56 protein-coding genes, 1 tRNA gene and 3 pseudogenes (2 of these 60 only partly in view) are annotated in these 54,731 nt (G+C 62.2%); 36 read left to right on the plus strand and 24 right to left on the minus strand.

Features of this window, described 5'->3' with window-relative positions; all coding sequences use genetic code 11:
• The 13 genes and pseudogenes from murA to K6M89_RS31865 form a co-directional block, all read left to right on the plus strand.
• Window positions 1–18: the 3' end of a UDP-N-acetylglucosamine 1-carboxyvinyltransferase gene (gene murA, locus K6M89_RS05875; RefSeq protein WP_097582449.1), read on the plus strand. The gene continues 1,275 nt to the left of window position 1, outside the view; 18 of the gene's 1,293 nt are visible here — the last part of the coding sequence; its start codon lies off the left edge, out of view; the stop codon is at window positions 16–18.
• Between the two features lie 95 nt (window positions 19–113).
• Window positions 114–545, plus strand: a complete 432-nt coding sequence (locus tag K6M89_RS05880; protein WP_097582451.1) for a DUF2948 family protein — start codon at window positions 114–116, stop codon at window positions 543–545.
• 49 nt (window positions 546–594) lie between these two features.
• Window positions 595–1,893 (plus strand): histidinol dehydrogenase, encoded by a 1,299-nt coding sequence (hisD, locus tag K6M89_RS05885; RefSeq protein ID WP_097582453.1) that lies wholly within the window; start codon window positions 595–597, stop codon window positions 1,891–1,893.
• Window positions 1,894–1,897: 4 nt separating this feature from the next.
• Window positions 1,898–2,371: a UPF0262 family protein gene (locus tag K6M89_RS05890; RefSeq protein WP_222138753.1), complete on the plus strand. Its 474-nt coding sequence runs from the start codon at window positions 1,898–1,900 to the stop codon at window positions 2,369–2,371.
• Entirely contained in the window at window positions 2,368–2,853 is a 486-nt protein-coding gene (locus K6M89_RS05895) for an arsenate-mycothiol transferase ArsC (protein WP_222138754.1), read from the plus strand. The genes K6M89_RS05890 and K6M89_RS05895 overlap by 4 nt, the downstream gene beginning before the upstream one ends.
• Before the next feature lie 122 nt (window positions 2,854–2,975).
• The gene (gene infA, locus K6M89_RS05900; RefSeq protein ID WP_003545338.1) at window positions 2,976–3,194 is read left to right on the plus strand and encodes a translation initiation factor IF-1; all 219 of its coding nucleotides are present in this window, start codon (window positions 2,976–2,978) and stop codon (window positions 3,192–3,194) included.
• Between the two features lie 54 nt (window positions 3,195–3,248).
• A complete protein-coding gene (locus tag K6M89_RS05905; protein WP_012482617.1) occupies window positions 3,249–3,869 on the plus strand; it encodes a Maf-like protein in 621 nt (206 codons plus the stop codon).
• A 32-nt stretch (window positions 3,870–3,901) separates the two neighbouring features.
• Window positions 3,902–4,114: a DNA gyrase inhibitor YacG gene (gene yacG / locus K6M89_RS05910; RefSeq protein WP_097582455.1), complete on the plus strand. Its 213-nt coding sequence runs from the start codon at window positions 3,902–3,904 to the stop codon at window positions 4,112–4,114.
• 178 nt (window positions 4,115–4,292) lie between these two features.
• Window positions 4,293–4,368, plus strand: a tRNA-Phe gene (locus K6M89_RS05915).
• Between the two features lie 1,288 nt (window positions 4,369–5,656).
• A pseudogene (locus tag K6M89_RS30930) lies at window positions 5,657–5,770 on the plus strand (DNA-binding response regulator); the annotation flags it as partial.
• 140 nt (window positions 5,771–5,910) lie between these two features.
• Window positions 5,911–6,135: a hypothetical protein gene (locus K6M89_RS30935; RefSeq protein WP_097582459.1), complete on the plus strand. Its 225-nt coding sequence runs from the start codon at window positions 5,911–5,913 to the stop codon at window positions 6,133–6,135.
• A 67-nt stretch (window positions 6,136–6,202) separates the two neighbouring features.
• Window positions 6,203–6,712, plus strand: a complete 510-nt coding sequence (locus tag K6M89_RS05920) for a nucleoside kinase (RefSeq protein ID WP_222138755.1) — start codon at window positions 6,203–6,205, stop codon at window positions 6,710–6,712.
• A 21-nt stretch (window positions 6,713–6,733) separates the two neighbouring features.
• Window positions 6,734–6,829 (plus strand): annotated as a pseudogene (locus K6M89_RS31865) (aminoglycoside phosphotransferase); the annotation flags it as partial.
• A gap of 10 nt (window positions 6,830–6,839) precedes the next feature.
• Here the strand turns inward: K6M89_RS31865 and K6M89_RS05925 are convergent.
• The gene (locus tag K6M89_RS05925; RefSeq protein ID WP_222138756.1) at window positions 6,840–7,433 is read right to left on the minus strand and encodes a TetR/AcrR family transcriptional regulator; all 594 of its coding nucleotides are present in this window, start codon (window positions 7,431–7,433) and stop codon (window positions 6,840–6,842) included.
• A gap of 161 nt (window positions 7,434–7,594) precedes the next feature.
• On the opposite strand from K6M89_RS05925, the gene K6M89_RS05930 reads away from it, so the two are divergent.
• Window positions 7,595–7,987 (plus strand): RidA family protein, encoded by a 393-nt coding sequence (locus K6M89_RS05930; RefSeq protein WP_097582464.1) that lies wholly within the window; start codon window positions 7,595–7,597, stop codon window positions 7,985–7,987.
• A 71-nt stretch (window positions 7,988–8,058) separates the two neighbouring features.
• On the opposite strand, the gene K6M89_RS05935 is transcribed toward K6M89_RS05930, so the two are convergent.
• From K6M89_RS05935 to K6M89_RS05970, 8 genes are all read right to left on the minus strand, one after another.
• Window positions 8,059–8,997 carry a dihydrodipicolinate synthase family protein gene (locus K6M89_RS05935; protein WP_222138757.1) on the minus strand — a complete coding sequence of 313 codons (939 nt, stop codon included), beginning with the start codon at window positions 8,995–8,997 and terminating at the stop codon, window positions 8,059–8,061.
• A gap of 10 nt (window positions 8,998–9,007) precedes the next feature.
• On the minus strand, window positions 9,008–9,961 hold the full coding sequence (locus tag K6M89_RS05940; RefSeq protein ID WP_222138758.1) for an ABC transporter ATP-binding protein: 954 nt from the start codon (window positions 9,959–9,961) through the stop codon (window positions 9,008–9,010).
• On the minus strand, window positions 9,958–10,977 hold the full coding sequence (locus K6M89_RS05945) for an ABC transporter ATP-binding protein (RefSeq protein ID WP_222138759.1): 1,020 nt from the start codon (window positions 10,975–10,977) through the stop codon (window positions 9,958–9,960). Before K6M89_RS05945 ends, K6M89_RS05940 begins: the two co-directional genes overlap by 4 nt.
• An 8-nt stretch (window positions 10,978–10,985) precedes the next feature.
• Window positions 10,986–11,903 carry a dihydrodipicolinate synthase family protein gene (locus tag K6M89_RS05950; RefSeq protein WP_222138760.1) on the minus strand — a complete coding sequence of 306 codons (918 nt, stop codon included), beginning with the start codon at window positions 11,901–11,903 and terminating at the stop codon, window positions 10,986–10,988.
• 19 nt (window positions 11,904–11,922) lie between these two features.
• On the minus strand, window positions 11,923–12,798 hold the full coding sequence (locus K6M89_RS05955) for an ABC transporter permease (protein ID WP_222138761.1): 876 nt from the start codon (window positions 12,796–12,798) through the stop codon (window positions 11,923–11,925).
• Window positions 12,799–12,801: 3 nt separating this feature from the next.
• Window positions 12,802–13,761 carry an ABC transporter permease gene (locus K6M89_RS05960; RefSeq protein ID WP_222138762.1) on the minus strand — a complete coding sequence of 320 codons (960 nt, stop codon included), beginning with the start codon at window positions 13,759–13,761 and terminating at the stop codon, window positions 12,802–12,804.
• Between the two features lie 74 nt (window positions 13,762–13,835).
• Complete coding sequence (locus K6M89_RS05965; protein ID WP_222138763.1) at window positions 13,836–15,422, minus strand: ABC transporter substrate-binding protein; 1,587 nt, start codon at window positions 15,420–15,422, stop codon at window positions 13,836–13,838.
• Window positions 15,419–16,150, minus strand: coding sequence for a FadR/GntR family transcriptional regulator (locus tag K6M89_RS05970; protein ID WP_222138764.1), 732 nt, complete (start codon window positions 16,148–16,150; stop codon window positions 15,419–15,421). The genes K6M89_RS05965 and K6M89_RS05970 overlap by 4 nt, the downstream gene beginning before the upstream one ends.
• Window positions 16,151–16,658: 508 nt before the next feature.
• Between K6M89_RS05970 and K6M89_RS05975 the strand changes: the two genes are divergently transcribed.
• On the plus strand, window positions 16,659–17,804 hold the full coding sequence (locus K6M89_RS05975) for a right-handed parallel beta-helix repeat-containing protein (protein WP_097582474.1): 1,146 nt from the start codon (window positions 16,659–16,661) through the stop codon (window positions 17,802–17,804).
• A gap of 96 nt (window positions 17,805–17,900) precedes the next feature.
• A complete protein-coding gene (ku, locus tag K6M89_RS05980) occupies window positions 17,901–18,701 on the plus strand; it encodes a non-homologous end joining protein Ku (RefSeq protein ID WP_222138765.1) in 801 nt (266 codons plus the stop codon).
• 197 nt (window positions 18,702–18,898) lie between these two features.
• Here the strand turns inward: ku (K6M89_RS05980) and ku (K6M89_RS05985) are convergent, their stop codons facing one another.
• The 3 genes from ku (K6M89_RS05985) to K6M89_RS05995 form a co-directional block, all read right to left on the minus strand.
• Window positions 18,899–19,753: a non-homologous end joining protein Ku gene (gene ku, locus K6M89_RS05985; protein WP_222138766.1), complete on the minus strand. Its 855-nt coding sequence runs from the start codon at window positions 19,751–19,753 to the stop codon at window positions 18,899–18,901.
• A gap of 18 nt (window positions 19,754–19,771) precedes the next feature.
• Window positions 19,772–20,002, minus strand: coding sequence for a DUF2188 domain-containing protein (locus K6M89_RS05990; protein ID WP_222138767.1), 231 nt, complete (start codon window positions 20,000–20,002; stop codon window positions 19,772–19,774).
• 74 nt (window positions 20,003–20,076) lie between these two features.
• Window positions 20,077–20,337 (minus strand): hypothetical protein, encoded by a 261-nt coding sequence (locus K6M89_RS05995; protein WP_097582477.1) that lies wholly within the window; start codon window positions 20,335–20,337, stop codon window positions 20,077–20,079.
• Between the two features lie 144 nt (window positions 20,338–20,481).
• On the opposite strand from K6M89_RS05995, the gene K6M89_RS06000 reads away from it, so the two are divergent.
• The 3 genes and pseudogenes from K6M89_RS06000 (at window position 20,482) to K6M89_RS06010 (ending at window position 23,457) form a co-directional block, all read left to right on the plus strand.
• Window positions 20,482–20,916 carry an OsmC family protein gene (locus tag K6M89_RS06000; protein ID WP_222138768.1) on the plus strand — a complete coding sequence of 145 codons (435 nt, stop codon included), beginning with the start codon at window positions 20,482–20,484 and terminating at the stop codon, window positions 20,914–20,916.
• 38 nt (window positions 20,917–20,954) lie between these two features.
• Window positions 20,955–22,438, plus strand: a pseudogene (locus K6M89_RS06005) (FAD/NAD(P)-binding protein).
• A gap of 113 nt (window positions 22,439–22,551) precedes the next feature.
• A complete protein-coding gene (locus K6M89_RS06010) occupies window positions 22,552–23,457 on the plus strand; it encodes a DMT family transporter (RefSeq protein WP_097582478.1) in 906 nt (301 codons plus the stop codon).
• On the opposite strand, the gene K6M89_RS06015 is transcribed toward K6M89_RS06010, so the two are convergent.
• The 4 genes from K6M89_RS06015 to K6M89_RS06030 are packed head-to-tail and all read right to left on the minus strand — an operon-like array spanning window position 23,423 to window position 29,280.
• The gene (locus K6M89_RS06015; protein ID WP_246642346.1) at window positions 23,423–25,105 is read right to left on the minus strand and encodes a VOC family protein; all 1,683 of its coding nucleotides are present in this window, start codon (window positions 25,103–25,105) and stop codon (window positions 23,423–23,425) included. The genes K6M89_RS06010 and K6M89_RS06015 overlap by 35 nt on opposite strands.
• Window positions 25,106–25,126: 21 nt before the next feature.
• Window positions 25,127–26,722, minus strand: coding sequence for a response regulator (locus tag K6M89_RS06020; RefSeq protein WP_222138771.1), 1,596 nt, complete (start codon window positions 26,720–26,722; stop codon window positions 25,127–25,129).
• Window positions 26,723–26,726: 4 nt separating this feature from the next.
• Window positions 26,727–27,152 carry a response regulator gene (locus K6M89_RS06025; protein WP_064681164.1) on the minus strand — a complete coding sequence of 142 codons (426 nt, stop codon included), beginning with the start codon at window positions 27,150–27,152 and terminating at the stop codon, window positions 26,727–26,729.
• Window positions 27,139–29,280 carry a sensor histidine kinase gene (locus tag K6M89_RS06030; protein WP_222138772.1) on the minus strand — a complete coding sequence of 714 codons (2,142 nt, stop codon included), beginning with the start codon at window positions 29,278–29,280 and terminating at the stop codon, window positions 27,139–27,141. The genes K6M89_RS06025 and K6M89_RS06030 overlap by 14 nt, the downstream gene beginning before the upstream one ends.
• 193 nt (window positions 29,281–29,473) lie before the next feature.
• Here K6M89_RS06030 and K6M89_RS06035 point away from each other — a divergent pair, with 193 nt between their 5' ends.
• The 3 genes from K6M89_RS06035 (at window position 29,474) to K6M89_RS06045 (ending at window position 31,493) form a co-directional block, all read left to right on the plus strand.
• Window positions 29,474–29,851, plus strand: coding sequence for a response regulator (locus K6M89_RS06035; protein WP_064681162.1), 378 nt, complete (start codon window positions 29,474–29,476; stop codon window positions 29,849–29,851).
• Window positions 29,852–30,321: 470 nt separating this feature from the next.
• Window positions 30,322–31,026: a helix-turn-helix transcriptional regulator gene (locus tag K6M89_RS06040; RefSeq protein WP_097582484.1), complete on the plus strand. Its 705-nt coding sequence runs from the start codon at window positions 30,322–30,324 to the stop codon at window positions 31,024–31,026.
• 29 nt (window positions 31,027–31,055) lie between these two features.
• Entirely contained in the window at window positions 31,056–31,493 is a 438-nt protein-coding gene (locus tag K6M89_RS06045) for a response regulator (protein ID WP_097582486.1), read from the plus strand.
• A 64-nt stretch (window positions 31,494–31,557) separates the two neighbouring features.
• On the opposite strand, the gene K6M89_RS06050 is transcribed toward K6M89_RS06045, so the two are convergent.
• The 4 genes from K6M89_RS06050 to ybaL form a co-directional block, all read right to left on the minus strand.
• Window positions 31,558–32,268: a sensor histidine kinase gene (locus tag K6M89_RS06050; RefSeq protein WP_097582488.1), complete on the minus strand. Its 711-nt coding sequence runs from the start codon at window positions 32,266–32,268 to the stop codon at window positions 31,558–31,560.
• 172 nt (window positions 32,269–32,440) lie between these two features.
• Window positions 32,441–34,987 (minus strand): protein translocase subunit SecD, encoded by a 2,547-nt coding sequence (gene secD, locus K6M89_RS06055; protein ID WP_222138773.1) that lies wholly within the window; start codon window positions 34,985–34,987, stop codon window positions 32,441–32,443.
• A gap of 84 nt (window positions 34,988–35,071) precedes the next feature.
• Entirely contained in the window at window positions 35,072–35,452 is a 381-nt protein-coding gene (locus tag K6M89_RS06060; RefSeq protein ID WP_222138774.1) for a hypothetical protein, read from the minus strand.
• Between the two features lie 54 nt (window positions 35,453–35,506).
• On the minus strand, window positions 35,507–37,312 hold the full coding sequence (gene ybaL, locus K6M89_RS06065) for a YbaL family putative K(+) efflux transporter (RefSeq protein WP_222138775.1): 1,806 nt from the start codon (window positions 37,310–37,312) through the stop codon (window positions 35,507–35,509).
• Between the two features lie 34 nt (window positions 37,313–37,346).
• On the opposite strand from ybaL, the gene K6M89_RS06070 reads away from it, so the two are divergent.
• Window positions 37,347–37,652 carry a helix-turn-helix transcriptional regulator gene (locus tag K6M89_RS06070; RefSeq protein ID WP_222138776.1) on the plus strand — a complete coding sequence of 102 codons (306 nt, stop codon included), beginning with the start codon at window positions 37,347–37,349 and terminating at the stop codon, window positions 37,650–37,652.
• A gap of 7 nt (window positions 37,653–37,659) precedes the next feature.
• Here the strand turns inward: K6M89_RS06070 and K6M89_RS06075 are convergent, their stop codons facing one another.
• The gene (locus tag K6M89_RS06075; protein WP_222138777.1) at window positions 37,660–39,081 is read right to left on the minus strand and encodes an ArnT family glycosyltransferase; all 1,422 of its coding nucleotides are present in this window, start codon (window positions 39,079–39,081) and stop codon (window positions 37,660–37,662) included.
• A gap of 620 nt (window positions 39,082–39,701) precedes the next feature.
• Here K6M89_RS06075 and K6M89_RS06080 point away from each other — a divergent pair.
• The 13 genes from K6M89_RS06080 to visR all read left to right on the plus strand — a co-directional run bounded on the left by K6M89_RS06080 (window position 39,702) and on the right by visR (window position 51,903).
• A complete protein-coding gene (locus tag K6M89_RS06080; protein WP_222138778.1) occupies window positions 39,702–41,336 on the plus strand; it encodes a globin-coupled sensor protein in 1,635 nt (544 codons plus the stop codon).
• Window positions 41,337–41,399: 63 nt separating this feature from the next.
• Entirely contained in the window at window positions 41,400–41,696 is a 297-nt protein-coding gene (locus tag K6M89_RS06085) for an STAS domain-containing protein (RefSeq protein WP_222138779.1), read from the plus strand.
• Window positions 41,693–42,058: a chemotaxis response regulator CheY1 gene (cheY1, locus tag K6M89_RS06090; RefSeq protein WP_003570362.1), complete on the plus strand. Its 366-nt coding sequence runs from the start codon at window positions 41,693–41,695 to the stop codon at window positions 42,056–42,058. Before K6M89_RS06085 ends, cheY1 begins: the two co-directional genes overlap by 4 nt.
• Window positions 42,059–42,075: 17 nt before the next feature.
• Window positions 42,076–44,361 (plus strand): chemotaxis protein CheA, encoded by a 2,286-nt coding sequence (locus K6M89_RS06095; RefSeq protein WP_097582500.1) that lies wholly within the window; start codon window positions 42,076–42,078, stop codon window positions 44,359–44,361.
• A gap of 4 nt (window positions 44,362–44,365) precedes the next feature.
• On the plus strand, window positions 44,366–44,833 hold the full coding sequence (locus tag K6M89_RS06100; RefSeq protein WP_222138780.1) for a chemotaxis protein CheW: 468 nt from the start codon (window positions 44,366–44,368) through the stop codon (window positions 44,831–44,833).
• Window positions 44,830–45,738: a protein-glutamate O-methyltransferase CheR gene (gene cheR / locus K6M89_RS06105; protein WP_097582504.1), complete on the plus strand. Its 909-nt coding sequence runs from the start codon at window positions 44,830–44,832 to the stop codon at window positions 45,736–45,738. The genes K6M89_RS06100 and cheR overlap by 4 nt, the downstream gene beginning before the upstream one ends.
• Complete coding sequence (gene cheB, locus K6M89_RS06110) at window positions 45,735–46,778, plus strand: protein-glutamate O-methylesterase CheB (RefSeq protein WP_097582506.1); 1,044 nt, start codon at window positions 45,735–45,737, stop codon at window positions 46,776–46,778. Before cheR ends, cheB begins: the two co-directional genes overlap by 4 nt.
• Before the next feature lies 1 nt (window position 46,779).
• Entirely contained in the window at window positions 46,780–47,169 is a 390-nt protein-coding gene (locus tag K6M89_RS06115) for a response regulator (RefSeq protein ID WP_004672258.1), read from the plus strand.
• Window positions 47,166–47,720, plus strand: coding sequence for a chemoreceptor glutamine deamidase CheD (cheD, locus tag K6M89_RS06120; RefSeq protein WP_097582508.1), 555 nt, complete (start codon window positions 47,166–47,168; stop codon window positions 47,718–47,720). The genes K6M89_RS06115 and cheD overlap by 4 nt, the downstream gene beginning before the upstream one ends.
• Before the next feature lie 16 nt (window positions 47,721–47,736).
• On the plus strand, window positions 47,737–48,126 hold the full coding sequence (cheT, locus tag K6M89_RS06125) for a chemotaxis protein CheT (RefSeq protein WP_097582510.1): 390 nt from the start codon (window positions 47,737–47,739) through the stop codon (window positions 48,124–48,126).
• Window positions 48,127–48,325: 199 nt separating this feature from the next.
• Complete coding sequence (gene fliF / locus K6M89_RS06130) at window positions 48,326–50,017, plus strand: flagellar basal-body MS-ring/collar protein FliF (RefSeq protein ID WP_097582512.1); 1,692 nt, start codon at window positions 48,326–48,328, stop codon at window positions 50,015–50,017.
• A gap of 384 nt (window positions 50,018–50,401) precedes the next feature.
• A complete protein-coding gene (gene visN / locus K6M89_RS06135; RefSeq protein ID WP_097582514.1) occupies window positions 50,402–51,148 on the plus strand; it encodes a transcriptional regulator VisN in 747 nt (248 codons plus the stop codon).
• Between the two features lie 8 nt (window positions 51,149–51,156).
• A complete protein-coding gene (gene visR / locus K6M89_RS06140) occupies window positions 51,157–51,903 on the plus strand; it encodes a transcriptional regulator VisR (protein WP_222138781.1) in 747 nt (248 codons plus the stop codon).
• Between the two features lie 58 nt (window positions 51,904–51,961).
• Here the strand turns inward: visR and K6M89_RS06145 are convergent, their stop codons facing one another.
• From K6M89_RS06145 to fliG, 3 genes are all read right to left on the minus strand, one after another.
• Window positions 51,962–52,402 carry a BspJ family T4SS effector nucleomodulin gene (locus tag K6M89_RS06145; protein WP_097582518.1) on the minus strand — a complete coding sequence of 147 codons (441 nt, stop codon included), beginning with the start codon at window positions 52,400–52,402 and terminating at the stop codon, window positions 51,962–51,964.
• Between the two features lie 5 nt (window positions 52,403–52,407).
• Entirely contained in the window at window positions 52,408–53,487 is a 1,080-nt protein-coding gene (gene flhB / locus K6M89_RS06150) for a flagellar biosynthesis protein FlhB (protein ID WP_222138782.1), read from the minus strand.
• A 228-nt stretch (window positions 53,488–53,715) separates the two neighbouring features.
• On the minus strand, window positions 53,716–54,731 hold the 3' portion of the coding sequence (gene fliG, locus K6M89_RS06155; protein WP_097582523.1) for a flagellar motor switch protein FliG. It continues 25 nt past the right edge of the window; only the last 1,016 of its 1,041 coding nucleotides appear in the window; its start codon lies off the right edge, out of view — the gene reads right to left on this strand; it ends in the stop codon at window positions 53,716–53,718.

Consider the following 54,731-nt stretch of genomic DNA (forward strand, 5'->3'; position numbering starts at 1 on the left):
GAGCGCATCAGCGAGTAAGCCTCGTTCATCCCGGTTGCGTAATCCGTTGCAGCATCCTATTTCCCTTGTCTGACGCATCGCCATTCCGGCGGTGCCTGCTGGGATAAGACTGGATGACCGATCTGAAGCTTGTTGCGCTCGATGATGAGGATCTTGCCATCATCTCCGCGCATATGCAGGACAGCGTCTTCAAGGTCGGTGACATCGACTGGTCGCCGCGCGAAGCGCAATTCGCCCTTGCCGCCAATCGTTTCGTCTGGGAAGGTGCCGGGCGCAAGCGCAGGGGTTTCGAGCGCCGCCGGGCCGCTTTGGTCTTCAAGCGGGTGCTTGCCGTGCGTTCACTCGGCATCGACCGTGGCGAGCGGGACGAGGTGCTGTCGCTCCTGGCGCTGCGCTTCGAGAAGAAGGGCGAGGGGCCGGATGGCACGGTCGAGCTGGCGCTGTCGGGCAAGGCTTCGATTGCGCTCGATGTCGAATGCATCGAGGCGCAGCTCGCCGATATCGGCGGCGCCTGGGAGGCGGCTTCCAAGCCGCGCCATCCCTGACGCCCGACGTTTGAATGTTGCGGTTTCGAGTTGAGAAGGAATAGCGGCCTTGGCAATCTGGCTGGATCAGGCATCGGAAGGTTTCGAGCAGCATTTCGCCGCTTTCCTGACGACGAAGCGCGAAGTCTCCGAGGATGTGAACGCCGTTGCGCGCGCCATTATCGATGACGTCAGAGCCCGCGGCGATGTGGCGCTTGCCGAATATTCGCTGAAATTCGACGGCATCGATTTCGCCACCGTGCCGATGCGCGTCACGCCTGAAGAGATCGACGCCGCCGTCGAGGCGGTGCCGTCGGAAGTGCTGGGCGCGCTGAAGCTCGCGGCGCTGCGCATCGAATCCCATCATCGCCGGCAGCTGCCGAAGGACGATATGTACGAGGACGATCTCGGCGTCCGTCTCGGCTCGCGCTGGACGGCGATCGAGGCGGTCGGGCTCTACGTTCCGGGCGGCACTGCGAGTTATCCGAGTTCGGTGCTGATGAACGCCGTGCCGGCCAAGGTCGCCGGCGTCGACCGCATCGTCATTGCCGTTCCTGCCACCGGCGGCGCCGTCAATCCGGCGGTGCTCGCCGCCGCCAGGCTTGCCGGCGTGACCGAGATCTACCGCGTCGGCGGCGCCCAGGCGATCGCCGCTCTCGCCTATGGCACCGAGACGATCGCCCCGGTCGCCAAGATCACCGGGCCCGGCAACGCCTATGTCGCCGCCGCCAAGCGCCACGTCTTCGGCACCGTCGGCATCGATATGATCGCCGGTCCTTCCGAGGTGCTCGTCATTGCCGACAAGGACAACAATCCCGATTGGATCGCAGCCGATCTTTTGGCGCAGGCAGAGCACGATGCCAGCGCCCAGGCGATCCTGATCACCGATGATGTCGAATTCGGCAAGGCGGTGGAGCAGGCGGTCGAACGCCAGCTGACGACGCTGAACCGTGCGGAGACGGCGGCGGCCAGCTGGCGCGATTTCGGCGCCGTCATCCTCGTTGCCGATCTGAAACAGGCCATTCCGCTCGCAAACCGCATCGCCGCCGAGCATCTGGAGCTTGCCGTCGCCGATCCGGACCGGCTGCTCGACGGCATCCGCAATGCCGGTGCGATATTCATCGGCGCCCATACGCCTGAAGTGATCGGCGATTATGTCGGCGGTTCGAACCATGTGCTGCCGACGGCGCGTTCGGCGCGCTTCTCCTCCGGTCTTTCGGTGCTCGATTTCGTCAAGCGCACCTCGATCCTGCGCCTTGGGCCGGGTGAGCTGCGCACCCTCGGCCCGGCGGCGATCGCGCTGGCGGTCTCCGAAGGTCTCGACGCCCATGCGCGATCGGTTGCGATCCGCCTCAACCTCGAAAGGTGAGGGCATGGCGGCGGGCGATTTCCGGCTTTGCGACGTCGTCCTTGACGATACGATCGGCCGTTCGACGCCCGATGTCGAGCATGAGCGCGCTGTCGCCATCTTCGATCTGATCGAGGAGAATAGTTTTGCGCCGATCGGCCATGCCGGCGGGCCTTACCGGCTGAACATCTCGCTGGTCGATTCGAAGCTGGTCTTCGCCATCACCACGGAAGACGGCGGCAATGTCGCCACTCATATCCTGTCGCTCACGCCCTTCCGGCGGATCGTCAAGGATTACTTCATGATCTGCGAGGGCTATTACGAAGCGATCCGTTCGGCCACACCAAGCCGCATCGAGGCGATCGATATGGGCCGGCGCGGTATCCACAACGAGGGGTCGCAGACGCTGAAGGACAGGCTGACCGGCAAGATCGAGATCGATTTCGATACCGCCCGGCGGCTGTTCACGCTGGTCTGCGTGCTCTACTGGCGCGGATGACGGCAATGGAGCTGGCCGCCGACGTCGAGGAGGGAAAGAGGCCGGGCGCCATCCTCTTCATGTGCGGGCTGAACGCCATCCGCTCGCCGATGGCGGAAATCATCGCCCGTAGCATTCTGCCGTCCAATACCTATATAAGGTCGGCCGGCGTTCGCGCCGGCGAGCGCGATCCCTTCGTCGACGTCGTGCTCGAGGAGATCGGGCTTTCCCTCGGGCGCCGCCAGCCACAAACGCTGGAAGAGCTCGAGGACGATTATTTCGATCTGATCATCACGCTGTCGCCGCTGGCCCATCACGCCGCGCTGGAGCTGACGCGCTCGAATGCAATCGACGTCGTCTACTGGCCGACCATGGATCCGACGGTTGTCAGCGGAACGCGCGAGCAGATTCTCGAGAGCTATCGCGAGGTCCGCAATCACCTGGCCGGTCTCATCGAAAGCCGGCTGCTGAAACGAAAAGGCATTGCCGCGCAATCGGCGTGAAAACAAATGACGGAAAGCCCGATCAACAAGGTTCACAAACCCGCCTTGATTGTGTAGTTTCCGCCCAAATTTCAAGGCGCGCGCTGCGCTGCCTCTTCAACCCACAGGAAGAAAACCACTATATGCCGAAAGAAGAAGTCCTCGAATTCCCGGGAATCGTCACCGAACTTCTGCCGAATGCGACGTTTCGCGTGAAGCTTGAAAACGAACACGAGATCATCGCCCATACCGCCGGTCGCATGCGCAAGAACCGCATCCGCGTTCTCGCCGGCGACAAGGTGCTTGTGGAAATGACGCCCTACGATCTGACCAAGGGCCGCATCACCTACCGTTTCAAGTAAACTTGCCCAAGGTTCTGCAAGGGTTTTCTCCCGTCTGCCGATGGTCGAGGTTCCATGGCGCTGAAATATAAGCTCATTCTCGCCTCGGGCTCGCCCCGTCGCGTCGACCTGCTCAACCAGGCAGGCATCGAGCCTTCGCGCCTGATGCCGATGGATATCGACGAGACGCCGAAGAAGTCGGAGCACCCGCGGTCGCTCGCCCGCAGGCTTTCGGCCGAGAAGGCGGAAGCTGCCCTTGCCGCCATCAAGGGCGATATCACCTGGAAGGGCAGCTATATCCTCTCCGCCGATACGGTGGTCGCCGTCGGTCGACGCATTCTCGGCAAGGCCGAGTTCGCCGACGAGGCGCTGAGTTCGCTGCATCTTTTGTCGGGACGCAACCATCTCGTCTATACCGGGGTTTGCCTGGTGACGCCGGATCGCAAGATCCGCCAGAAGATCGTCGAGACCAAAGTCCGCTTCAAGCGCCTCTCCGGTTTCGAAATCGAAAACTACCTGGCGTCGGGCCAGTGGCGCGGCAAGGCGGGCGCCTACGGCATCCAGGGCCTCGCCGGCACCTTCGTGCAGAAGATGGTGGGCTCCTACACCAATGTCGTCGGCCTGCCGCTTTATGAAACCATTGTGCTTCTGACCGGCGAAGGCTTCGATGTGCATAGCCGGTGGCCAGAGGCCTGAGCCCGCGGCCGACGCCATAGGACGAACCGATCATGCCCGAAGACAGGAAAGCCGCCGCCAAGGTCGCACCGCTGCGCAAGACGCGCCCTTGCCCCGAATGCGGCAAACCGTCGAATCGCGAACATTATCCCTTCTGCTCCAACCGCTGCCGCGAGGTCGATCTCTCCCGCTGGCTGACCGGCTCCTATGCCATTCCGGTGGCCGATGACGAGACCAAGGCCGATTATCCCGACGAGGAAAACTAGCGAAATCCATCGGCGAAGCTATTATTTTTCCTCATGAATCGGCAAATCTGGCGAGACCGTCAAAAAAGAGTCATTTGACGCTTGCCATGAGCGAACAAGATGCTATAACCCCGCTCGCTTCCGGGGCGAACCAAGGCCCCGCGGTTCTTTTCGTGAAGAGCTCTTGAGAAGCAGGTTAGCCCAGGTAGCTCAGTTGGTAGAGCAGCGGATTGAAAATCCGCGTGTCACTGGTTCGATTCCGGTCCTGGGCACCACTCAATCCCCAAGCAGCATCAAGCAATCAGACGGCCATCGACCGAGATAAGTCGACCAATTTCAAGTTGCGTATGTTGCGGCGGAATTCCCTGCATTTCCAACGGTTGCCAGGTGGCATGGAATGCCCCGTTTCGGGGCGGAGAAAGTCGCTGATAAGCTCCGCCCGGGTCCAATCATCATTCTGGTCGACAAAGTCGGCGCAGCCAAACATATGATTTGAGGCTTCCTGCGCCGACCAACAAAACGGCGGCACTGTCAGTGCCGCCGCACGGATTCGATTTGTCTGGCGATTATCGCACTATGCTGTCGGATTTCTCTTGGGCTGTAGCACCGTTATCGCTTCCGGCGTTGGTGCCGTCGCTGAGCCCTCGTTTCTCCTGGCCATAGCCATTATTGCCCTTGGCAGTCTCGTCTGGTGGCCAATAATCACCCGCATAAGCGGCGCCTCCAACGGCAAGTGCCATCGCGATGCTGAGAGCGAGAGCTAGTTTGCTAGATGTCACCACGTTTCTCCCTGGTAAAGTTGCAACATCGACCAAGAACGCTCCGCATGACCGAGGTGTCATTTTGCCTCTTGTGATTGTTCACTCGCCTGAAAGGCGTAAAGCCGTGGCAGTCGGCGCGGATTCTACCCGGATGCCGATGGTGCACGGTTTAGTTGAGTGCTGCCACGAAGTCCTCCGGTTCGCCGCATAGTTCTCCTCCAGCCACCGCCGATATCGATCGAGAGCAGGCCCTTGTCCGCTCCTGTCGGGAGAAAGAAGTCCGTCCGACGAAAATGCAAGTTGCTGCCTCCAATTCACTTGATGACCTGCTGGCCGAGATCATTGTTATACTGAGCTCATAGATCACTATTATCGCCGCCTTCGGCGGTCGTCCCGTAAGGCGCGTACCCCGCCCGGGTTGACGCCGGCCGGGTAGGGCATCGAATGGAACCAACACCGGTCATTGCCGTTGTAAGCCAGGGAGTCCCACCATGAGCAACGCCCGTCAGGCGCGAACGAGATGGTGATGGTGCTCCGAGGAGAACGCACATGGATCTCACAACCCTTCTCATCATCGTTGTGATACTTCTTTTGCTAGGCGGTGGCGGCTGGTACGGCCGAGGACGCTGGTATTAAACGACGGTCTACGTGGCAGGCATCACTGGGTTGACGATCGCTCCGCTGGGACGGCCCGTCGTCACAGTCAATCTTTGCGCTCCATCAATTCCATTAGCAGTCCAAGCAGGTAGGTTTGCTTCGGCCCGCCGACGATTTATGCTTTCGTTGCAAACTCCCAGCATTTGAGAGCGCCAGCCTGCGTGATGATCTTGCGGGGATTGCTGGATGTCTTCCCGCTGCTCCTATCAGGTTGCTCTCAGGGACGAATGACGCCATCATAGCCCGTCAGGCGCTCAAGCCATGCGCCGCTCGATCGAACTGCTCGGCACCGCGGTCGCGCCGTCGGTACGGCGCGCCTCGGAATAAGCGGCCGGAGCAACGGAACAATCACGACCCGGTCTGGTTTAAGCTAGGTCCGTATGCCAGGCGGAGGCGACGATGTGGGCAGTTCTGATCGGTGCCGCTCTCATAATCGGCGGCCTTCTTTTTCTCTTACGACCGACGCTCCGTCGAAAACCGAGTGATCCTCACCTGACGCCGCAAGGCGGCGCGACGTTGGAACCGCGGCGCCAAGGCCTGAGGTTCCTGGGATTATCGCGGAATTGGCCGGCGCTTGCGATTATCGCGGTCGGCGCGCTTCTTCTGGTTTTCGGGAGCTACTAGGTCCGCAAAGTCCTGAAACTGCCCTAGTATCTTCTCAGCGGATTGCTGACCATGGTAAACGTCGCTTATGGGCATCAAGAACTACTTGATCGAAGGCAGCTCCGGCACTGGAAAAACGTCTGTCGCTACTGAGCTGGAGCGGCGTGGTTTTCATGTCGTCCATGGTGATCGGGTCCTGGCCTATGTTGGGGACCCCGAGACCGGCGAGGCGCTCGAAGGGCCGCCGCAAGGTGTGGACCGCGTCGTTTGGCACTACGCGCACTGGATTTGGCCTGTCGAAAGGGTCCGGGCCATCACCGCTGACACCACTCATCCTGCCACATTCTTCTGTGGCGGCTCCCGCAATTTCCATAAGTTCCTGGACGTGTTCGACAAGGTTTTTGTGCTCGATATAGATGTCGAGACGTTGCACAGACGATTGGACGGGCGGCCAGCTGAGCCGGGTTTCGCGCCCGACGAGCGTGCGGTGGTTCTGCGCTACCATAGGAGTAGCAAACACTTTCCCGCCGGCATCGGTATCGACACAAACGGAACCGTTCCGAGCGTCGTCGACGATATCCTTGCCCAACTGAGCTGAAACCTGGACGGTGTTGCGATGGGGTGGGAAGCACCGGTGCCCATCCCGACGCTGGATGGGCAAAGCAGGCCACCCGAAACGGAGGGCGATTGGCGCCGGGTCGCCGACACGCTACGCGTATGAGGCGCTACGCCGACGTCTTGAGAAGGCCCGCAGCCAAAGCGCCGAAGGCTTCGACCGCTTTCGGCAGCACCTCCTGCGGCTCGTCGCTTGCAGCGATCCAGAGTGCGGCATTGAGCGCCGCGCCATTAAGCAGGCGGGCGGCTGCTTCCGCGTCAACCGACTTGAGAATCCCGCGCGTGATCAGACGCTCCACCGTCTGTCGGGTTACCTGAAGGCAACTGCTCTGGCTGGGCCATTGCGAGGGATCACCCAACACGGCAGGTCCGTCGAGCAGAACGATCCGTTGCACCTCCGGATCAAGCGCCATCTCGATATAGGCCGCGCCCTCGGCGAGAAGACCTTGCCAATCATTGCCCGCCTGCGCGCCGATCTCCTGGGCGCGCGACGCCATTTCGGTGTCGATCTGGTCGACAACTGCCGCAAGCAGCCCGCGCTTGTCACCGAAGTTGTGGTAAAGCGCGCCCCGCGTCAGCCCGACTTCGGCAGTCAGCTCGTCCATCGAGGCGGCCGCATATCCCTTCTCGGCAAAGGCCTTACGCGCGGCCGCGATCAGCTTGAGCCGATTTTCCTCCATTGTCTCGACGCGTCGTTTTGCCATCTCTTCTCCAAAAGTTCACATACGCGGCGTATATGAACTTGACATACGGCCCGTATTCGAGTTATTTCACATACGCACCGTATATCAGATGGTGCGCCATTCTGTGAAGGCTCGTAATGACCAGCGGCTTTCAGGTGTCCAATCAATGATGAGGAACGACTATGACCCCAAGCGAAGCAATCTTTCCCGCAAACCGGCATGCCCTTTACGAGGAACACGGCTATTCCGCCGCCATCCGATCCGGCGATCTTCTCTTCGTGTCCGGTCAGGTCGGCAGCCGTTCCGATGGAACGCCGGAGCCCGACTTCAAACGCCAGGTCGAGCTGGCGTTCGAAAACCTGAAGGCGACGCTGGACGCCGCGGGTTGCACGTTTGAAGATCTGGTTGATGTGACGACGTTCCATACCGACCCCGAAAACCAGTTCGAAACGATCATGGCCGCCAAGCAGAAGATTTTCAGCAAGCCGCCCTATCCGAACTGGACTGCGATCGGCGTGAATTGGCTGGCAGGCTTCGATTTCGAGATCAAGGTGATCGCCCGCATCCCTTCATGATGCCTGACAGGCCGACGCAAAGCTCGATCTCGCGGAAGCACACTCACCTTGATCGGGCAAGGTCGCTCTCTCTACTGAGCGAAAAGTTCCGGGATCATCGCGCGGGCCCGATCGCGCAGACCTTTCGCTTCCTGCTCGCCGATAAAGCGGTAAGGCCAACGCAGCCTGGTGCTGACGGGACCCCAGTTGCCGATCGCCGCGAGCAGTTTGTCGAGCGCTGCATTGGAATAGCCGTGGTCACGTCGAAACGGGGCGACGTGGCTGTCCATAAAGGCGCAGATGCGGCTTTCGATCTCCAGCGCGGCGTCGATGTCGGCGTGCATCAGCGCTGTCCAGGCTTGGGCACCATGGGGGCTGAGACAGGCGACGTTGGAAAACGCGCCGGCAGCAACGCCGCGTTTGATGCCGGTGGCGAGATGATGGCCGGGAATGAACAGGGAAAATTCGCTGAGATATGCGCGCGCCTGCGCATACCAGGCGTCGTCGCCATCGGCGATCTTCATCCCGACCACCGACGGGCAGGGGCCGCAAACGTCGCTGAGCTCGGCTGGCGACAGGACACGTTTCGCATGCGGGGGATTGTATAGGACGAGCGGGATCCCGTCGGCGGCCTCCGACGCCCGGTGCAGGAAGTCGACGGCCTCGAGATTGGTGAGCGGCCACCAGTCGGGCAGGATCACCTGGATTGCCAATGGCTTATGTGCAGGGGCGCGGCGCAGGCGATCGAGCATGATGATCGGATCGGGCTGGCAGGCGCCGATGACGAAGGGCATTGCGGCGGCCCGGCAACGCGACGCCAGCATCTCCTGAATTCGCTCGTACTCCGCTTCCGTCTGGTTATGGAATTCACCCGCAGTGCCATTTGAATAGATGCCGTCGACCTTGGCGGCGATCAGTATGTCGATTTCCTCGCCGAGCTTTTCGAAATCGATGCTGTCGTCCTCCGCGATCGGCAGGAGCAGGCTTGCCCAGTTGCCCGCGATAGGATGGCGGCGGGTTGTCATGCTCATTTCACTTCCTTCAGTCGAGGTCATCGCGGATGCAGGCCTTGAAATGCCCGGGCGTCATTTCGCGCAGCGCCGGCACGGTCTCGCCGCAGGCCGGCAGGGCGTTCGGACAGCGCGTGCGAAAGACGCAACCGCTCGGCGGATCGGCGGGGCTCGGAATATCGCCCTTCAGGATCTGGCGGTCGCGCGGCGTATCGGGATCGGGCGAGGGGATCGCCGAGAGCAGTGCTCGGGTGTAGGGATGCAGCGGCCTGGCATAAAGCGCAGCGCTTGGCGCGATTTCCATGATCCGGCCGAGATAGAGGACGATCACCCGGTCGCAGATATATTCGACCACGGCGAGATCGTGACTGATGAACAGCATGGTCAAGCCAAGCCGCTGCTGCAGGTCACGCAGAAGATTGATCACCTGCGCCTGGATCGAGACATCGAGTGCGGAGACCGGCTCGTCGGCGACGATGAATTCCGGCGCGAGCGTCAGCGCCCGGGCGATACCGATCCGCTGCCGCTGGCCGCCCGAGAACTCGTGAGCGTAACGATTGACGGCGTCCGGCGGCAGATCGACCTGTTCGAGCGCGGCGCGGGCGCGTTCCAATCTCTCTTTTGCCGTGCCGAGGCCCTGGATCTTCAGTCCCTCGGTCAGAATTTCGCCGATCGTCATACGCGGCGAAAGGCTCGCGAACGGATCCTGAAAAATATATTGCATCCGCGGTCGCAGGCGCCGCATTGCCGATGAAGACAGGCTGGTGAGTTCGGTGCCGTCGAAGCGGACGCTGCCGGCGGAGGGTTCGACAAGGCGCAGCACCGATCGCCCGATCGTGGTCTTGCCGCTGCCGGATTCGCCGACCAGCCCGACCACCTCACCCTTGCCGATATCGAAGGAAATGGCCTGCAGGATCGTCAGCCTGGCGCCGCGCGACGTATAATCTTTTCCGAGGTCGCGGACCGAGAGAAGGGGCTCGCTCATCTGATCTCCTGCCAGCGAATGCAGCGGCTCTTGTGCCGCGGATTGACATCGGCAAGCGGCGGCGCCGCCGCGCGACAGGCGTCGACGGCAAATTGGCAGCGCGGCGCGAAGGCGCAGCCCGCCGGCATGTTCATCAGGCTCGGCACGACGCCCGGAATGGCCGCCAGCCTTTCGCCCGCCTGCTTCATCCGGCTTGCATCACCGAGTTTCGGCATCGAGGCCAACAGGCCGATCGTATAGGGATGTCGCGGATTGCGGAAAACCTCGGCCACCGGCCCGGTCTCGACGATCCGCCCGGCATACATGACCGCCACCCGATGCGCGATTTCGGCGACGACGCCGAGATTATGGGTGACGAAGAGCATGGCCATGCCGCGTTCACGCTGCAGCCTTTGCAGCAGGGCCAGAACCTGCGCCTGGATGGTGACGTCAAGCGCCGTCGTCGGCTCGTCGGCGATCAGCAGCGTCGGGTCGCAGGCAAGGGCCATGGCGATCGTGGCGCGCTGGCGCATGCCGCCGGATAATTCGTGCGGATATTGACCGGCACGGCGCCTGGCGTCGGGAATGCCGACGCTGTCGAGAAGCGAGACGGCCGCATCCATGGCGGCTTTCCGGTTCGCCCCGCGATGAATGCGGATCGGCTCCGAGATCTGGTCGCCGATGGTGTAGACCGGGTTGAGGCTCGACATCGGCTCCTGGAAGACCACGCCGATATCGTTGCCGCGAATGGCGCGCATTTCCTGCTCGGGGAGCGAGACAAGGTTGCTGACGGTACCATCCTTGCGCTTCAGATCGATGCTGCCGGCGGCGATCGCACCGATATTGCGGGTCAGCAGCCGCATGACCGAAAGGCTGGTGACCGATTTGCCCGAGCCGGACTCGCCGACGAGCGCCAGCGTCTCGCCGGCAGCGACACTCAGATCGATGCCGTTGACCGCCGTCACCTCGCCCGAGCGGATGCGGAAGACGGTCCGCAGCCCCTTGATGTCGAGAATGGTGTCGGCGGTCTGTGGCATGGCATCCATCAGGCAAGCAGGCCGGTGGCGCGCAGGATTTGGTCGATCCTTGCCGTTTCGGCCTCGTTGAGGGCCGCACGCGGGCGCGGCATCAGCGCTGTATCGATGATGCCGAGGCTCTTCATCGCCGCCTTGAAGGCGCCGATGCCGGCAGCGCCGCCGCTGACCCGGCCCGATCCGACCCAGACGATTTCGAAGAGCCGGCAGAGCCGCTCCTGCTCCTTGCGGGCCGCGACCCAGTCGCCGCGCTGAGCGGCATTCCAGAGCCTGACGTAACCATGCGGATCGACATTGGCGATGCCTGGCACCACGCCATGGGCGCCCATCTGCAGCGCCGTGTCGACGACGATTTCGGAGCCGGTCATCAGGAAGACGTCCTTGTTGTCGGCGAGATCGAGCAGAACGTAGCGGAAATTGCCGTCATCGCCGCTCGAATCCTTGATGCCGATGATGGTTCCCTCCTTCGCCAGCGTCACGCTGGTCTGGCGCTGCAGTTTCACATGCACGCAGACGGGAATGTCATAGGCGATCAGCGGCACGTCGACGGCATCGCGGATATAGCGGAAGTGATCGATGGTCTCGGCCTGGCTGGTCACCGTATAGAACGGCGCCGTGACGACCACCGCGTCGGCGCCGGCCGATTTGGCGATCCTGGCATGGTTGATGACCCGGTCGGTCGTCGGATCGATGACGCCGACGATCAGCGGTACGCGGCCGTTGATGACCTTGGCCGAATGCTCGATGATCTCCTGCCGGGTTTGTTCGTCGTGAAAAATCACCTCGCTGGTCGAGCCGAGCACGAACAGGCCATGGCATCCCGCCTCGATCAGGTTTTCCAGCACCCGCGTGTAGGACCGGTAATCGACGGTGTAATCCTTGTTCAGCGGGGTTATGATGGGAGGAACGACACCCTTGAATTTGCTCATTTTCGCTTTCTTTCGATCGTCAGTTTAATTCGGCGCGAGGGTCGAAGGCATCGCGAAGACCATCGCCAATGAAGTTGATTGCAAGCACGGCCAGCACCAGAAAGCCGCCGGGAAACAGCCACTGCCAGGGATATTGTTCGAGCACGGCGGTGGAGCGGGCGGCATTCAGCATGTTGCCCCAGCTTGCCGCCGGCGGCGCAATGCCGAGTCCGAGGAAGGAGAGGCCGGCCTCGAGCAGAATGGCATTGGCGATCTGCAGCGTCGCGAAGACGACCAGGATGTCGATCGAGTTCGGCAGGCCGTGGCGGAAGAGCAGGTGCGGCAGGCCCGCCCCCATGCCTCTTGCCGCCATCACGAAGTCACGCTCGCGAAGTTCCAGCAGCCGCGCGCGCACCATGCGCGCCAGCAGCGGCCAGGAGAGCAGCGAGATGACGAAGACCGTCGGCCAGATGCCGGTGCCGGCGATCGAGGCGAGCACCAGCAGGAAGATGACCGGCGGCAGCGTCATGACAAGATCGACGAAACGCATGGTGACGGCATCCGCAAAGCGGCCCGCAAGCGCCGAGACCGCGCCGACCATGAAACCGATGACGGCGGAAATGACGGTCGAGGTGAGGGCCACCAAAAGCGAGATCCGGCCGCCGTCCATGACCCGGGCAAAGATGTCGCGGCCGACGCCGTCAGTGCCGAACCAGTGTCTCGGTCCCGGCTGCGCATTCATCGCCAGCAGATCGATGTCGTTGGGTTTGAAGCTCCACCACAGCGGATAGGAAAGGATCGCCACGATCACCAGCGCGATTATGCACAGGCCGGCGAAGGCCGCCCGGTTGAGCAGGAAGCGATGCAGGGAGCGTGCGATCGGGCCCGGACTACGGGCAGGGCTTCGTGTTGGCATCGCTCAGCCCACCTTGATCCGCGGATCGACCAGCGCATAGGCGAGATCGGTCAGAAGGTTGACGGCGATGACGCAGGCGCCGATCATGAGCGTCGAACCCATGATAACAGGATAGTCGCGGCCTTCCACCGCATCGACCATCAGCAGGCCCATGCCGGGCCAGTTGAAGACGCTTTCGATGAAGATCGCCCCGCCGATCGCAAGGCCGATGGTCGAGCCGATCAGCGTGATGACGGGAAGCAGGGCATTGCGCAGCGCATGCTTAGCAATGACCCAGAATTCGAAGACGCCCTTGGCGCGCGCCGTGCGCACATAATCCTGGTTCAGGACCTCGAGCATGGAAGCGCGCATGTAGCGCATGATCAGCGCTGTCTGCGCCACGGCCAGCAATGTCGCGGGCAGGATGAGGTGATGGAGGAGGTCGGCGACGGAAAACTCCCGGCCGGGCGTCAGCATGCCGCCGGAGGGCATCCAGCGGAAATAGACCGAAAACAGATAAAGGCCGACCAGGGCGCTTAAGAAGGGCGGACTGGAAATACCGGTGACGGCAAAGACCGACAAGGACAGGTCGGCGATCGAATTGCGGCGAACAGCGCTGACGATGCCGGTGGCGATGCCGGCGATGATCGCGATTGCGATCGCCGATCCCATCAAGAGGACCGTCGGGCCGACACGCGAGAGCACGAGACCGAGCACCGGCTGGTCGGGCCGTTTGATCGAATAGCCGAGATTTCCCGTCAGCGCTTGCCCCAGCCAGGCGACATACTGCACCGGCAGCGGCTGATCGAGGCCGAGTGTGACGCGCAGTTCCGCAAGATCCGACGATGACATCGGCACGTTGGGATCGATATAGGCATCGATCGGATCGCCGGGGGTAAGGCGCAGCATGACGAAGATCAGCACGCTTAGGGCAAGCAGCATGCCCACGCCGATCAGCAGGCGCCGGAGACTGTATCTCAGCATGAAAAACCCGTTCCTGTGCGGGCGGACAGGTTCGCCGACCTGGCTGCCCTTTGCTTCTCAGGATGCGCTAGGCCCTATTCGGCGATCGCCCATTTTCCCGGATGCGCCTGGTAGGGGCCGCCGCCGGGGGCAGGCGTCCAGATGAAGTCCTTCAGCTTGGCGGAGGCGACGCCATAACGTTTCGCCACCCAGAGCGGACCCCAGGGCAGTTCCTTGTTCATCACCTTGCAGACCTCCTGATAGCGGGCCTCGCGCTCTGCGGCATCCGTCTCGCTAAGCGCCGCATCGAGAGCGGCGGTCAGCACCGGCATGCGCACGCGGGCGACGTTCGGGCCGGCCGGCGGGATCTGCTTCTCGTTGAGGCCGACATTGATGCTGCCCGGGTCAGGGCCGTTTTGCAGGCCGGCATAAACCATCTGGAATTGCGCGACGTCGGGCGTCGGGTTGAGCACGATGCTGTTATAGGTCGGGGTGTCGACGGCGCGCGGCGTGACGTTGATGCCGACCTGGGCGAGCATTGCCTGGACCGCAGCCATGACATTGGCGGCAAGCGGCGTCGTGTAATAGGTCAGAAGCGTTATCGGCTTGTCGCCGTTGATCTGATCCCAGCCGGCTTCCTTCAGCAACTGCTTGGCTTTTTCCGGGTCGTAGGCATAGGTCTCGATGCCCTTCGGCACCACCTGGTCGGCGATATAGGCGCAGTTTGCCGGTTTGGCGGCGCCGCCGTAAAGGCTCTGGATGATTGCATCGCGATTGATCGCATACATCACTGCCTGACGAACTCGGACATCCTTCCAGATCGGCGAGTCGTGATTGAAGCCGAGATAGTTGACGACGAAGGAGTTGCCTTCGATGACGCGGAAATCCTTGTTATTGTTGAAGGCGGTCAGATCGTTGGAATCGACATAGGTGAACTGGATCTCCCCGGCGCGCAGTGCGGCAATCGCCGCAGCCGGATTGGCGAAATAGCGGTTGATGATCTTTTCCAACGCCGGTTTGCCGCCCCGGTAGTCGGCGTTGGCGGCAAGTTCGACATATTGATCGGTGACGTATTTGGTGAACTTGAACGGCCCGGTGCCGATCGGCGCGGTGGACCACCATGTGTTCTTGGCGAGCTGGTCCGCCGGGATCTGCGACAGCGCGTGCTCCGGCAGCATCATCACCTTCGTCAGCGTGTCCATCAGGCTTGCTGACGGGGCCGACAGCTTGATGACCAGCGTCTTGTCGTCCTTGGCATCGGCCGAGGAAACGGCGTTCAGGCGAGCCGCGAGAACCGAGCCGGTCTTGGCGTTCTTGGCAAGCTCGATGGTGAACTTGGCGTCCTTTGCGGTGAAGGGCTTGCCGTCATGCCATTTCGCATCGGCGAGCTTGAACGTGTAGGTCATCTGGTCGCCACTGACCTCATAGGACGAGGCGAGTTGGCCGACGACTTTCTCGAGCTTCTCGTCATAGGTCACCAGCGGCTCGAAATAGACGCTGAGCCAGGTGAAGCCGCCCGTCGCGGCGAGCGGGTTGAAATTGCCCTGGAAACCGCCGGGACCGACATCGAAGCCGCCCGACAGCGTGGCGGCCTGCGCCGGGCCGGTGAAGGCCGGAATGGCGGTCGTCGCCATCATCGCAGCAAGCGCGATGGCGGATGATAATCTGAATAGTCCCTTCATTGTGCTCCTCCCACATTGGCACTTTTCTTATTGGCGGCGATCACCCGGGAAATGCCGTCATAGTGGCGGTCCAGGCGGTTCTGCGCTTGCGCGACGTCCTTCGCCTCGATGGCATCGACGATCGCCGCGTGATCCCTCCAGGTCGCGACGGGATCGACATTGTCGAGATTGACGAAATCGGAGGCCTTGTAGAAGGCGAGCCAGAAGACATCGATCAGCCGGGCAAGGGTCTCGTTGTTCTGGCAGCGGAACAGCAGCGTATGAAAAAGCTGGTCTTCGTCGCCAAAGGATTGACCACGCTCGGCATGGATCCGCATGCGGTCCACCGTGGCGCGCAGCTCGGCAATATCGTCGGCGCCGATCATCTCGACCGTCTTGCCGATCAGGCCGACTTCCAGGGTCCGGCGGATCTCGATCACTTCCTCGATCTGGCGCAGAGCGCCGCCGAGGCCATAGGCGAGATTGTCGAGCAGCGGTTCGAATGAGAAGGCTTTGACGAAGATGCCGATGCCGCGGCGCGATTCCAGCACCCCCAGCGATTCTAGCGCCTTGATGCCCTCACGCAGCGAATTGCGGCTGACGCCGAGCTGGTTCGCCAGGTCGGATTCGGCCGGAAGCATCGTGCCGGGCTTCAACCCGTTGTCGCTGATATAGGCCCGCAGGCTTTCCTGCACGGACACGTGGAGAAGAGGCGCGCGGGCGAGGGGCTTCATGGATTTCAGCGACATGCCATTCCCATTGGTCTGCAATGATGATTGTTAAGACATATCCACTTGTAGGATATCCGTCAAATGGATTTGTTTGACCCGTCGCAGAGATCGCTTGGATCACTGCGCCGACGTTCCGTTCGCGGCCGGTGATCCGTGTCAATGAAGGCATGAAGACGCGTCTAGGTCCGGTTCTATCGATCCGGAGACTGTGACTGCGAGGATTTAATGCATGTCGCCCGGAAGTGTGCAGCGGTTCCGGGACAACGACATGCATAAAAACAAAGGGCTAAAGCGCGTGGCATGAATTAAATTTGATGCGGCGCGCTTTAGAGATCGCATGACGGTCTGCTAAGTGAAGCAGGCCGTCAAACTCCTGCCACATGCCCTTCATTAATTCGGCGCGACTGCGTGTTTCTTAAATCGGAATTGATTTAAGGATAAAGCCATGCAGCAGCTCAATGCGTTACCGCATCCCTTGCGCCTCTGAGAAGCGCAGTGCCCAGGTAATCGCGCCGATGGAGATCCGATGCCCGCAATCCTGCGAAAGAAATCTCATGGCGTCTCCACGCGGGCGCAGGTCATCGACGGTGCTGAGGATATCGGCGTCGCCTATCAGGTGTTTTCCGATACGGTGGTCGAAGACGTCGTCGTCAAGAACTCGCCGCGCGGCTTCAAGTTTCACAACGGCAAGAACCTCGTCGTCAGGCGCTGCGAAACGGAAAATGTCAGGGGCGACGGCATCTATCTGACGAAGACGTCGAACGTGCTTCTGGAAAACAACCGCATGGGCGCCGCACCGGGCGAGGGCGCCGACTGCTGCCAGTTCGCCTATCAAAACAGCGACGACAATATCAGTTCCGATATCGTGATCCGCGGCAATCTCTTCCTGCAGTCGCCGACAAGCACGTCGAACAAGGGCGCGCTGGTCTGCGACAAAACCCGGAGATACCGCGTCGAGTACAACTTCATCGGCGGCAAGAATTTCTCCTTTTCGTCGATCGGCGACGATGCCGTGGTGCGCAGCAACATCATGCGTGACGGCAGGATGAACGACTATTCCTTCGGCTACGGCATCGGCGACAAGGCCGATCATGCCGGCCATCACCTCTACGACAACTGGATCGAGAACAACAATCGCGGCATCAGCCTGAGCGGCTTTTCCGACCAGGAGCGGGCATTCCGCAAGGATATCGATATCCACGACAACGTTATCAGCGCATGCGATGTCGCCTTCTTCGCCAATCGTCCGTGGTCGGGCAGCCTCAGGCGCAACATATTCATGCGGTGCCGGCAGGACATCCTTTTGAAAGGAACGGGCGAAGCCACAGCCGGTCAGATCGATGGCAATTATCACAATGACGGCAGCTTCCTGAACGTTACGCCACCGCCGCTTCGCTTCAATCCCGACGGCAAGGCATCCGTCGCCTCAGGGGAATGGACGTCCGAACCCGACGAGATCAGCATTCAATGGCGTGACAAGGGCGTGGATATCCCAGGTGCCAACCGGCCCTCCATAGCCGTCGAGCCCGGCATGGAATTGTCTTGTGTGCTGCTCGCCCGCAAGGGCCGCAACTGGATGCTGGCGATCGCCGAGGCCGCCTATGACGATTTCACCCCGCGCGCATGGCAGGAGAAAATGCTCCCCTGGCAGAAGCGGTATCTCACGATCTGAGCGGCCCGCCGTGCCGCCGATCACGACCGTCCGGAACTAAAGGCCGGCTTTGCCGTTGATTGCCGTGTCCCAACGTGTCGGGGAGATAGGACAGCCATGGCACGCCAGACATTCTGGAAGGGTTATCTCAAGCTCTCGCTCGTCACCGCCTCCGTCTCGCTGACACCGGCGACGACCGAAAGCAACAAGGTGCATTTCCACGTCCTCAATCGCCAGACGAAAAACCGTGTCGAAAGCCGCTATGTCGACAGCGTGACCCACAAGCCGGTCGCCGACGGGGACCAGGTGAAAGGTTTTCCGCGCGGCGAGGACGACTATGTTCTTCTTGAAGACGAGGAGATCGAGGAAGTCGGGCTGGAAAGCACCCGCACCATCGATATCGACAGTTTCGTGCCGCGCGGTTCGATCGACTGGATCTGGTACGACAAGCCGCATTTCCTGGCACCCGCGGACAAGGTCGGCGTGGAAGCCTTCTGCGTCATCCGCGAGGCGATGAAGGCGAACGATGTCGTCGGCATTGCCCGTCTGGTCCTCTACCGCCGCGAGCGTGCCGTGCTGTTGGAGCCGCAAGGCAAGGGCATCATTCTGTGGACGCTGCGTTATGGCGACGAAGTGCGCGAACCCTTAGCGGAAATCGACGATAAGGCAAAGATCGACAGCAAGCTTTTGGCGCTGATGAAGCAGTTGGTGAAAGAAGAAACCAAGGATTGGAGCCCGACCATGGTGCAGGATCCGATCCAGAAGCGCCTGAAATCGATGATCCGCAGCAAGCAGAAGAACCTGAAGAAGGCCGCACCGGCCAAGAAACCGGTGCCGGTGAAATCGACCGGCAACGTCATCAACATCATGGACGCGCTGAAGAAGAGCCTGGCGGAAGGCGGCGGGAAGCCGCGTTAGGGGAATTTCAGCATCTGCGAAGCGGTGTCGTTAAAGCTCGAGCGGTTCTGCGTCTCTAGCAATATCTGAACCGCTCCAGATACCGCCGATTCAGGACGGCATTTTCTTTTCCAGCGGGAAGACGAAACTGCTGCTGCCCGCGCGGCTTCGGAGCGAGTTTGAAATCGCGCTTCGCCTGATGGGATTCGAGAGCCATCTCAGCCTGCCTTCTTTCTCTGGCTGTCGCTGCGCGCCGGCGCCTTCTTCCTTACCGGTGTCTTCTTCGCCGCACCCTTGCCGCTCATCCCGGCGCTCTGGCGCAGCGCCTCCATCAGATCGACGACCTTGCGTTCCGGCACCGGTCTCTTCTTCGGCGGCGCCCGGCCCTCGATCTTCGCCTTCACCAGCTCGACGAGAGCGGCTTCGTAGCGATCCTCGTAGGCGCTCGGGTCGAAGCTGCCGTGCTTGGTTTCGATGATGTGGCCGGCGAGTTCGAGCATCTCCTTGTCGAACTTGATGTCGGGAATGTCCTTGAAGACCGTGCCGGCCGAGCGCACCTCGTAGTCGAAGTTCAGCATGGTCGCGACGATGTGGGTATCATGCGGTCGGATCAGCAGCGTTCGGTTGCGCCGGAAAAGGACAGCTTCGGCCAGCGCCGCTACCTTGGCGTCCCGCATGCCCCGGATGATCAGCGACAGCGCTTCTTCATCATGCTCATCGACGGGTGCGAGATAATAGGGACGGTCGAAATAGAGCTTGTCGATAGCGTCATAGGCGATGAAAGCCTTGACATCGAGCACCTTGTCGCTCTCCGGCATGATCCCCGAAATCTCGTCGCCTTCGATGACGATGTAATCGCCGTTCTCCATCTGATAGCCCTTGACCTGGTCGTCGCGCTCCACCGGCTTGCCGGTCTCGCTGTCGACGAATTGCCGTTCGACGCGATGGCCGGTTCTGCGGTTGATGATGTTGAAGGAAACGCGATCGGAGGAGGAAATGGCGGTATAGAGCCCGACGGCGCAAGCAAGGTCGCCTACCTTCAGATGACCTTTCCAGCTTGCCCGCGCGGCCATTCCATCCTCCGTGACAGATCAGAGCCGACTGCTGCTCTTGCCGGTTTCGAGCTCCTGGAATGCCCAGCCGCCGTCGGGTGAGGGGTAGGCGAGCAGCGCGTCGCCATCGCCGATCTTCTGGCGCGACGCGGCGTCCTTGGCGCGAACGATTGCTTCGTCGGCCGTCGCATAGGTCTCCGACAGCGTGTCGCCGAGCTTGTAGGCCCAGCCATTGTCATGCGGGACGACCTGATAGGTGATGTCGGCCATTTCGGATCTCCTCTTCTTCGACCTCATTTGCGCATTCGGGCCTCAGGACCGCTGCGCAGGTTGCTTGGAATTGCCTAGTTCCGATTTGGTTTGCGCCTTTCATCGAGGGCGATGATCTTCTCGAGCGAAGCGATATCCTCGCTGGTGACGACGGGAACCGGATCGGCGGCAATCGCCTCCAGCACCTCCTGCGAGATGGCGCCGTTGCGGATCGCCCATTCCAGCGTCTCGCGTGTTTCCCGCTCGGCCTTCAGCTGCGCATAGAGCGCAACGATCAGCCGGTCGCGGGCATCCATCCGTCGGTCCTGACGATCCATCTTGCGGACATGCGGCATTGCAATCCACCTTTGTCACTGATTTCGCTCAGGTGTAATCAACTGATGGCGGATGGAAAGGTTCCGCTATCGGCGACCGCCGGCGCCGTTGCCGGCCGGTGCGGATTGTCCTATCTCTGCGAAGCTGTTGCAGAGGATTCCTTCATGGCTGATCTCAAGGCTCGCCCCCGTCCGACCGGCGCCACCGCCACTCTCGGCCGCACCGGTTTTCCACATGTCACGTCCACCACGAAGGGCGAGATCGATATCGTCACCGCGCCCTCGCAGCCGGGCTTCAGCCCGCTCGATCTGCTCTATGCCTCGCTCTCGGGCTGCCTCGTGCTCAGCGCCCGCATCGTCGCCAGCCAGATGGGCGTTCTCGACAGGATCAGCGAGATCGCTGCCGACGTCACCGGCGAAAAGGCGACGGAAGGGCTTTCACGCGTTGCGAAGTTCAACATCGTCTTCTCGATCAAGGGCGATATCGACGAGGAGACACGCAGCAAGATCATCCATGCCGCCGAAGACGAAATCTGCACGGTCAGCAACACCATCCGCGGCAATCCCGAATTCTCGACGACGATAGTAGTATCGGGCTGATCTGCACAAATCGACAATCGCAGTGGATTGCGCCGGCAATGGCCGGCTTCTATGCTCAAGCTATCGAAGCAACGGTCTCGGCATCATGCAGCCCAAGCCTCCGCCGACGTCCGGAACACCCGTCGTCGCCATCATCGGCGGTGGCGTCTCCGGCGCGGGCGTCGCCTATCATCTCGCCCGGACGATGGCCGACGCGCATGCCGTCATCGTCGTCTTCGAGCCGCGCGCCGAGCTCGGTCGCGGCCTGGCCTATGACACGGACGACCCGGCCCACCGGATCAATGTTCCTGCCGCCAAGATGAGCCTGCAGCCTGACGACCAGGGCGAATTCCAGGCCTGGATCGACGCCCGCAACGCCGTCGCCTGCGACCCCGAGGCATCACGCTCCGACGGCCAGATCTTTCCCCGGCGTCGGCTCTTCGGCGACTATGTCGCCTCCCTGCTGAAACCGCTGCTGGACGACGGCAGCGTGCGCCATTGCCGCGCGGCCGTGACCCATGTCGAGCGCCATGCCGGCCGCTGGTCCATCCGCGACGACAAGGGCGGCGTGACGGAGGCTGATATCGTCGCGATCGCCACCAGCCATCCGCCGCCGGTCGCTCCCGGCCGGCTTACAACCCTTCTGGCCGCCCATCCCCGTTTCGTCGCCGACACGACGAAGCCGGGTGCGCTCGACGTCATCCGTCCCCACGACCGAGTGCTGGTCATCGGCAACGGCCTGACCGCCGCTGACGTCATTGCCTCGCTTGCCGAACGCGGACATGATGGTCCGGTGACGGCGATCTCGCGCCGTGGCCTGCGCTCGCGCGGGCATGCGCCGGCGCCGCAGCCGCTCTATGGCGATTTCGTTGCCGATGTGGCTCATTCCGCCGTTTCGCTGCTGGCGGGAATCCGCGCCGCCATAGATGCAGCGAAGGCGCAGGGCATAAGCTGGCATGGGGTGATCGATCAGGTGCGGGCGCAGGGATTTGATCTCTGGCAGGCGCTGCCGATGGCCGAACGGCGTCGTGTCGTCCGCCATCTGCGTTCCTATTGGGATGTGCATCGTTTCCGCATCGCGCCGCAGGTGGAAGCCGTGATCGACGCGGCGATCGCTGCCGGTCGTCTGGAAATCCTTGCCGGCTCCGTCGCCGATGCGCGCATCGAAGGCGAACGCATTCGGTGCACGCTGCAGCCGCGCCACCGGCGCCAGCCGTTGGAGCGCAGCTACGACGCCGTCGTCGTCACCACCGGGCCGGCCCATGGCGGCATTCTCGAAACCCAGCCCTGGCTCTCGGCGCTCGCGGCAAGCGGCCACCTGTCGCTCGATCCCACGGGCCTCGGCCTTGCCTGCACCGAGCGCTCGGAGGCGATCGGCCCGTCGGGGACCGCGGACCCTTCGCTATTGATCTCCGGTCCCTTGGCGCGCGGTACCTTCGGCGAGCTGATGGGGCTGCCGCAGGTCACCGAGCATGCTTTCTTCGTCGCGACCGAAATCGCCGCAAAGCTGCGGCTGGCTGTGTCGAATACGCATCCCGCCTGATTTTCCGTTTCGATGTCGCTCATCGGCTGTCCCCGGCGGTCGACTTCTGCTACGCACTCGGCAATCAGTGGCCCGCTGCCGGTGTTCGGGCGGCGATCGGAAATATCGAGATCATGTCGCAGACCGCTTCCACCCTTTCCGAAGCCTCGCCTTCCAATCGTCTCGCTCTTGCGGCGCTCGTTCTCGGCGGGGCGGCGATCGGCGGCTCGCCGATCTTCGTGCGGCTGTCCGAGGTTGGTCCGATGGCCACCGCCTTCTGGCGCGTAGCGCTGGCGCTGATCCCGATCTTCATCGTCTCGCTGCTGAAGAAGAATGCCGGGCCCAGACCGCAAAGCCTTGCCGACTTCGGCATGCTGGTTCTTCCGGGCGTCATGCTGGCGCTCGACCTTGCCGCCTGGCACCTTTCGCTGACCATGACCTCGGTCGCCAACGCGACGCTGCTTGCCAATCTCGCGCCCGTTTTCGTCACGCTGATCGCCGTCCTGTTTTTCAGGGCGAGAACCAGCGGCGTCTTCCTGTTGGGGCTGCTTCTGGCGCTTGCCGGGGTCGTTATTCTGAAAGGTGGTCCGGCAGGGCTGGGCAATGGCGATTTGAGCGGCGACGGCGCCGCGATGATCGCCGCCTTCTTCTATGCCTGCTATATCCTGGCGATCGGCAGGCTGCGCAGCCGGTTCGATACGATCCGCATCATGCTGTGGAGCACGGCATCGGCTGCCGTCTGCATCTTTCCGATAGCCTTCTTCTTCGAAGGCCAGATGCAGCCGGCGACCCTTTACGGCTGGTCGATCCTCTTCGGCCTCGCCTTCATCAGCCATGCCGGCGGCCAGGTGGCGATCACCTATGCGCTGGCCTATCTGCCGCCCGCTTTTTCATCGCTGACGCTGCTGCTTCAGCCGGTCGTCGCCGCGATCCTCGCCTGGGCGCTGCTCAATGAGGCGATAGGGACGATGCAGGCGCTGGGCGCCGCGGTGGTGCTTGCCGGCATCATGGTCGCCCGAGCGTCTCGCTCGTCGGCTTGACCGCTTGCTGCTCCAGCGGCGAGGGATCATCGCCCATTCTCTGGAGCAGCCATTTCTGGATGATCGGCACATCGGCATCACCGAGGTCGTGACCGCCCGGGATGACGTCGGAATCGACAGTGGCGCCCGAACTCTTCAGCCTGTCTTCGAGTTCGCTCGCATATTGGCCGTAGGCATCCGTCTTGCCGCTGATGACGAGCAGATCCGTACCCTTCAGATCGGCATGCGGATAGTCGCTGAGTACAGGCATGGAGCGCAGCAGCACCGCCTTGTGAACGAGATTCGGGTGCAGGTAGAGCAGCGAGTTCAAAAGGTTGGCGCCGTTGGAATAGCCAACATAGACGATCTTCTTGGGGTCGAGCCCGTAGGATTTGACGGCGCCGTCGATGAAGGCTGCAAAGGCTTCGGCCTCAGTCTTGATGTCGTTCTGGTCGAAGGAGAAGGGTGTAATGCGCTTGTACCAGCGCGGAAAACCCTCTTCCGTGGCACGGCCCCGCACGCCCATGAGGGTTGCGCGCGGCGCCGCCTTGTTCAGCAGCGGCATCAGCGTCGTCTCATTGCCGCCCGAGCCGTGCAGCAGCACGAAGACGCTGCCGTCGGGATTCGGCGGCGTGTAGAAGCGATGGACGAACGGCAGCTCGCGATAATTGATGCGCGGTTGGCCGGGCATCGAAAATTGCGGCAGCACTACCTTCAGCTCGTCGAGATTGGTGATCGCGTCGGGCGGCGCGAAAAGCTTCGTTCCGAGTGCAGCGCGCTCTTCGTCGACGGTCATGCCCGGCTTGTCGGTCGCAAGCTCGACCAGCGTGCCACCCGGCTCGCGGGCATAGAGCGAACGGAAATATTTGCGGTCATGCATGTTGGTCGGCGACGCATTGGTCGCCTCCAGGGCCTTGCCGACCGACAGCAGCGTCTCCTCGTCCGGGGCGCGGAAGGCGACGTGATCGACGGTGCCGGTGCCGGGCGCCCCGGACCAGAAGCCGCGTGCATCGCGCACGTCGATAATGTCGCCCGATTGCGAAACCAGCCTGTCGATCGTGCCGCGATTGGCCTGGAAGCGGTAACCGAAATGGCTCTCGAGAAAGCTCCGGCTTTCGTCAGGCTTTTCCGTCAACATGGTTGCACCGCGCACGCGCTGGACTGCATGTTCGACCGGGATCGAGGCACCGTCCCAGGCGGCCGGCGATGTGAGGTTCTTGGCGCCTGCGAGCTTGAGGATGATATTGTCGGGATCTTTCAGCCTGAGAACAGGCTCGCCGAATTCGTCGGTCGGCCCCTCCGAGCGCAGGCCGAAGCTCATGGCGCGCGTCAGCCAGTAGCCAATGCTCGCCGGATCGATCGCCAGCGAAATCTCGCTGATCTGGCCGTAGCCCGCCCGGCCGGGGGCGCCGTCTTCCCAGACGAGGAAGGTGAGCAGCGAACCCGGCGTTCCCGCCGCATCGCCATAGAGGAGATGAAGCTGCATCACATCTTCGTAACCGGCCGTCTGCTTGACGAGCCGCATGCCGAGAAAGCCGGCGTAAAAATCCACGTTCGCCTGCACCTTGCGGGTGATGGCCGTCACGTGATGTATGCCTGATACCATCGAGAGCAGTCCTGATTGAAGCGGCGTCGTCAGGAGCGCGAGTATGAAAGTTGCAAAGATCATACCGTTGCCAATGACCACCGCTTAGTTTTGTTCCGCACAAAGCGCAAGCGAATCGCCGCGCTGCAGCAGCTCCAAATGATCAACGTCTTCGAGGGCCTCTTCCAGTTGCTGCAGGGTGGGGGGCTTGACCATATAGGCGCGCGCGCCGAGATTTCTGGCCCGCTGCATGTCGGTCTCGTCGCTCGAGGTGCTGAGAATGCAGACGGGAATCCGTTTCAGTCGGGCGTCGGCCGACAGTGCGTTCAGCACCTCGAAGCCGTCCATGATCGGCATGTTGATGTCGAGCAGCATCAGGTCGATCTGCGGCAGGTCGGCGATGTCGGCGCGCTCCTCGAGCAGCCGCATCGCCTCGCGTCCGTTGGTGGCGATATGCAGGTTGAAGGTCACCTTCTCCCGCCGCATCAGCTTGATTTTCAGGATCTGGATGTCGGCCGGGCTGTCTTCGACGAGCAGCACTTCGGCAAGCCTGCCGGAACCTTCGCCCGGCTGCTCCGCAGGCTTTGCGCTGGGCGTAACAGCCGATGCGGCCGGCGGCGCGGGCCGCGCCGCGGCGAGCGGTATTTCGACGATGAAGCTGGCGCCGGGCCCCTTCTCCGGTTCGCACCAGATCGCGCCGCCATGCAGCTGCGCGATGCGGCGGCAGATCGCAAGGCCGAGCCCGGTGCCCTCGATGCCGCGGCCGACCAGCCGCTTGAACGGTTGGAAGATCAGCTCGCGGTGCTGCGGATCGATGCCCGGTCCGTTGTCGCGCACCGTCAGGCGGCAGGTATCGCCCTGCGCTTCGCCCGAGATCGTCACCTCCGGAGCTTTTTGATCACAATAGCGGATGGCATTGGACACCAGGTTCTGCAGAAGCTGGGCCAGCAGCGTCGCATCGCCCATGACCTCCGGCAGCGCCCCGCGAATGATCACGGCCCCGCGGCTCTCCATCTGCAGGCGCAGATTGTCCTCCACTTGGTTGAGCACATCGGACAGCGAGACCGGCGTCAGCTCCGGCCCGCCATAGGCTTCGAGCTTGGTGAAGCCCGAGACCTTGACGATCAGGTCTTCCATGTGGTCGGCGGCGCTCAGCACGTAATCGAGCAGTTCCCGGTCTTCGGCCGGAAGTGCTGCGGAACCGTGCAGGATGCGGCTGAAGGATTTGATCGTCCTGAGCGGCTCCTTCAGATCATGGGCCATGGCGCGGGTGAAGATCTCGAGCGATTGCCGCTTCTGCTCCAGCTGTGCTTCCAGCATGCCGTGCATGATGGCGTTCTGGATGCAGCGATGCAGCGTTTCGGGCGAAAGCGAATCCTTGGTAAGATAGTCGCGCGCGCCGGCCTTCATCACTTCGACGGCGACGGTCTCGCTGCCCTGGCCGGTCAGCATGATGACATTGGCGACAGGATCGTCCTCCAATATATCGGCCAGCACGCCGAGCCCGTCGCGCCCGGGCAGCGAATAATCGAGCAGGATGCAGTCCGGCCGCTTGCGCCCGTTCAGCGCACGGCCCTCTTCGCCGGTCTCCGCCTCGACGACGGTGTAGGCGGTGCTGGAGACGCGGCCCAATATGCGACGATAGACCTCGCGATCGTCGATATTGTCGTCGATGATGAGAATGCAGCAGCCTTCCGCCAAACCGTCAGTCCTCGAGCGGAAGGATTGCGATTTCGAACCAGTATTCCTTCAGCCGCTGGATCGCGGCGAAGAGGCCGTCGAGATCGACCGGCTTCTGCACATAGGTGTTGGCGCCGAGCGCATAGCAGCCTTCGATGTCGCGCTCGTCGTCGGAGGTCGTCAGGATCACCACCGGAATCTTGCGCCAGCCGTCATTCGACTTGATCGCCTCCAGCGTCTTGCGGCCGTCAAGCCCGGGCATGTTGAGATCGAGCAGGATCAGCCCGGGTTTCGGCACCATCGTCGCGAGCATGTCGAGCGCCTCCTGCCCGGAGGCCGCCCAGCGGATCGAGTTGCGCAGGTTGGTGCGCTTGAAGGCGCGCATCGTCGCTTCGAAATCGTCTTCGCTGTCTTCGACGATGAGGATCGGTTGCGTGTCACGCTGCTGCATTCTGCCCCTCGCGCTTTTTTCCCAGGGTGAAATAGAATGTGGTGCCGGCGCCGACTTCGGATTCCAGCCAGATATCGCCGTGGTGCCGCGCGATGATCTTGCGGACGAAGGTGAGGCCTGCTCCGGTCCCGTCGTCGGAATCCTGCGACTTTTCGAGACGTTTGAAAATGCGGAAAATATCCTCATGGAATTCCTGGGGTATGCCTTTGCCGTTATCCCTAACGAAAAACACGTTGCGAGCAACCGTGCCGTCCTCGCCGACATAGCGTTCGAGATAGCCGATCGAGACCAGCGGCGCCGGCTTGTCGTTGTATTTGATCGCGTTGGTGATGAGATTACGGAACACTTCGGTCAGCCGCGGCGCGTCGCAGACCACGTCCGGCAGCCGGCCGTCGATGACGACCTTGGCATGCCGCTCCTCCAGCAGGAGCTCCATCGTCGCCACCACATCCTTGACGATCAGACCGATATCGGCGCGTTTGACCGCCAGCTGCTGTCGCCCGAGCCGGGAGAAGTAAAGCAGGTCGTTGACGAGTTTCTCCATGCGTTGGCTGAGACGCACCAGACGGTTCAGCCGGCGCACGCCGTCATCGTCGAGCTTGTCCTCATAGTCTTCGAGGAGAAAGCGGGAATGGTTGTGCAGGCCGCGCAGCGGCTCCTTCAGATCATGCGAGGCGATGTAGGCGAATTCATCGAGGTCGTGGTTGCTGCGCTCGAGTTCGGCGGTATAGGCCTCGAGCTGGGCAAGCGTCGTTTTCATCCGCTCTTCCTGCCGGGCGCGCTCGCTGATGTCGCGAACGATGCCGACGAAGGTCTTTGTCTCACCGCTGACGACGACGCTGATGGACACGTCGATCGGAAAGACGATGCCGTTCTTGCGCCGCCCGGAGACCATGCGCGTCGTGCCGATGATGCGCTCCTCGCCGGTCTTCCGGTAATGGGCGAGATAGCCGTCGTGCTCGGAATGATAGGGCTCCGGCATCAGCATCTTGATGTTCCGGCCGATCGTCTCCTGCGGGGAATAGCCGAACATGCTTTCGGCCGCCGGATTGAAACTCTTGATCGTTCCACGTTCGTCGATGACGATGACGGCATCGGGGGTGCTGCGCACCAATGCGCCGAAACGGATGCGTTCGGCCTCGAGATTGTGGTGGTTGCGCAGGAAATAGAAGACGAGGATCGCGATCAGCCACAGCGTGGCGGCGGTGATCGTGCGGTTGGCGATCTCCTGCCAGAAGCCCGCTTCGTCGTGCCGGACGGCGAGGAAGCCGAGCATCAGCAGCACGGTGCAGGCAAAGGCGAAGAAGAGCGGCGCATTCCTGTTGCCGAACCAGAGGGCCGTCAACACCAGCGGCACGTAGAGAATGCCGTTGGCAAGGCCAAGCGGGGTATAGAGATCGACAAGAAGGCCGGTGAAGCAGACCGCCGCCGGGATCCAGAGCGGGATCTGCGCCCGGTTTGCCGGCTGCAGCCACCAGGAGCGGGCAAGAAGGCCCGAGCCGAAGAACACCAGGCCGATCGCCGTATGCAGCGCCATCGCCGCATAGGGCCCCCAGCGGTAGCCCTGTTCGGCATCGGTGACATAGCCGGCGAGCGCGATCATGCCGAGCGTGATGACGACGTAGCTGGTCAGCTCCTGTACCACCTGGCTTTTCGACGTCTCGAGGTAGAGGGAGAGCAGCAGCGAAAAATTGGCGATCAGGAAAATCAATGCCGTGTTGGGGCCCATGCCGCCGCCGATCTCGGCGATGAAGTCGGGCGGAACCAAGAGGTGCGAGATCAGCATGTCGACATTGTGGAAGCGCCGCCCGAGCATGGCGATTTCCACGAGCCGGGCCGCCGCGATCGCCGCTGCAAACCCCGCCATGACCGTTGCCGCCGTGCGAAAGCGGCGGCCGGCCAGCGTCGAGGCGGCAAGCCCGACGCCGGAAAGCACGAAACAAAGGGCGGTGTTGAAAGCCATCGACGGGAAGCCGGGGATCAGCGAGATGACAATCGCGATCTGCAACAACCAGCCGGCCAGCGCACTGGCGCCGAGTAGCAACATCAGGCAGCCGACAGCAATCGCGAAGGCGCGGTAGCGCCGCCTTCGCTGATCCTGCAGGTCCACGTTGCCCTTATCCTGCACCCGTGTATCCTCCTTCGGTTCGCGCGGCCATTTTTTCCGAAATCGAGGAATACTCAATAGGCAGGCGAAGTCGCCGCCGCGCTTTTTGCGAAATGATTTTTCGATAAGATGGATCGAATTTTCGTGAAATCGCGATATCGTGAGGTCGAAGGACGGCGAGGTTCATCGAACAATATCCAAATCATGGTGCTGGATGCCTACCATCGTGTACGTCGACGACAGCAGGGATGATCTCTTCTATCTCGACTATATCCGCAAGAAGCAGCAGATAGACGTCGATCTGTTCTGTTTTTCGACAGCCGAGACGGCGCTCGAGGCGCTGAAGCAGCGCGTCGCCGAAGGCTGGGCTCCGCCGGAGCTGCTGATCGCCGATCTCTACATGCCGCTCGACAGCGGCATCGGTCTGGTGAGCAGGCTGCGCGGCGACGATCGGTTCAGCGCGATGCGGCTTGCGATCTGCAGCGGATCGGATGCCGATGAGGATCGCGCCCGCGCGCTCGAAGCCGGTGCCGATTTTTACCTCGAGAAGCCGCTTGACCTCGCCGCGATCGTTCTCAATCTTGAAGTGTAGGAAACGGCAAAAACCAATGGTGCGTTTCCTGGCGTTCGTCCGGGCGATATGAGAAACCGCAATTGACAAGGCCGAGTGTGCATCCCAAGATGCAACCGAAACGAAGCGGACGGAATTAAAAATAAGCGCTGAGAGAACCGAATGGACCCGCGTTCGCCGCCACGAACTTCAGCCAACCCCTTAGCTAAATGGGCCTATCGGCTCTCTCGCGCTTACGTCTGGCACTGCCTTCTCGCATTCATGGATGTTGAACGCGTGAAGATTTACGATACCCAGGTAAGAACTACTGCCCCTCAGTATAATCTGCCCGTGCATCACCTGTAGTTGAGATAACTGATGATTTCCGCCTTGCGTACCGAAAGTCCCCGTTTCGATATCTCTCATCAACCGTCTCGCAATTTTTGTAGCTCTTCGCGTTTAGGACGTATATCCCAAGATTTGGGGATCGGGAGAGGAGAGGAAGATTGGGAATGAGCAATGCCGCGGCAACTCCTTTTCATGCCGGGCCGGAGCTGAGCCGGGCGATCAACCGCACCGATTTTTTCCGTCTGCTGAAAGCGGCGGCACAGCATTATCACTTCGACAATTTCGCGCTTGCCCGCATTTCCGAAGCTTCGGCTCCTTTCGGTGAACGCGATGTCGTCATTACCAATGTCCACGAGCGCCGCGTCGGCCTTTTCATCGCGACGTTGAAAGAGGCGCTCGGGACTGTCCGTGCAAAGAGCGCCCAGTTTCTGGCAACGCCGGTCCATGGCAGAAGTGCTGAGCCGGATACCTATCCTTCAGATCGCCTGTTCAACGAGTTCCGCAACGGCGTCTTCCTTTTCATTCCGCTGTTCACGCCGGAAGGGCGGCGATATTGCCTGGTGCTGAGCGGCGAGCGTGAAGAGCCGGATCAGGGCGAGCTCGCCGACCTGCTTCTCGATGCCATGCGGATTTTCGATAAGCTCTACGAGGAAATCCTGACGCCGGAAATGTCCGGACGGCTGACCCAGCGCGAATCGGAAATCGTCAAATGGACGAGCGAAGGCAAGACCTCGGCGGAAATCGCCATCATTCTTGGTCTTTCCGAGCACACGGTCAATTCGCACATCACTGCGGCCGCGCGCAAACTCGACGCGGTGAATCGCGTCCACATGGTGGCGATCGCCCTGAGAAACGGTTTGGTGTCGTGAACATGGACTTCGGGACTGGGGAAAAAGAGATGGCCAGCGAAACGGTCCGAAAGAATGCGGTAAAGGTTCTCTTTGTCGACGACGAGTTCATTGAATTCCGCGCGCTCAAGAAGAAGATCGCCGAGCTCTCCGAGCCGCTGGTCGAGGTCGAATATTCGCCGTCGATCGGCGACGCGCTGGAAAAGATCCGCGCTGCTCGCTTCGATCTCATCCTGCTCGACAACCGCCTTCTGCCCAATGCCGATTTCCGCGAAACGGTGCCGGAACTGCGCGGCATCGGCTATACCGGCCCGATCGGCGTCGTCTCGACTGATATATCGGGCGGCTATTTCCAAGAGTTTCCCGATTACGGCGTCGACTTCCGCATCGGCAAGGACGAGATCGACGCCCAGACGCTGCAGCACATCATCCGCGAATATGTGCACTATGACGTCCCGGATTTCTGGAAGGACGATTACAGCATTTAATGCATTCGCCCGGAAGCGTGCAGCGGTTCCGCAACGACATGCATAAAAACAAAGGGCTTTAGCCTCAGGCAATCGGGAGGCGGATGGTGAAGCGGCTGCCGCTTTCGTCCGAATGTTCGAGGCTGATATCCCCGCCAAGCGCCTTCAGAAGCTCCTGCACCGTCGTCAGGCCGAGGCCGGCGCCGGGGGCTGTCCCCGCCTTCGGCAGTTTCCAGAATGGCTCGAAGATCCGCTCCTGATAGGCGGGATCGATGCCGGTTCCATTGTCGGAAATCCGGATCAACCAGCTCTCCCCCTCCTGCTCCGCCGTGATCGCCACATGCGGCGGCGATGAACCGCGATAGGTGAGGGCGTTGGAAATGAGCTGCCTCAGCACCAGGCCGAACAGGGCAGGGTCGGTGCGAATGGAGGGCAGGCCCCGGCAGGCAAGCGTCGCGTCGCGCGCGCCTGTTTCATCGACCAGCTCGGGCCAGACATGTTCGGCCAGCGCCTGCAGGCTGACCTCTTCGGGCGTGACCTGAGGCGCCCCACCGGCAAGGCTCATCAATGCCTTGGTGAGCCGCTGCGCGGCTTGCGCCTTTTCCATGATCATCCTGAGGCTCTGAAGCTGTTCTCCGTCAAGCGTCTCCTCGAGATCGTCGAGCAGCAGTTCGGCATACATCGCGATATGGCGAAGCGGCGACTGCAGGTCGTGCGAGGCGGTGGCGAGAAAACGCTTGATGCGCTCTTCGTTGTCGCCGGTGGTTTCAAGCGGTCTCGTCGGGTTGGGTGACATCTGGCGGTTTCCCCGATCTGCTGCGTCCGTCGGGCGCCTTTTTCAAGGGCGCAGCGGACGCTGTAATATCTTGAATTGCTGCATAATTTTATCCTGGCAATAGGCAACAATAAAAACAGGGCGCCGGCTCTGCAACCGGCGCCCTGTTCAAGGATGCGTTAACAGCTGGTTTTCAGCCTGCCGATGTGCGCGAGCGGCCCTCTTCCGGCGGGATGATATCGACGCCCGCATCGGTTGCCGGCGCCTTGGCGTGGCGGCGGCGCCAGTCGCCGAGGAAGAGCAGGATGGGGGCGGCGATGAAGATCGACGAGGCGCCGGCCACCAGAATGCCGAACACCATCGGGATCGCGAAGCTCGATACGGCGCTGCCGCCCCAGATTGCCATCGGCACCAGCGCGAGGAAGGCCGTCGCATTGGTGTAAAGGCTTCGCGCCAGGGTCTCGTTGATCGACTTGTCGATGATCTCGCGCAGCGGCATCGACTTGTAGAGCCGCATATTTTCGCGCATGCGGTCATAGACGACGACCTTGTCGTTCACCGAGTAGCCGACCAGCGTTAGAATGGCGGCGATGGCCGTCAGATTGAAGTCGAGGCCGGTGATCGCGAAGAAGCCGATCGCCTTGGTGACGTCGAGCACTAGCGTGACAATGGCGCCGACGGCAAACGGCCATTCGAACCGCACCCAGATATAGATCAGCATCGCCAAGCTTGCGATCACTACCGACAGAATGCCGGCCGAGGCAAGCTCGCCGCTGACCTTCGGACCGATGACGTCGGTGCCTTCGACAGTGGCGGTCGGATCGATCCTGGCGACTTCAGCCTTCAGCTTGGTGACCGCCGCCGTCTGCGCCTCCTCGCCGCCCTCCTGGCGCTGCGCGCGTACGAGGATGCTGTTGTTGCCGCCGAAGGACTGCAGCGTGATTTCGCCGAGGCCGAGACTGTCCAGACCTTCGCGGAACTTCGCGAGATCGGCCGTCCCTTGGGTCTTGACGGACATCTGGATGCCGCCGCGGAAGTCGACGCCGTAGTTGAGGCCGGGATAGATGAAGAGTGCGACGGAGGCGATCGAAAGCAGCGCCGAAACGGTAACGCCGAAGAAACGCGCCTTCATGAACTGGATATGCTTGTCGTAAGGGCTGAAGGGGATCAACGGCCGGATGTTCAGCACCTTGAACTTGCGGCGGCGGGTAATCTCGATCATGGCGACGCGAACGAAGGCGACCGAGGTGAACATCGAGATGATCAGGCCGAGCGCCATGGTCACCGCAAAGCCGCGAACCGGCCCGGAACCGAAAAAGAACAGGATGCTCGCCGCGATCAGGGCCGTCATATTGCCGTCGATAATGGTCGAATAGGCACGGTTGAAGCCCGTATCGATGGCGGCAAAGGCGCCTCTGCCCTTGCGGGTCTCTTCACGGATGCGCTCATTGATGAGAACGTTCGCGTCGACCGCGAGGCCGATGCCGAGAACGACACCGGCAATACCCGGCAGCGTCAGTGTTGCGCCGACCAGCGTCAGCGCCGAGAGGGTCAGGATCGTGTGGATCAACAGCGCCACATTCGCCAGGATGCCCCAGGTGCCGTAAAGAACGAAGATGAAGACTGCGACAAGGACGAAGCCGACAATGCCGGAGTAGAGGCCCATCTTGATGGCGTCGGCGCCGAGATCGGCGCCGACGGTGCGCTCCTCGATAACAGTCAGCTTGGCGGGCAGGGCGCCGGCGCGCAGCATGGCGGCAAGCGTCGTGGCGCTGTCGGCCGAGAAGTTGCCGGATATCTGGCCGGAACCGCCGGTGATCGGCTCGCGGATGACGGGCGCGCTCAGCACCTTGTTGTCGAGGACAATGGCGAAGGGATTGCCGACGTTCTGCCGCGTAATCTCGGCAAAGCGGGTGGAGCCGGCGCTATCGAAGCGGAAGCTGACGATCGGTTCGCGCGTGTTCGGGTCGAAGCTGACGCGGGCATCCGAGAGGCGGTCGCCGGAGATCTCGACACGGTCGAGAACAGCATGGGTCCGGCCTTCGTCGTCCTGCATCATCGTGACGCCGGGGCCGGGCTGGTTGTTCGGCGACAGCATGTGGAACGACATCTTCGCCGTGGAGCCGAGAAGTTGGCGCAGCCGCGTCGGATCCTGCGCGCCGGGCAGCTGCACGAGCACGCGATTGGCGCCAATGCGCTGGATGGTCGGCTCGGAGACGCCGACCTGGTCGACGCGCTGGCGGATGACTTCCAGGCTCTGCTGGACGGCGTTGTCAACATTGGCGGAGATGCCGGCCGGCGAGAAGCCGATGGTGATGGTGGCGCCGTTGGCGGTGACGGCGAGATCCGCCTGGCCGGCGCTGAGGCCGGTGCTGATCGGGTTGGCGAGCGTCTTGAGTTCGGTGACGGCCGCATCGCTCTGCGCGGCATCGGCGAGCGTCACGACGATCTGATTCTGGCTGCGCACGACGGCCTTCGGCTGGATGCCCTTTTCGCGCAGCACGCGGCGCGCGTCCTGAAGCAGCGATTGCAGCCGCTCCTTGGTCAGGTCCGCCTCGTCGACTTCCAGAACGAGGTGGGAACCGCCGCGAAGGTCGAGGCCGAGCGACACCTGCTCATGCGGCAGCCATGCGGGGATGCGCTGGAGGACGGACTGCGGCAGGGCGTTCGGCAGGGCGATCAATAGGCCGATCACGATGATCACCGAATAGGTGAACACCAGCCAGGGTGAATTGCGCATGTTGTATTCCTTAGATAATCGAGGGCCGGCGCTCGGGCGCTGGCGGCATGTCGTCAATGCTCGGAAGCGCCGCTCGGCGCGATGTCAGGCGGCGGCCGGCGGTGCGCGCGGCTGATGGGCCCTGAAAACTGAAGCATGAAGCCGAGCTTCGAATGCCGGGAGAGGGGAGGCGCTGTTCCAGCCGGCGAAATCGAGAGCCGGGGCAGCGGCAAGGGCAGGCGACCCGGCGTCGTAGGCGGCCTGTTTCGGCGTAAGCTTGCGCTCGGCGGCAAGCACCCCACGTACCGCATCGCGCGCGCTCAGCTGCGGCGGCTGCGGATCGCGGCCGGACGAGGAAAGCGTGTTGACGGCGGTGGCCGGCGCGGTGATGAGATTGCCGCCGAAAAGCAGGCCGATATAGGCAAGGACGGCGAAGAGCAGGGAAGCAGCGATACGGTTCGTCAGACGGCGCTGGTCCAGCTCCATCTCCTCCGTCCCGGCGATGTCACTTCCGTATCGGCTCAAAAGCGCGCCAATCTTTCATTCTCTTTCCGGCGGAGGGTCATCCGTCGGGACAATTGTATCAGGCCCATGATCGTCTTCATAGGCCACACTCTCATGATGCACTTGAGCGAGCCGGTCAACCATGCCCAGTGCGATTTCGCGTTCGCCCATGATGACGGTGTCGGCGCCATATTGCTTCAGCGCATCGACGTCGGCGTCGGAATGGGCGCGGGCGACGATGAGAATGGATGGATTGGCGCTACGCGCCTGCTCGGCGATGCGGCAGGCTTCGAAGGTGTTCGGGATGGCGATGGCAATGCTGCGCGCCGCCGGCAGATTGGCGAGATCGAGCGTCTCCGTGGCCGCGGCATTGCCCATGAAAGCTTCGATGCCCTGGGCTTTCAGCTCGCCAATACGCGTGTCGGAATCCTCGATGACGAGGAAGGGCGTGCCCGCCGATTTCAGGTTCTGCCCGACGATTCTGCCGACCCGCCCGTAACCGACGACAATGGCGTGGCCGTGGAGGCCGCTCGGATGCACCTCGTCATCTTCAGCCGCCGCTTCTTCAGCGGGTGCCACAGCGGGTTCGGCTGCGCGCTCCTCACGTCTTGCCTCTTCGAGCAGCGGGCGCATGCGGTCGCAGAGGAAGAACAGCAGCGGATTGAGGATGATCGAGATGATGGCGCCGGCCAGGATCAGGTCGCGGCCTTCCTCCGGCAACAGTCCAAGGTCGACGCCGAGGGCGGCGAGGATGAAGGAGAATTCGCCGATCTGGCCGAGGCTCGCCGAAATCGTCAGCGCCGTGCCGAGCGGCCTCTTGAAGGCGAGCACGATCAGCAAGGCGGCGACCGATTTGCCGATGACGATGATGAAGAGGGTGGCGAGGATCAGCAGCGGCTTGTCGATCAGGATGTTCGGATCGAACAGCATGCCGACGGAGACGAAGAAGAGCACGGCGAAGGCATCGCGCAGCGGCAGGCTTTCCTGCGCGGCCCGATGGCTGAGCTCGCTTTCGGCCAGCACCATGCCGGCGAAGAAGGCGCCGAGCGCCAGCGACACGCCGAAGAGCTTGGCCGCGCCGAAGGCGACGCCGAGCGCGATCGCCAGTACGCCGAGCCGGAAGAGCTCGCGCGAGCCGGTATGGGCGATGCGATGCATCGCCCATGGAATGAGCTTGCGGCCGAAGATCAGCATCAGCGCCACGAACAGCGCCACCTTCACCAGCGTCATGGCGATCATGCCGCCAATGCCGAGATCGAGGCCGAACAGGCGGTTCAGCCCGGCCGAAAGCGGCTCGGCGGGAGCATGACCTTCGCCGCCGATGCCGGCTGCCGCCGGGATCAGCACCAGCGCCAGAACCATGGCAAGGTCCTCGACGATCAGCCAGCCGACGGCGATCCGGCCGCGCTCGGTCTCGACGAGGCGCCGCTCCTGCAGCGCCTTCAGCAGCACGACGGTGGAGGCAACCGAAAGCGCCAGGCCGAACACCAGGCTGCCGCCGGTCGGCCACCCCATGAGGGCGCCGAGCCCCCAGCCGAGCAATGTCGCAAAGGCGATCTGTGCGATGGCGCCGGGCAGCGCGATGCCGCGCACCGACATCAGGTCTTTCAGCGAGAAATGCAGTCCGACGCCGAACATCAGCAGGATAACGCCGATTTCGGCGAGCTCCGGCGCAAGGTTCTGGTCGGCCACGTAACCCGGCGTATGCGGCCCGACCAGCACGCCGGCGACCAGATAGCCGACGAGCGGCGGCATGCGCAGCTGATGGGCAAGTGCGCCGAAGATGAAAGCCAGCACGAGGCCGCCGACGATTGTCGAGATCAAGGGCGTATCGTGTGGCATCACTGTCTCCCGATCTGGAAATCCCGCGCTGAATATGACATATATGGTCTATATCAACCAATATGGGTGGCTTGAAATCATGGGTCAAGGCGCAAGGGCGACAATTCTCACGCCCGCTCTCTGCCGCGCGGCGCGTGGCCTGCTCGACTGGACCCAGACCGACCTGGCCGAAAGGGCTGCCGTCTCACGCAGCACCATCCGCGATTACGAGGGACGTCACCACGACATCCACCGCGCGACGGAGGCGCAGCTGCGCCTCGCCTTCGAAGAGGGCGGCGTCAGGTTCGTCGAAATCGAAGGCGCGGGCACTGGCCTTTGCCTTCCCGATCGGCCGGGTTAAACCGGACTCAGGGCGCCAGGCAGGTGGCCGAGACTTTGTAGATATAGAGCGTCTTGCCCTTGTAGTAGCCTGCGGTCGGCTGCCAGCTCTTCAGCACCTCGGGCGTTTCGGCCGCGCAGGCGAAGGGACCGTCCGTCAGGAAAAGCACCTTGCCGGCGGTCTCGGCGGGCAGGGCGAATTCCTGCTCGTAATAGCTCTCTGGAAGGTCTGCCGGCGCCCGCGCATAGATCCTGTAGGATGCGTCGCGCAGCGTATAGAAAAGATCGGCGACCATGTCGCGGTTGTTGGTGACGATGATGTCGGTGCCGGCCTGATCGGCGAGCGCTGCGGCCTCGCGGCTGACCTCGGCGCGGCCGAGATAGCGCTTCATCAATTCGTCGCCATTCGGCAGCAGCACCTGCTGCGGAAAGATCGTCGCCAGCGGAAACAGCAGGCTTGCCACGCCGTTGATGGTGAGCGACAGCCTGAGCCCCTTCGGCCACAGCCGATAAAGCAGCCAGACGGCGAGGATCGTCCCCGCGACATAGGCGGTCACGGCCCAGTTGGCATAGGCCTTGGCGACCGTCGCCTGCAGGGTGATCAGCGCCACCACCGGCATCGACAGCCAGACCAGCATCTTCTCGCGGTCGTCGCTCCGGCCCTTGATCATGCGGTAGACCGCCCAGAGGATCGAGAAGAAGATGATCGGCCCGACGACGCCGAACTGCGCGGCGAAGAATTCAAGCCCGCGGCGGAAATTGATGCCGAGGTCGCTCCAATGGGCGATATCCTGCGTATGGCGCACCGTCGTATTGTCGTGCTGCAGGTTCCACCAGAGGTTCGGCAAGGCAACGACCGCCGCGACCGCAACGGCGATGATGAAATCCCGGATGGCGATGCGCGCCGCCGGAATGAGGAGCAGGGCGAGTGCGCCGCCCGGAACGACGAACAGCACGGCATATTTCGTCAGGAAGGCGAGGCCGACCCCGAGGCCCATGACGAGCGCCAGCCCGACCGAGCGCCGCTGCGTCAGACCGAAATAGGCAATCAGCGCGATGGCGATGAAGAACAGCAGGATGACGTCGGTCGAGAAGAACACCGAGGAAAGCGCCACGCCGGGCAGCGTGATATAGGTGGCGCCCGTCCAGCCTTCGATCTCCGGCCCGCCGAACCGCTTCGCCACCTTCATCAGCACCAGTGCCGCCGCCATGTGGATCAATGGCCCGAGCAGCCTGATCCAATAGATGTCGTTGGAGCCGGAAAGCTCGGTCATCGCCCGGATGACCCAGGCGATCATCGGCGGCTTGGAGTAATAGCCGAGATCGAGATTCTGCGCCCAGAACCAGTATTGCGCCTCATCGACGAAAAGGTCCGTAGCATCGAAATAAAGCGTGACGACGCGCCAGAGCGTGAAGCCGAGAACGATGAGGAGACCAGATCTGGGGGACATGAACTTAAGTGTTCCGCTGACATGAAAGGCGCGAGTGCGATTACACCAAAGGCGCCGGACTGCCAACGGGGAAGGGCGTTAGAACACGCGAAGCATGCGGATGTCGCGGTTTGCCGCGAGGGAATCGAGCCGGGCGATTGCTGCCAGCACGCCCATTGCGATCAAGCAGGAACCCAATCCGAGAACAATCATTGCTCTGTCCTTGTCGACGTCATGTCTTGGTTGTCGGCCGGCATATAACACGGAGCTTGCGTGTGCCTTGTAGCAGCCGTGCAACTCTCCCGCAGTATTTCTCGCGAACTGCCTTGAATTGCTTCAAAAGCCGACGCCTGGACAGGCTTATTAACCTTCAGGCAAGGAATTAACCATAAACATTGGGTTACACGTCGGAATGGGAAGATCCACTCGTTCCCACCAGGCATGACGCCGTCCCGCCGTACCGGTTGATCCGGTATCCATCTCTTCAGACAGCTCCGAAACATAGCTGATCAGGGGGCTCGATCCGCCGGTTCTCACCGGTGGTGAGGACCGTCCCCACGCTTCGTGTTCATTGGATGCTGCGAAAGTTTTCAGCCGGGCTTTGCCCGGAATGTGGTCGGGGACAGGCATTGGGGCAGGACATGCCATCAGATCAGGCTCGTGGAGCGCAGGCAGGCAGCTTGCGCGACCGCCTGCGCTTTGCCGGTCTCGATGCCGATCAGTGCGAATTGGTGCGCCGCAACCGGCCGGCACTCGAAGCGCATCTGAAGGCAGGTCTCAGGGATCTCTTTCACAGGTTCCAGTCATTGCCCGACGCCTCGCGCAATTTCGAGAGCGAGCGCCAGGTTGAACGCCTGCATGATCTGCAGTCCTCGCATTGGGACGTGCTGACGGATGCCCGCTTCGACAGCCTCTATGCCGAGCGCGTCAAGGTTCTCTCCGATACCGAAAACAAGATGGGCCTCGACCCGCGCTGGCACGTCGCCGGTCACGGCGTCATGCTGGAGCACGTCCTTTCCGGCCTCGCCGAGGAGATCGCCGGCCGGCCGCTGCTGCCGTCGGCCAAGCGCCGCACTCGCGAAATCTCCGAACTGATGACGGCGATCATCCGCATCGTCATGGTCGATGTGGAAATCGCCGTGTCGCTCCGCTTCAATGCGCTGCGCGCCACCCAGCACCGCGCGCTTGCTGATCAGCGCGCCGATAATGAGGCCGAGATCGTCAGGATCTTCGGCGATGTCATTGAAGGCCTGGCCGCCCGCGATCTGACGCGGCGCGCCCCCGTCGACGCCGATGGCGCCTATGCCGGGATCGCCGCCGCGCTGAACGGCGCCTTGGATGGTCTCCAGGCCGAATTCGCCGACATCACCGCACGCACGGTCAAGGCTGAAGCGGCAACGGCTTCGCTTGCCGACCTGTCGCGGCAGTTCGCCGGCAGTGCGTCCGGCCAGGCCGACCGGCTGCAGCTTTCCGCCACCGCCCTTGCCGGCATTGCCGGCAGCGTACGTGACGGCGCCGCCGACAGCCGCGCCGCCGAGCAGGCGGCCGCCTCGACGCGCGCCGCCGTCGAGGAAAGCGGCGAGGTCGTCGGCCGCGCGATCAGCGCCATGGCCGATATCGAGCAGTCGGCCGAAAAAATCGGCCAGATCATCGGCGCGATCGACGAGATCGCCTTCCAGACCAATCTTCTGGCGCTGAATGCCGGCATCGAGGCGGCGCGCGCCGGTGATTCCGGCCGCGGTTTTGCCGTCGTCGCCCAGGAAGTCCGGGCACTGGCCCAGCGCTCGGCCGAAGCCGCCCGCGAAATCAAGACGCTGGTGACGACGACCAAGGCGCAGGTCGACGCCGGCGTGCAGATGGTCGGCCGTACGCAGGATTCGATCGGCAGCATCGTGCGCCAGGTCACCGACATCAATGCCGCCATTTCAGGCATTGCCACAAGGACCGGCGAACATGCCGCAAGCCTCGACGGCGTGGCTGCGGACGTCAAGGGTCTGGGCGCCGAGGTGGCCGATAGCGCCGGCCTGGCGGAGCGTTCGACGCAAGGCGCCGACCATCTCCACACCGTCATTCTCGAGCTCGGCCGCACGGTGCGCGATTTCCGCATCGCCCGCGAAAACGCCCATGCCGGCCGGCCGGCGCCGGTCCGCGTGGCGCCGTCGCCTGTCATCAACGCCGACGCCCGCGCGGCAGTGGTCGAGGACGAATATGAAAATGACGATTTTGGCCTTCCCCAGTCGCTCGCAAGCGTCGGAGGTGGGCGGAATGTTTACTAACCTATCGGATTATCGCCTCAGCTCATCTTTTCGGGCCGGGGACAAGGGGACAAGGACAAGCTGATGGTAGCAAAGAAGAGTGGCAAGAGGCTGAATTTGACAGCGGTGCTCGACCTCAACGAGGCTTCCGCCTTGCGTGAAAAACTCCTCTCGTTCAGGGGCAGCGGTCTTTCGATCGACGCATCCGGCGTTGAGCGGATCGGTGCTCTTTGCGCACAGGTCCTGATGTCCGCCGAGAAGACCTGGGCGCAGGACCAGCAGCCGTTCACCTTCTCCCAGGTGTCCGATGCATTTCAAAAAACCATGCAGCTGGTTGGCGTCAATATTGACCACCTGCTTGCCAAGGAGATTCGGCAATGAAGAAAAAAGTACTGACCGTGGATGATTCCCGCACCATCCGAAACATGCTGCTCGTGACCCTGAACAATGCCGGCTTCGAGACGATCCAGGCGGAAGACGGCGTCGAGGGTCTCGAAGTTCTCGAAGAGTCCAATCCTGACGTCATCGTCACCGACATCAACATGCCGCGCCTCGACGGTTTCGGCTTCATCGAAGGTGTCCGCCGCAACGAGAAATATCGGGCGATCCCGATCCTGGTCCTGACGACCGAGAGCGACGCGGAAAAGAAGAACCGCGCCCGCCAGGCCGGCGCCACGGGCTGGATCGTCAAGCCTTTCGACCCGGCCAAGCTGATCGATGCAATTGAGCGTGTAACCGCTTAAACCCAGGATTTGCTCCTATGGATATGAACGAAATCAAAGAGATCTTTTTCCAGGAGTGCGAGGAACAGCTCGCCGAGCTGGAATCCGGTCTTCTGAAAATGAACGATGGCGATCGCGATCCGGAAACCGTCAATGCGGTGTTCCGTGCCGTGCATTCGATCAAGGGGGGCGCCGGCGCCTTCGGCCTTGATGATCTGGTTGCCTTCGCCCATGTGTTCGAGACCACTCTCGATTGCGTTCGTTCCAACAAGCTCGAGCCGACCCAGGACGTCCTGAAGGTGATGCTGAAGTCGGCCGACGTGCTCGCCGACTTGACCAATGCCGCGCGCGACGGCGGCAGCGTCGATGAGAGCCGCAGCCGCGGCCTCGTCAAGGAGCTGGAAGCGCTGGCCAACGGTGAATTGCCTTCCCCCTCGGCCGCCGCTGAGGCGCCTGCGCCCAAGGCCGCGGCAAAGGCGGCCCCGGCCGCTCCGGCGCCGACCCCCAAACCCACCGATGACAGCGGCTTCCAGCCGATCCCCTTTTCCTTCGACGATTTCGGCGGCGACGAAGCGGCCTCCGACCTGCCGGCCTATGAAGTCACCTTCAAGCCGCGTTACGAGCTCTATTCCAAGGGCAATGACGCCACCCTGCTGCTGCGCGATCTCTCGCGCCTCGGTGAGATGACCATCTATTGCAATATGGATGAGCTGCCGGGCCTCGAGGAACTCGATCCGGAAGGCGCCTATTTCTTCTGGAACGTCACGATCAAGACGGACAAGGGCGAAGACGCCATCCGCACCGTCTTCGAATTCGCGGAATGGGATTGCGACCTGACGGTGAAGCCGGTCGAGGCAGCAAGCGCCGGCGCGGCCGGCAATGAGGAACTGCCGATGGTGCCGGTTCCCTTCGACCTGTCGATCCTCGACGAGACGGCCGCCGTGGAACAGGTTTCCGCCGCGCGGTCCGACGATGCGACGGCCGCCGTTGCCGCTGCCGAGACCGCATCCAACGTCACGCAGATGGCGGCAGCCGCCGCCCGCGTCGAGAAGAAGGAATCGGCCGCTGCCGCGGCCGCCGCGGCAAATGCCGCCGCCCAGAACAATGCCGCCGGCGCCGGCCAGACGATCCGCGTCGATCTCGACCGCGTCGACCGGCTCATCAACCTCGTCGGCGAACTGGTCATCAACCAGGCGATGCTGTCGCAGAGCGTCATCGAGAACGACACCACCGGGACCTCCTCGATCAACATGGGCCTCGAGGAGCTGCAGCAGCTCACCCGCGAGATCCAGGACTCGGTGATGGCGATCCGCGCCCAGCCGGTGAAGCCGGTCTTCCAGCGCATGTCGCGCATCGTCCGCGAAATCGCCGACATGACCGGCAAGTCGATCCGCCTGATCACCGAAGGTGAAAACACCGAAGTCGACAAGACGGTCATCGACAAGCTGGCCGAGCCGCTGACCCACATGATCCGCAATGCCGTCGACCACGGCATCGAGACGCCGGAAAAGCGCGCGGCCGCCGGCAAGAATACCGAAGGCACCGTCCGTCTCACCGCCAAGCATCGTTCCGGCCGCATCCTGATCGAGCTTGCCGACGACGGCGCCGGCATCAACCGCGAGAAGGTTCGCCAGAAGGCGATCGACAACGACCTGATCCCGGCAGACGCCAATCTTTCGGACGAGGAAATCGACAACCTGATCTTCCTGCCGGGCTTCTCGACCGCCGACAAGATCTCCGACATCTCCGGCCGCGGCGTCGGCATGGACGTCGTCAAGCGTTCGATCCAGGCGCTCGGCGGCCGCATCAACATCACGTCCAAGCCGGGCCACGGCTCGGTCTTCACCATGAGCCTGCCGCTGACGCTCGCCGTCCTCGACGGCATGGTGGTCACCGTCGCCGGCCAGACGCTGGTCGTACCGCTGACCGCGATCGTCGAAACCCTGCAGCCGGAAGCTGCGGCGATCCACTCCTTCGGCGCCAACCACCGGCTGATCTCGATCCGCAACTCTTTCTGCCCGCTGGTCGATGTCGGCCGCATCCTGAACTTCCGCGCGACCCAGGCCAATCCTGTGGAAGGCGTGGCGCTCCTGGTGGAATCCGAAGGCGGCGGCCAGCGCGCCCTGATGGTCGATGCCATCCAGGGGCAGCGTCAGGTGGTCATCAAGAGCCTGGAAGCCAACTACACCCACGTACCGGGCATTGCCGCCGCCACCATCCTCGGCGACGGCCGCGTGGCTCTGATCCTCGATGTCGACGCGGTTGTCGGCGCTTCGCGCGGCCAGTCGCTGAAAGCGGAAATGTCGTTAGCAGCAGTAGGGTAAGGCAATGTCGTACACCGTAAAAAGCCTGAGCGAAGGGGACCGCGAGCTGATCGCGTTCCGTATCGGCGATCAGGAATTTTGCGTGAACATCATGTCGGTTCGCGAAATCCGGGGCTGGACCCCGGCGACCGCGATGCCGCACTCGCCTGCCTATATGCTTGGTGTCATCAACTTGCGCGGCGCGGTGCTGCCGATCATCGATCTTGCCGCCCGCCTCGGCATGAAGCCGGCCGATCCGACCGCCCGTCATGTCATCATCGTCGCCCAGGTCCGCCGCAAGGTCGTCGGCCTGCTGGTCGATGCCGTGTCCGATATCCTGACGGTGACCGACGAGACCATCCAGCCGACCCCGGAGATCTCCTCCGAGATCGAGCGTCAATTCGCCCGCGGCATTCTCGCCATCGACAAACGTATGATCTGCCTGATCGAACTCGAATCCCTCTTCTCCGACACCGAAAGCGAAGCCGCATGAGTGCAATGGGCGCAAAAGATCAGAGGCAGGGGGCCGACGAGGTGCTAGCGAGCGGAGAATATCCGCTGACGCGCCGCGACCTCACGGAAATCGCCGCCATGATCTATTCGGATGCCGGCATCTTCCTCAACGAGACGAAGGCCTCGCTCGTCTATTCGCGCCTGTCGAAGCATATCCGCAATCTCGGCCTGTCCGGCTTCCGGGAATATTGCGAACTCGTCGCTTCGCCGGCGGGTGCGGCGGAGCGCCGCGAAATGCTGTCGCATCTGACGACCAACTTCACCCGCTTCTTCCGCGAAAACCATCATTTCGAGCATCTGCGCGATCATGTGCTGCCGGAGCTTCTGCAGCGGGCGAGGGCCGGCGGCAGAGTGCGCATCTGGTCGGCCGCTTCCTCCGACGGGCAGGAACCCTATTCGATCGCGCTCACCGTGCTGTCGCTGATGCCGAACGTCGCCGACTACGACTTCAAGATCCTGGCGACCGACATCGACCCGAAGATCCTCGCGATCGCTCGCGCCGGCGCCTATGACGAAACCGCGCTCGAAACCGTGTCGCCCGCCATGCGCAAGCAATGGTTCAGCGAAGTCGAGGTGCAGGGCCGACGGAAATTTCAGGTCGACGACCGCGTCAAGCGGCTGATCACCTATAACGAGCTGAACCTGATGGCGCAGTGGCCGTTCAAGGGCAAGTTCGACGTCATCTTCTGCCGCAACGTCGTCATCTATTTCGACGAGCCGACGCAGATGAAGATCTGGCAGCGTTTCGCCGGTCTGCTGCCGGAAGGCGGCCATCTCTATATCGGCCATTCCGAGCGCGTGTCCGGCGAGGCGAAACACGTCTTCGACAATATCGGCATCACGACCTATCGCTACGCGGCCAAGGGTCTCGGGAGGAAGGCATGAGCGCGCCGGCAAGGGTTCTCGTTGTTGACGACTCGCCGACGATGCGCGGTCTGATCACCGCCGTCCTGAGTTCGGACCCCGAAGTCAACGTCATCGGCCAGGCCGGTGACGCGCTGGAAGCGCGCGAGGCGATCAAGCGGCTGAACCCCGACGTCGTGACGCTCGACATCGAGATGCCGAACATGAACGGCCTCGATTTTCTCGAAAAGATCATGACGTTGCGCCCGATGCCGGTCATCATGGTGTCCACGATGACCCATCGCGGCGCCGAGGCGACGCTTGCAGCACTTGAGATCGGAGCTTTCGATTGCGTCGGCAAGCCGGGTCCCGGCGAACCCAGGCCCTTCGGCGACCTCGCCGAGAAGGTCAAGGCGGCCGCCCGCACGCAGCGCCAGTTTTCCCAACCGGCGGCTGCCGTCGCGCCGCCGCCCTCCGTCGCCGATTTCCGCGTCGGCCGCAAGATCGTCGCGATCGGCTCGTCGACGGGCGGCGTCGAGGCGCTGATTGCCGTGCTCCAGAAGTTCCCGGCCAATTGCCCGCCGACGGTCATCACCCAGCACATGCCGCCGACCTTCACCAAGAGCTTCGCCGAACGGCTGAACCGCCTCTGCGCGCCGGTGGTGCAGGAAGCGACCGACGGCGCCCGCCTGGAAATCGGCAAGATCTATCTGGCGCCCGGAGGCGAACGTCATCTCCAGGTCACCGGCGCTACGGCGCCGTGCTGCCGCCTCGTCGACCGCGCCCCGGTCAACGGTCACCGCCCCTCGGTGGACGTGCTCTTTGATTCTGTTGCGGAACTGGCCGGCCGCAACGCCGTTGGCGTGATTCTGACCGGGATGGGCCGCGACGGCGCCGCCGGATTGTTGAAAATGCGTCACGCCGGCGCCAGAACCCTCGGCCAGAACGAAAAAACCTGTGTCGTTTACGGAATGCCAAGGGTTGCGCACGAACTTGGCGCCGTTGAGCAGCAGCTGCCACTGTCTGCCATCGGTGAGGAAATATTGAAAATGACAGCCGCCCGAAAGGAAGGGACCGAATAAAATGTCGATCGCGGAGAAAATCAAAGTTCTGATCGTCGATGATCAGGTAACGAGCCGGTTGCTGCTCAGCGACGCGCTGACACAGCTCGGTTTCAAGCAGATCACGTCGGCCGGCGACGGCGAACAGGGCATGAAGATCATGACCGAGCAGCCGCACCATCTGGTGATCTCGGACTTTAACATGCCGAAGATGGATGGCATCGGCTTCCTTCAGGCCGTGCGCACCAACCCGAACACCAAGAAGGCAGCCTTCATCATCCTCACCGCCCAGGGCGATCGCGCGCTGGTGCAGAAGGCCGCCCAGCTCGGCGCCAACAACGTGCTCGCCAAGCCGTTCACGATCGAGAAGATGAAAGCGGCCATCGAAGCCGTGTTTGGAGCCCTGAAATGATCACTGAGGGGGCAGCCCGCCGCGTGCACATTATTCAAGGCGAGTATAAGGTTCTGAGCGATCCGAATGCGGTCCTCTCGACCATTCTCGGCTCGTGCGTGGCTGCGTGCCTCAGAGACCCTGTCGCCGGCATCGGCGGCATGAACCACTTTCTGCTGCCCGGTTCGGCGACGTCGCCGACATCAGGCGGGGATGCCACGCGCTACGGCGTGCATCTGATGGAATTGCTGATCAACGGTCTCCTGAAGCAGGGCGCCCGGCGCGACCGGCTGGAGGCAAAGATCTTCGGCGGCGCCAAGACGATCTCGACCTTCTCCAACGTCGGTGAGCAGAACGCGACCTTCGCCATGCAGTTCCTGAGGGATGAAGGCATTCCGGTGGTCGGCTCGTCCACAGGTGGAGAGCATGGGCGCAAGCTCGAATATTGGCCGGTCTCCGGTCGTGCCCGGCAATATCCATTGACCGGCGCCGAAACCCAGAGAACCGTCGCTCTCGAGCAGCGTCCCGCCGCTCCGCAGAAGCCCGCCGAAACCAGTATCGAATTTTTTTGATGGCGAGGATTTTGATATGACATTTACTCCGGTAATGGAGCCGCCCGCGCCAGTGGAAGCGCTGAGCGACATCCTGATGCGCATCGTGTCCGAACTGCACGATGTCGCCTATCTGATCGAGCGCATCGAGCCGCAGCTTCTCGACCTCGGCGGCGCCGAAGTTCTGAATTCGCCTGACGCCATGAAGGTCATGCAGGGCATCGATCTGGCGGTGCAGAAATCGCGCGGCCTCGCCGAATTCATCGACACCATCACCGGCGAAATCCCGCTCGGCTGGACCGTCGACGTCGCAACCGCGCTCAGCCTCGTCAAGCTGGCGGAGATGCAGAAGGCGCTGGGCGGCGCGACCCGCCACGGCCATTCCCAGCCGCTGAGCAAGGCGGCCGGCGACTTCGATTTCTTCTAACGCGCGCTATCCTACAGCGTCGCTTCTCCCGCATTGGGCCTTCGTTTCACCGAGGTCGTTCTCGCAAAATCGCTGCATGACGGGCTTGAGCCTTTCGCTCTCGCGCGCTCTTGACGAAACGCTCGCACAAGTTTCGCCGATTATTCGTCAGATGAGGCAATAAGCCTGCTTTGTCTTTGACGGATCGTGCGAGAACAGAATGAATCTGTTAAATCAATTAGTTCAGATCTTTAAGAACTTTGGTGCCCTGGGCCGGACGCGCCTGATGATTCTGGGTGGCGTCGGCGCCGTTTCCATTGCAATCGTCCTTGCGGCTGCCCTTTTCGTCAACAAACCGGCTCAGGAAACGCTCTACGTCGGTCTCGACGCTCCCGATCTCAACCAGATCAGCATGGCGCTTGCCGAAGCCAACGTCGATTTCCAGGTCGGCACGGACGGCACCAGCATCACCGTCCCGGCGGGCATGACGGGCAAGGCCCGCCTGTTGCTTGCCGAGCGCGGCCTGCCGAACAGCGCCAATGCCGGTTATGAACTCTTCGACAATGTCGGCTCGCTCGGCCTGACCTCCTTCATGCAGGAAGTGACGCGGGTTCGCGCGCTGGAAGGCGAAATCGCCCGCACCATCCAGTCGATCTCGGGCATAACAGCCGCGCGCGTCCATATCGTCATGCCGGAGGTCGGGAACTTCCGCAAGGCGGAGCAGAAACCGACGGCCTCCGTCATGATCCGCGCCAGTGCGGCCACCGGGCGCGGCGCTGCGACTTCGATCCGCCACCTCGTCGCCTCGGCCGTGCCGGGGCTCGACGTCGATGACGTGACGATTCTCGATTCCGCCGGCCAACTGCTCGCGTCCGGCGACGAGGCGAGCAACAGCTCTCTGAACCGCTCGCTCAACATCGTCCAGAACGTTCAGCAGGAAGTCGAATCCAACATCGACAAGGCGCTCGCACCCTTCCTCGGCATGGACAACTTCCGCTCCAGCGTCACCGCCGACTTGAATACCGACGCCCAGCAGATCCAGGAAACGACCTACGATCCCGAATCCAAGGTCGAACGCTCGGTGCGCTCGACGAAGGAAGCCCAGCAGTCGCAACAGAAGCAGTCCGACAGTGCGACGACGGTCGAACAGAACATTCCGCAGGCAGCCCCCGACGCCGGCGGCGCCAGCGGCCCGGAATCGCAGGACAAGTCCGACAAGCGCGAAGAGCAGACCAACTACGAAATCAACAGCAAGACGACGGCGACGACCCGCAACAGCTATAAGGTCGAAAAGCTGTCGATCGCCGTGGTGGTCAACAAGGGCCGCATCGCCAAGATGGTCGGCGAGCCTGCCGATCAGGCCAAGGTCGACGCCTATCTCGCCGAAATGCAGAAGATCGTCGCTTCGGCCGCCGGCATCGACGCCAAGCGCGGCGACGTCGTCACCGTCACGGCCATGGACTTCCTCGAAAATCAGCTGCTCGAAGACGCCACCGGCGGTGTCCGGGTCATGGACATGCTGAGCCGCAATCTTGCCGGCATCATCAACTCGCTCGCCTTCGTCGCGGTCGCCTTCGTGGTGGTCTGGATGGGCCTGCGTCCGCTGGTCCGCAGCGTCAGCGGCAACGGTGCGGGCGCGGTTCTCGGCGACGCCACGCCGGAAGCGGCCGGCCTCGAGCTTCCGGACTTCGCGCCGGCGGCAGGCGCGCCCGGAGGCGCTCTCATGGATGGCTTCGGATCCGACTTCGGCTTCGACAGCACCGAGGATCTGCTCAGCCTCGGCGACGACGACGGCAACTTCAACCGCCGTGTCAAGGAAGGCCCGGAACGCAAGCTCTCCCGCATGGTCGAGATCAACGAGGAACGCGCCGCGAAAATTCTCCGGAAATGGGCAATCGACGAGGCAGCATAAGAAAGGGCCGGGAAACCGGCCTTTTTCACGTTCGTGCCGGGCTTTCCCGGTCAGGGGCTTGCCGGTCCCCGCAAAGGTCGGTAAGGCGCGTTCAGCGAGTTGGATAAGGCTGCTGAGCTCACTCGCGTAAAACGCGAATCAAGTTGCGGTACAGCCAGAATCACCGTAGCCTCGACCATGTCTTAAGAGGCATGATCGGCATTCGAATCAGGGCATGGACGGCGGCGAAAGTAAATCCCTAGAAGTCGGAGATGGTACTTTACATCGGCTGGCTTACCCTTGGGTGATTCGAAATGGGATTCCCGCGGGACATGAATTGAATCCTTTACAGAAAAATTGCCGTTGCACCGAGTGTGATCGTTTCTCAGCCGCAGGACGTTGCCAATGGATATGAACATATTTCAGGCAAGCAAAGGCGAGAGGCAGATGATAAATTTCGCAAGCGCAGTGGCGCCGGCTCTGTTGCCGCGCGATGAGCTGATCCAGCGGCTGCACAGTGTCGCCAGTACTGGCAGGTTGCAGCCCGGTTTGCGCGCCCTGACGGAATATGTCGGCGCCTCGCACTATCTCCTGGCGCGTTGTGATCTCATTCAGGAAAGCGGCCTCGATTTCGTCGTCTCCTCGGATTGGCCCTTCGACCTGGTCAAGGACATCGCCAACAATCTCGTCAGCGGCTATGCCCGCTCCACCGAGCTGGAAAAATGCATGCAGGTCTTCCAGCCGAATTTTGCGCTGCTGCCAGAGAGCGCCGACGTGCCGGAGGGCGCCAGCCGCCAATATTGTTCATTGACCTTCAATGTCGGCCGCTCGCGGCTGGCCTTGATGTTCCTGTTCGGCGAAGGGTTCATCCTGTCGCCGGAGCGGCTGCGGGATGTCGGCCTGCTTGCCGGCTATGTCGCGAGCTTCCTGCGTTGCGGCGGCGCCAGGGTCGACCGCGATTTCGAACTGACCGACCGCGAGCTGGAATGCCTGTTCTGGATCGCCGAGGGCAAGACCAGCGACGAGATCGCGATGATCCTCGGAATCTCCCGCAACACGATCAACAACTACATCACCAGCGTGATGCGCAAGACGGCGACCAAGACCCGGTCGGAGGCCATTGCTTTCGCTGTCCGCAACAATCTCGTATAGGGGGATCCATGGGGCATCCATCAAGCAGGCTGATGAACGGCGCCGATCCGCTACGCATGGTGCGGGTGAACAGGGTTTCCAGCCGGTCCGATCTTTTTCCGCGGCTGATCGCGATGCAGAAACTCGCCGATGCTCAGGGCTTCGCGATCTATCGCGTCAGCGGCTCCGGCCTGCCGGCAAAGCAGCGCCTCGTCTGCGAGCTCGAGAACTGGGGATCTTCCAATGCCGGTTTCGGCAAGGCCTTCACGGATGCTTATGGCGATATCCTCCTCGATCATATCGAAAAGTCACTGCTGCCGCTTTCATGGGCCGGTGCTCACGACCGGGCGGCTCCCGGCCCGGCCGACTTCGCGCCGTTCATGACGCGCCTGAAGGACGGCATCCTGCCTTTTTCCGGCCTTGCCTTTCCGGTGCGGCTCGGCGCCGTCGGCAATGGCTTCATCCTGTTTACCGGCGATGATATCGATCTTTCGAGCGACATGATCGTCGAGCTGCACGGCCGCTGCTGCCATATCATGATGGACTTGCTCTCGCTCGACGAACGCCGCACGGGCGCCGCCGAGGCGCTGAGCGAGCGCGAAATCGCCTGTCTTCAGCTTGCCGGCGACGGTCGCATCAGCGAAGAGATCGCCGAAAAGCTCGGCCTGTCCGTGCACACGGTCAACGCCTATCTCGGCTCGGCGACGATCAAGCTCGATTCCGTCAACCGCATCCAGGCGATCGCCAAGGCGATCCGGCTCGGCTATATCAGCTGAGGCAGCGCCTGCCGCTTTTCACCAAAGACGGCGCAAAAGCTTGATTGATTGAGGGCTATCAGCTGGCGAGCGCGCGCGGTGGTTTCACGCTGTAGCGGGCTTGCCGAAGGCTCCTTTCCAGGAAGACGGTATTCTCGTCGGGGTCGGGAGAGGGATCCTGGAAGGCGATGTGATTGATTTCGATGCCGGCATGATCCTCGGCAAGGGTGAGCTGGGCATAGACGGTGACGCCGCGCGGCTTGATTTCCAGGTCGAGAACGACTTCCGGCTTGCCGCCCCACTCCAGCGTATAGTTTCCGCCCAGGCCGAAATTGACCGTGCCCGGGTGAAAGAAAAGCTCCGCGGCCGAAGCGACGAGATCGGCCAGATTGCCGTAATACTCGAAGCGCAGCAGTGAAATAAGGTCAGAGGCATCCAGAAGGCGCAGTTCGGTGGCGACCGGGCTGATCGCGTCTGCGAGGATCTTTTCACGCTGGGCAGAGTGGGGGCATTTTTTCATTCGGCTTATCTTACCCGTTTGTTCTTGGCGTCTGCGGCGTAAACCCTGTGTATGAGCTCCGCAACGGCCTTATAGAAGACTGACGGTATGACACTATCGACCGAGACTTGCGCAAACATGGAGCGCGCAAGCGGCGGATCTTCGAACACCGGGATGCCGTTCTGCTCGGCAATCTCCCTGATCTTCAGCGCAATGAGGTCCTGGCCCTTCGCCAGCACCACCGGGGCGTCGTTCTCCTCACGCGCGTAACGCAGCGCCACGGCGTAGTGCGTCGGGTTGGCGATGACGAGCGTTGCGCGGTGCACGTTGGCGATCATGCGCCGGCGCGCGCGGTCGCGCATCAGCGAGCGCTGCCGGCCTTTGACAAAGGGATCCCCCTGCGCCTGCTTGTTTTCTTCCTTCACCTCGTGGCGCGTCATCTTGAGTTCGGTGAACCAGTGATGGCGCGTCCAGAAAAAATCGGCGATCGCCACGATCGCAGTGGCGATCAGTATGACGATGATGATCTTGCGCATCGCCGTCATCATCCTGACGAGGATCGTCTGCGGATCGGAGAACATCGCGTCGATCGAGCCGAAATATTCGCTCCTCAGCACGAAGAACAGGATCACTCCGACGACGACGACCTTGAACAGCGACTTTCCGAACTCGACGAGGCCGGGCAGGCTGAAGAGCCGTGACCAGCCCTTGATCGGCGAGATGCGCGAGGCCTGCGGCCTGATGCGTTCCAGCACAGGCGTCGGCAGGTTCTGGAAGATCGACGAGGCGACGCCGAAGACCATGAGCAGGATGAAGGCAGGCGCCAGCAGCGCAGCGATTGCCCAGCCGAGCCGCACGAACAGCGCCAGGACATCCGGCCCCGTTTCGATCTTCCATTGATCGGGCTGCTCGAAGATATCGCGCAGCATTTCGCTCATGCGCCCGACGCTTTCGGGAAGGAAGAACACCAGATAGATGAAGGTGGCAAGGATGGTCGCGAAGATCGACAGTTCGCGCGAAAACGGCACATTGCCCTTTTCCGCGGCATCACTTTGCTTTTTCGCGGTCGGGGCTTCTGTTTTGCTGTCCTTGTCATCGTCTGCCAAGTCGCGGCCCTCCGTCAAAGTAACAGGTCGCAGCGAATGCATGCCACCCAAGGGCAGCGGTTTTGGGATGACGACATGCACCAAAACAAAGAGCTGTAGCGCGTCGCGAAAACCGGGTTTTCTGCGACACGCTATAGAGCGCGGCCTATCGATGAAGGGTAGTCGCCTGTTGCACGGTGATCAACAGCCGCCTTTTGGGCGGCCGGATTTGTCAACAGTCTCGGAAGATCAGGCCGCTGCCGAAGCGTCGCCTTCCTTCTCCTTGAGCTCGATCTGACCTGCGTTGGCCAGGCGAATCGCTTCCTGTGCCACGGCGCGCCGGGCAATGGCGATCTCGCGCGGATTGACCCCGCCCATGCCGCTCTGCAGATCCGATTCGATCATGCGGCGCTGGCGCGGGCTGATGGCGGAGAGAACCGATTCGCGGATCTCGGCCGGCGAGCCGCGCAGCGAGACGGTGAGCACATCCGTCGAGATGTCGTTGAGCAGCAGGACGCGGCTGCGCTGCGGCATGTACATGAGGTCCTCGAACAGGAAGATCTTCGGGCGGACCTTGTTGACGGATTCGCGGCTGATCGATTCGAGCGAGGTGAGCAGCGTGTCGACCTGCGGCTTGTCGAGCTCGTTCATGAGGTCGGCGACCTTCGTCGAGCCGGCGGCGTTGCGTTCTGCCTCGACCTCGGCAAGCAGCGTCATCACTTGGTTCTCAATGATCTGCGCAGCCTTCGGGCTGACCGTCTTCATGTTGACGGTTCGGTTCATGATGTCGGCGCGCCGGTTGTCGGGGAGCTGCAGCAGCACCTTGGCGCCGAAATTGGAGGGCATCATCGAAAGAATATAGGCGACGGTCTGCGGATGTTCACGCAGCAGGAACTGGGCGACGAATGTCGGCTCGGCCTCGCTGAGGCGGTCCCAGATGGAGGTTTCGTAGGCCTGGAAGGCCGTGCGGCGGCCGAGCAGGCTGTCGACCTCGTCGGGCGTCAGGCCTTCTTCCAGAATGGCCTCGATCGCCTTGGCATTGTCCATCAGTCCGGCGCCCTCGGTGAAGAGGTCCTCGAACTCGGAGACGAGCGACAGCAGTTCGTCCGGCGGAATGGCGCGCAGCGACTGGGCAGATGCGATAATGGTCTGCAGCTCGGCCTGGGTGAAATATTTCAACAGCCGGCCGGCGACGCCCTTTCCCATGGCGAGAAGGACCGCCGCCGCCTTTTCAGCCTGGGTCAACGGTTTCCCGGCTAGCGCGC

The organism is Rhizobium croatiense, assembly GCF_019793465.1.
Taxonomy (GTDB): Bacteria; Pseudomonadota; Alphaproteobacteria; order Rhizobiales; family Rhizobiaceae; genus Rhizobium; species Rhizobium croatiense.

Excerpts from the sequence above, each read along its gene's own strand:
- K6M89_RS05880 (WP_097582451.1), top strand. The coding sequence starts at position 114 with ATGACCGATCTGAAGCTTGTTGCGCTCGATGATGAGGATCTTGCCATC.
- K6M89_RS05890 (WP_222138753.1), top strand. The coding sequence starts at position 1,898 with ATGGCGGCGGGCGATTTCCGGCTTTGCGACGTCGTCCTTGACGATACG.
- K6M89_RS05895 (WP_222138754.1), top strand. The coding sequence starts at position 2,368 with ATGACGGCAATGGAGCTGGCCGCCGACGTCGAGGAGGGAAAGAGGCCG.
- infA (WP_003545338.1), top strand. The coding sequence starts at position 2,976 with ATGCCGAAAGAAGAAGTCCTCGAATTCCCGGGAATCGTCACCGAACTT.
- K6M89_RS05905 (WP_012482617.1), top strand. The coding sequence starts at position 3,249 with ATGGCGCTGAAATATAAGCTCATTCTCGCCTCGGGCTCGCCCCGTCGC.
- yacG (WP_097582455.1), top strand. The coding sequence starts at position 3,902 with ATGCCCGAAGACAGGAAAGCCGCCGCCAAGGTCGCACCGCTGCGCAAG.
- K6M89_RS30935 (WP_097582459.1), top strand. The coding sequence starts at position 5,911 with ATGTGGGCAGTTCTGATCGGTGCCGCTCTCATAATCGGCGGCCTTCTT.
- K6M89_RS05920 (WP_222138755.1), top strand. The coding sequence starts at position 6,203 with ATGGGCATCAAGAACTACTTGATCGAAGGCAGCTCCGGCACTGGAAAA.
- K6M89_RS05925 (WP_222138756.1), bottom strand. The coding sequence starts at position 7,433 with ATGGCAAAACGACGCGTCGAGACAATGGAGGAAAATCGGCTCAAGCTG.
- K6M89_RS05930 (WP_097582464.1), top strand. The coding sequence starts at position 7,595 with ATGACCCCAAGCGAAGCAATCTTTCCCGCAAACCGGCATGCCCTTTAC.
- K6M89_RS05935 (WP_222138757.1), bottom strand. The coding sequence starts at position 8,997 with ATGAGCATGACAACCCGCCGCCATCCTATCGCGGGCAACTGGGCAAGC.
- K6M89_RS05940 (WP_222138758.1), bottom strand. The coding sequence starts at position 9,961 with ATGAGCGAGCCCCTTCTCTCGGTCCGCGACCTCGGAAAAGATTATACG.
- K6M89_RS05945 (WP_222138759.1), bottom strand. The coding sequence starts at position 10,977 with ATGCCACAGACCGCCGACACCATTCTCGACATCAAGGGGCTGCGGACC.
- K6M89_RS05950 (WP_222138760.1), bottom strand. The coding sequence starts at position 11,903 with ATGAGCAAATTCAAGGGTGTCGTTCCTCCCATCATAACCCCGCTGAAC.
- K6M89_RS05955 (WP_222138761.1), bottom strand. The coding sequence starts at position 12,798 with ATGCCAACACGAAGCCCTGCCCGTAGTCCGGGCCCGATCGCACGCTCC.
- K6M89_RS05960 (WP_222138762.1), bottom strand. The coding sequence starts at position 13,761 with ATGCTGAGATACAGTCTCCGGCGCCTGCTGATCGGCGTGGGCATGCTG.
- K6M89_RS05965 (WP_222138763.1), bottom strand. The coding sequence starts at position 15,422 with ATGAAGGGACTATTCAGATTATCATCCGCCATCGCGCTTGCTGCGATG.
- K6M89_RS05970 (WP_222138764.1), bottom strand. The coding sequence starts at position 16,150 with ATGTCGCTGAAATCCATGAAGCCCCTCGCCCGCGCGCCTCTTCTCCAC.
- K6M89_RS05975 (WP_097582474.1), top strand. The coding sequence starts at position 16,659 with ATGCCCGCAATCCTGCGAAAGAAATCTCATGGCGTCTCCACGCGGGCG.
- ku (WP_222138765.1), top strand. The coding sequence starts at position 17,901 with ATGGCACGCCAGACATTCTGGAAGGGTTATCTCAAGCTCTCGCTCGTC.
- ku (WP_222138766.1), bottom strand. The coding sequence starts at position 19,753 with ATGGCCGCGCGGGCAAGCTGGAAAGGTCATCTGAAGGTAGGCGACCTT.
- K6M89_RS05990 (WP_222138767.1), bottom strand. The coding sequence starts at position 20,002 with ATGGCCGACATCACCTATCAGGTCGTCCCGCATGACAATGGCTGGGCC.
- K6M89_RS05995 (WP_097582477.1), bottom strand. The coding sequence starts at position 20,337 with ATGCCGCATGTCCGCAAGATGGATCGTCAGGACCGACGGATGGATGCC.
- K6M89_RS06000 (WP_222138768.1), top strand. The coding sequence starts at position 20,482 with ATGGCTGATCTCAAGGCTCGCCCCCGTCCGACCGGCGCCACCGCCACT.
- K6M89_RS06010 (WP_097582478.1), top strand. The coding sequence starts at position 22,552 with ATGTCGCAGACCGCTTCCACCCTTTCCGAAGCCTCGCCTTCCAATCGT.
- K6M89_RS06015 (WP_246642346.1), bottom strand. The coding sequence starts at position 25,105 with ATGATCTTTGCAACTTTCATACTCGCGCTCCTGACGACGCCGCTTCAA.
- K6M89_RS06025 (WP_064681164.1), bottom strand. The coding sequence starts at position 27,152 with ATGCAGCAGCGTGACACGCAACCGATCCTCATCGTCGAAGACAGCGAA.
- K6M89_RS06035 (WP_064681162.1), top strand. The coding sequence starts at position 29,474 with ATGCCTACCATCGTGTACGTCGACGACAGCAGGGATGATCTCTTCTAT.
- K6M89_RS06040 (WP_097582484.1), top strand. The coding sequence starts at position 30,322 with ATGAGCAATGCCGCGGCAACTCCTTTTCATGCCGGGCCGGAGCTGAGC.
- K6M89_RS06045 (WP_097582486.1), top strand. The coding sequence starts at position 31,056 with ATGGCCAGCGAAACGGTCCGAAAGAATGCGGTAAAGGTTCTCTTTGTC.
- K6M89_RS06050 (WP_097582488.1), bottom strand. The coding sequence starts at position 32,268 with ATGTCACCCAACCCGACGAGACCGCTTGAAACCACCGGCGACAACGAA.
- secD (WP_222138773.1), bottom strand. The coding sequence starts at position 34,987 with ATGCGCAATTCACCCTGGCTGGTGTTCACCTATTCGGTGATCATCGTG.
- K6M89_RS06060 (WP_222138774.1), bottom strand. The coding sequence starts at position 35,452 with ATGGAGCTGGACCAGCGCCGTCTGACGAACCGTATCGCTGCTTCCCTG.
- ybaL (WP_222138775.1), bottom strand. The coding sequence starts at position 37,312 with ATGCCACACGATACGCCCTTGATCTCGACAATCGTCGGCGGCCTCGTG.
- K6M89_RS06070 (WP_222138776.1), top strand. The coding sequence starts at position 37,347 with ATGACATATATGGTCTATATCAACCAATATGGGTGGCTTGAAATCATG.
- K6M89_RS06075 (WP_222138777.1), bottom strand. The coding sequence starts at position 39,081 with ATGTCCCCCAGATCTGGTCTCCTCATCGTTCTCGGCTTCACGCTCTGG.
- K6M89_RS06080 (WP_222138778.1), top strand. The coding sequence starts at position 39,702 with ATGCCATCAGATCAGGCTCGTGGAGCGCAGGCAGGCAGCTTGCGCGAC.
- K6M89_RS06085 (WP_222138779.1), top strand. The coding sequence starts at position 41,400 with ATGGTAGCAAAGAAGAGTGGCAAGAGGCTGAATTTGACAGCGGTGCTC.
- cheY1 (WP_003570362.1), top strand. The coding sequence starts at position 41,693 with ATGAAGAAAAAAGTACTGACCGTGGATGATTCCCGCACCATCCGAAAC.
- K6M89_RS06095 (WP_097582500.1), top strand. The coding sequence starts at position 42,076 with ATGGATATGAACGAAATCAAAGAGATCTTTTTCCAGGAGTGCGAGGAA.
- K6M89_RS06100 (WP_222138780.1), top strand. The coding sequence starts at position 44,366 with ATGTCGTACACCGTAAAAAGCCTGAGCGAAGGGGACCGCGAGCTGATC.
- cheR (WP_097582504.1), top strand. The coding sequence starts at position 44,830 with ATGAGTGCAATGGGCGCAAAAGATCAGAGGCAGGGGGCCGACGAGGTG.
- cheB (WP_097582506.1), top strand. The coding sequence starts at position 45,735 with ATGAGCGCGCCGGCAAGGGTTCTCGTTGTTGACGACTCGCCGACGATG.
- K6M89_RS06115 (WP_004672258.1), top strand. The coding sequence starts at position 46,780 with ATGTCGATCGCGGAGAAAATCAAAGTTCTGATCGTCGATGATCAGGTA.
- cheD (WP_097582508.1), top strand. The coding sequence starts at position 47,166 with ATGATCACTGAGGGGGCAGCCCGCCGCGTGCACATTATTCAAGGCGAG.
- cheT (WP_097582510.1), top strand. The coding sequence starts at position 47,737 with ATGACATTTACTCCGGTAATGGAGCCGCCCGCGCCAGTGGAAGCGCTG.
- fliF (WP_097582512.1), top strand. The coding sequence starts at position 48,326 with ATGAATCTGTTAAATCAATTAGTTCAGATCTTTAAGAACTTTGGTGCC.
- visN (WP_097582514.1), top strand. The coding sequence starts at position 50,402 with ATGGATATGAACATATTTCAGGCAAGCAAAGGCGAGAGGCAGATGATA.
- visR (WP_222138781.1), top strand. The coding sequence starts at position 51,157 with ATGGGGCATCCATCAAGCAGGCTGATGAACGGCGCCGATCCGCTACGC.
- K6M89_RS06145 (WP_097582518.1), bottom strand. The coding sequence starts at position 52,402 with ATGAAAAAATGCCCCCACTCTGCCCAGCGTGAAAAGATCCTCGCAGAC.